The organism is Stenotrophomonas sp. NRRL B-14846 (assembly GCF_050473585.1).
In the GTDB taxonomy this organism is placed as follows: Bacteria; Pseudomonadota; Gammaproteobacteria; order Xanthomonadales; family Xanthomonadaceae; genus Stenotrophomonas.
Genome location: NZ_JBFLUN010000022.1, coordinates 1,075,867 through 1,133,537, shown reverse-complemented (window position 1 = coordinate 1,133,537; position 57,671 = coordinate 1,075,867). Strand labels below are relative to the sequence as shown.

Annotated in this window: 44 protein-coding genes (2 of these 44 only partly in view); 16 read left to right on the top strand and 28 right to left on the bottom strand. The window is 64.3% G+C overall.

What is annotated here, in order from left to right; translation table 11 throughout:
- Positions 1–1,614, top strand: the 3' portion of a protein-coding gene (locus AB1281_RS07515) for a DNA/RNA helicase domain-containing protein (protein ID WP_430345469.1). The gene continues 270 nt to the left of window position 1, outside the view; 1,614 of the gene's 1,884 nt are visible here — the last part of the coding sequence; its start codon lies beyond the left edge, outside the window; it ends in the stop codon at positions 1,612–1,614.
- Positions 1,615–1,683: 69 nt separating this feature from the next.
- On the opposite strand, the gene AB1281_RS07510 is transcribed toward AB1281_RS07515, so the two are convergent.
- Complete coding sequence (locus AB1281_RS07510) at positions 1,684–2,415, bottom strand: hypothetical protein (RefSeq protein ID WP_430345468.1); 732 nt, start codon at positions 2,413–2,415, stop codon at positions 1,684–1,686.
- Positions 2,416–2,513: 98 nt separating this feature from the next.
- Positions 2,514–3,353, bottom strand: coding sequence for a type 1 glutamine amidotransferase domain-containing protein (locus tag AB1281_RS07505; RefSeq protein WP_430345467.1), 840 nt, complete (start codon positions 3,351–3,353; stop codon positions 2,514–2,516).
- Between the two features lie 96 nt (positions 3,354–3,449).
- On the opposite strand from AB1281_RS07505, the gene AB1281_RS07500 reads away from it, so the two are divergent.
- The 3 genes from AB1281_RS07500 to AB1281_RS07490 all read left to right on the top strand — a co-directional run bounded on the left by AB1281_RS07500 (position 3,450) and on the right by AB1281_RS07490 (position 8,373).
- A complete protein-coding gene (locus tag AB1281_RS07500) occupies positions 3,450–4,367 on the top strand; it encodes a LysR family transcriptional regulator (protein WP_430345466.1) in 918 nt (305 codons plus the stop codon).
- 553 nt (positions 4,368–4,920) lie between these two features.
- The gene (locus tag AB1281_RS07495; RefSeq protein WP_430345465.1) at positions 4,921–5,277 is read left to right on the top strand and encodes a hypothetical protein; all 357 of its coding nucleotides are present in this window, start codon (positions 4,921–4,923) and stop codon (positions 5,275–5,277) included.
- A gap of 1,431 nt (positions 5,278–6,708) precedes the next feature.
- Positions 6,709–8,373: a DUF6119 family protein gene (locus AB1281_RS07490; protein ID WP_430345464.1), complete on the top strand. Its 1,665-nt coding sequence runs from the start codon at positions 6,709–6,711 to the stop codon at positions 8,371–8,373.
- 92 nt (positions 8,374–8,465) lie between these two features.
- Here the strand turns inward: AB1281_RS07490 and guaA are convergent, their stop codons facing one another.
- From guaA to moeB, 6 genes are all read right to left on the bottom strand, one after another.
- Complete coding sequence (gene guaA / locus AB1281_RS07485; protein WP_005413109.1) at positions 8,466–10,031, bottom strand: glutamine-hydrolyzing GMP synthase; 1,566 nt, start codon at positions 10,029–10,031, stop codon at positions 8,466–8,468.
- Entirely contained in the window at positions 10,028–10,504 is a 477-nt protein-coding gene (locus AB1281_RS07480) for a hypothetical protein (RefSeq protein WP_071228954.1), read from the bottom strand. Before AB1281_RS07480 ends, guaA begins: the two co-directional genes overlap by 4 nt.
- 107 nt (positions 10,505–10,611) lie before the next feature.
- Positions 10,612–12,069: an IMP dehydrogenase gene (guaB, locus tag AB1281_RS07475; RefSeq protein ID WP_005409308.1), complete on the bottom strand. Its 1,458-nt coding sequence runs from the start codon at positions 12,067–12,069 to the stop codon at positions 10,612–10,614.
- Between the two features lie 1,250 nt (positions 12,070–13,319).
- Positions 13,320–14,198, bottom strand: coding sequence for a bifunctional methylenetetrahydrofolate dehydrogenase/methenyltetrahydrofolate cyclohydrolase FolD (gene folD, locus AB1281_RS07470; protein WP_014036908.1), 879 nt, complete (start codon positions 14,196–14,198; stop codon positions 13,320–13,322).
- Between the two features lie 165 nt (positions 14,199–14,363).
- Positions 14,364–16,196, bottom strand: coding sequence for a monovalent cation:proton antiporter-2 (CPA2) family protein (locus tag AB1281_RS07465; RefSeq protein ID WP_087922316.1), 1,833 nt, complete (start codon positions 16,194–16,196; stop codon positions 14,364–14,366).
- A 217-nt stretch (positions 16,197–16,413) separates the two neighbouring features.
- On the bottom strand, positions 16,414–17,550 hold the full coding sequence (moeB, locus tag AB1281_RS07460; RefSeq protein ID WP_430345463.1) for a molybdopterin-synthase adenylyltransferase MoeB: 1,137 nt from the start codon (positions 17,548–17,550) through the stop codon (positions 16,414–16,416).
- Positions 17,551–17,639: 89 nt separating this feature from the next.
- Between moeB and AB1281_RS07455 the strand changes: the two genes are divergently transcribed.
- From AB1281_RS07455 to AB1281_RS07445, 3 genes are all read left to right on the top strand, one after another.
- Entirely contained in the window at positions 17,640–18,455 is an 816-nt protein-coding gene (locus tag AB1281_RS07455; RefSeq protein WP_430345462.1) for a helix-turn-helix domain-containing protein, read from the top strand.
- Positions 18,456–18,529: 74 nt separating this feature from the next.
- Entirely contained in the window at positions 18,530–19,165 is a 636-nt protein-coding gene (locus tag AB1281_RS07450) for a LysE family translocator (protein ID WP_430345461.1), read from the top strand.
- 94 nt (positions 19,166–19,259) lie between these two features.
- On the top strand, positions 19,260–20,006 hold the full coding sequence (locus tag AB1281_RS07445) for a lysine transporter LysE (RefSeq protein ID WP_430345460.1): 747 nt from the start codon (positions 19,260–19,262) through the stop codon (positions 20,004–20,006).
- A 394-nt stretch (positions 20,007–20,400) separates the two neighbouring features.
- On the opposite strand, the gene AB1281_RS07440 is transcribed toward AB1281_RS07445, so the two are convergent.
- From AB1281_RS07440 to ndk, 10 genes are all read right to left on the bottom strand, one after another.
- Positions 20,401–20,937, bottom strand: a complete 537-nt coding sequence (locus AB1281_RS07440; RefSeq protein WP_430345459.1) for a hypothetical protein — start codon at positions 20,935–20,937, stop codon at positions 20,401–20,403.
- The gene (locus AB1281_RS07435) at positions 20,934–21,881 is read right to left on the bottom strand and encodes an RHS repeat-associated core domain-containing protein (protein WP_430345458.1); all 948 of its coding nucleotides are present in this window, start codon (positions 21,879–21,881) and stop codon (positions 20,934–20,936) included. Before AB1281_RS07435 ends, AB1281_RS07440 begins: the two co-directional genes overlap by 4 nt.
- Positions 21,882–21,888: 7 nt before the next feature.
- A complete protein-coding gene (locus AB1281_RS07430; protein ID WP_430345457.1) occupies positions 21,889–27,276 on the bottom strand; it encodes a hypothetical protein in 5,388 nt (1,795 codons plus the stop codon).
- Between the two features lie 686 nt (positions 27,277–27,962).
- The gene (der, locus tag AB1281_RS07425; RefSeq protein ID WP_014036905.1) at positions 27,963–29,360 is read right to left on the bottom strand and encodes a ribosome biogenesis GTPase Der; all 1,398 of its coding nucleotides are present in this window, start codon (positions 29,358–29,360) and stop codon (positions 27,963–27,965) included.
- A gap of 17 nt (positions 29,361–29,377) precedes the next feature.
- Positions 29,378–30,586 (bottom strand): outer membrane protein assembly factor BamB, encoded by a 1,209-nt coding sequence (gene bamB, locus AB1281_RS07420; protein ID WP_014036904.1) that lies wholly within the window; start codon positions 30,584–30,586, stop codon positions 29,378–29,380.
- On the bottom strand, positions 30,586–31,224 hold the full coding sequence (locus AB1281_RS07415) for a YfgM family protein (protein WP_032960761.1): 639 nt from the start codon (positions 31,222–31,224) through the stop codon (positions 30,586–30,588). Before AB1281_RS07415 ends, bamB begins: the two co-directional genes overlap by 1 nt.
- A 65-nt stretch (positions 31,225–31,289) precedes the next feature.
- Entirely contained in the window at positions 31,290–32,162 is an 873-nt protein-coding gene (locus AB1281_RS07410) for a RodZ domain-containing protein (RefSeq protein ID WP_014036902.1), read from the bottom strand.
- Between the two features lie 18 nt (positions 32,163–32,180).
- Positions 32,181–32,966 (bottom strand): type IV pilus biogenesis/stability protein PilW, encoded by a 786-nt coding sequence (gene pilW, locus AB1281_RS07405; RefSeq protein WP_430345456.1) that lies wholly within the window; start codon positions 32,964–32,966, stop codon positions 32,181–32,183.
- On the bottom strand, positions 32,953–34,158 hold the full coding sequence (gene rlmN / locus AB1281_RS07400; protein WP_005409296.1) for a 23S rRNA (adenine(2503)-C(2))-methyltransferase RlmN: 1,206 nt from the start codon (positions 34,156–34,158) through the stop codon (positions 32,953–32,955). Before rlmN ends, pilW begins: the two co-directional genes overlap by 14 nt.
- 10 nt (positions 34,159–34,168) lie before the next feature.
- On the bottom strand, positions 34,169–34,594 hold the full coding sequence (gene ndk / locus AB1281_RS07395) for a nucleoside-diphosphate kinase (RefSeq protein WP_008265389.1): 426 nt from the start codon (positions 34,592–34,594) through the stop codon (positions 34,169–34,171).
- A 325-nt stretch (positions 34,595–34,919) separates the two neighbouring features.
- On the opposite strand from ndk, the gene AB1281_RS07390 reads away from it, so the two are divergent.
- The 3 genes from AB1281_RS07390 to AB1281_RS07380 all read left to right on the top strand — a co-directional run bounded on the left by AB1281_RS07390 (position 34,920) and on the right by AB1281_RS07380 (position 39,293).
- Positions 34,920–35,573, top strand: a complete 654-nt coding sequence (locus tag AB1281_RS07390) for a TetR/AcrR family transcriptional regulator (protein ID WP_430345455.1) — start codon at positions 34,920–34,922, stop codon at positions 35,571–35,573.
- Between the two features lie 39 nt (positions 35,574–35,612).
- On the top strand, positions 35,613–37,985 hold the full coding sequence (locus AB1281_RS07385; RefSeq protein ID WP_430345454.1) for a 3-hydroxyacyl-CoA dehydrogenase/enoyl-CoA hydratase family protein: 2,373 nt from the start codon (positions 35,613–35,615) through the stop codon (positions 37,983–37,985).
- A gap of 99 nt (positions 37,986–38,084) precedes the next feature.
- The gene (locus tag AB1281_RS07380) at positions 38,085–39,293 is read left to right on the top strand and encodes an acetyl-CoA C-acyltransferase (RefSeq protein WP_049436339.1); all 1,209 of its coding nucleotides are present in this window, start codon (positions 38,085–38,087) and stop codon (positions 39,291–39,293) included.
- A 564-nt stretch (positions 39,294–39,857) separates the two neighbouring features.
- Here AB1281_RS07380 and galU read toward each other — a convergent pair.
- From galU to cmk, 8 genes are all read right to left on the bottom strand, one after another.
- Positions 39,858–40,736 carry a UTP--glucose-1-phosphate uridylyltransferase GalU gene (gene galU, locus AB1281_RS07375; protein WP_049445751.1) on the bottom strand — a complete coding sequence of 293 codons (879 nt, stop codon included), beginning with the start codon at positions 40,734–40,736 and terminating at the stop codon, positions 39,858–39,860.
- Complete coding sequence (locus AB1281_RS07370) at positions 40,733–42,646, bottom strand: polysaccharide biosynthesis protein (protein ID WP_430345453.1); 1,914 nt, start codon at positions 42,644–42,646, stop codon at positions 40,733–40,735. The genes galU and AB1281_RS07370 overlap by 4 nt, the downstream gene beginning before the upstream one ends.
- A 3-nt stretch (positions 42,647–42,649) precedes the next feature.
- Complete coding sequence (locus AB1281_RS07365; protein WP_430345452.1) at positions 42,650–43,639, bottom strand: MraY family glycosyltransferase; 990 nt, start codon at positions 43,637–43,639, stop codon at positions 42,650–42,652.
- A 3-nt stretch (positions 43,640–43,642) separates the two neighbouring features.
- Complete coding sequence (gene lapB / locus AB1281_RS07360; protein ID WP_005416232.1) at positions 43,643–44,821, bottom strand: lipopolysaccharide assembly protein LapB; 1,179 nt, start codon at positions 44,819–44,821, stop codon at positions 43,643–43,645.
- Positions 44,822–44,827: 6 nt separating this feature from the next.
- A complete protein-coding gene (locus tag AB1281_RS07355; RefSeq protein ID WP_014036895.1) occupies positions 44,828–45,112 on the bottom strand; it encodes a lipopolysaccharide assembly protein LapA domain-containing protein in 285 nt (94 codons plus the stop codon).
- Between the two features lie 77 nt (positions 45,113–45,189).
- Positions 45,190–45,495: an integration host factor subunit beta gene (locus AB1281_RS07350; RefSeq protein ID WP_005409286.1), complete on the bottom strand. Its 306-nt coding sequence runs from the start codon at positions 45,493–45,495 to the stop codon at positions 45,190–45,192.
- Positions 45,496–45,582: 87 nt separating this feature from the next.
- A complete protein-coding gene (gene rpsA, locus AB1281_RS07345; RefSeq protein ID WP_005416230.1) occupies positions 45,583–47,268 on the bottom strand; it encodes a 30S ribosomal protein S1 in 1,686 nt (561 codons plus the stop codon).
- Positions 47,269–47,466: 198 nt separating this feature from the next.
- On the bottom strand, positions 47,467–48,144 hold the full coding sequence (cmk, locus tag AB1281_RS07340; RefSeq protein ID WP_014036894.1) for a (d)CMP kinase: 678 nt from the start codon (positions 48,142–48,144) through the stop codon (positions 47,467–47,469).
- A gap of 197 nt (positions 48,145–48,341) precedes the next feature.
- Between cmk and ykgO the strand changes: the two genes are divergently transcribed.
- The 6 genes from ykgO to AB1281_RS07310 all read left to right on the top strand — a co-directional run bounded on the left by ykgO (position 48,342) and on the right by AB1281_RS07310 (position 52,893).
- The gene (ykgO, locus tag AB1281_RS07335; RefSeq protein ID WP_005409283.1) at positions 48,342–48,467 is read left to right on the top strand and encodes a type B 50S ribosomal protein L36; all 126 of its coding nucleotides are present in this window, start codon (positions 48,342–48,344) and stop codon (positions 48,465–48,467) included.
- 172 nt (positions 48,468–48,639) lie between these two features.
- Positions 48,640–48,942 (top strand): hypothetical protein, encoded by a 303-nt coding sequence (locus AB1281_RS07330; RefSeq protein WP_430346980.1) that lies wholly within the window; start codon positions 48,640–48,642, stop codon positions 48,940–48,942.
- Between the two features lie 39 nt (positions 48,943–48,981).
- Entirely contained in the window at positions 48,982–50,019 is a 1,038-nt protein-coding gene (locus AB1281_RS07325) for an agmatine deiminase family protein (RefSeq protein ID WP_430345451.1), read from the top strand.
- Positions 50,020–50,235: 216 nt separating this feature from the next.
- Entirely contained in the window at positions 50,236–51,123 is an 888-nt protein-coding gene (locus AB1281_RS07320) for a carbon-nitrogen hydrolase (RefSeq protein ID WP_430345450.1), read from the top strand.
- Between the two features lie 14 nt (positions 51,124–51,137).
- A complete protein-coding gene (locus AB1281_RS07315) occupies positions 51,138–51,668 on the top strand; it encodes a GNAT family N-acetyltransferase (RefSeq protein ID WP_188489156.1) in 531 nt (176 codons plus the stop codon).
- A gap of 4 nt (positions 51,669–51,672) precedes the next feature.
- Positions 51,673–52,893 (top strand): TraB/GumN family protein, encoded by a 1,221-nt coding sequence (locus AB1281_RS07310; protein ID WP_430345449.1) that lies wholly within the window; start codon positions 51,673–51,675, stop codon positions 52,891–52,893.
- 115 nt (positions 52,894–53,008) lie between these two features.
- Here the strand turns inward: AB1281_RS07310 and AB1281_RS07305 are convergent, their stop codons facing one another.
- Positions 53,009–56,089 carry an efflux RND transporter permease subunit gene (locus tag AB1281_RS07305; RefSeq protein WP_430345448.1) on the bottom strand — a complete coding sequence of 1,027 codons (3,081 nt, stop codon included), beginning with the start codon at positions 56,087–56,089 and terminating at the stop codon, positions 53,009–53,011.
- A protein-coding gene (locus AB1281_RS07300; protein WP_430345447.1) for an efflux RND transporter permease subunit crosses the window boundary here: on the bottom strand, positions 56,086–57,671 show its final stretch. Its footprint extends 1,936 nt past the window's final position; the window shows 1,586 of its 3,522 coding nt (coding positions 1,937–3,522); its start codon lies beyond the right edge, outside the window; it ends in the stop codon at positions 56,086–56,088. The genes AB1281_RS07305 and AB1281_RS07300 overlap by 4 nt, the downstream gene beginning before the upstream one ends.

The window sequence follows — 57,671 nt, the reverse complement described above, 5'->3', positions numbered from 1 at the left end:
TCGCCGCACGTCATCATCGTCGAGCTCAAGCAGTGGTCCGCCATCAAGCCGACCAAGCGCGACGCCATCGTAGAACTTCGTGAAGGACAGCCACTCGTCCACCCCAGCTATCAGGCGTGGTCCTATGCTGCGTTCCTGGAAGGCTTCAACGAAGCGGTCCATGAAGGAAAGCTCCAGCTGCACCCCTGCGCCTACCTGCACAACTACGTGCCGGACGGTGTCATCAACTCGCCGCACTACCAGCCCTACATCGAGCGTGCCCCACTCTTCCTGAAGAGCACCGGGGATCTGGAAGGGCTGCGTAGCTTCATCAGCCAATACACCTGCAAGGGCGGTGGTGCGTCCGTGCTTGCCGAACTGGAGAATGGCCGAATCCGCCCCTCCAAGGCGCTCGCCGACGACGTGCATCGGCTGCTGAGGGGAAACAGCGCCTTTGCGCTGCTTGATGAACAGAAGCAGGTATTTGAAGCTGCGAAGGCCGCGTGTGCCCAAGCGCACGCCAGCGGAAATCCACGTGTCGTCATCGTTGAAGGTGGCCCGGGCACGGGCAAGTCGGTTGTCGCGGTGAACCTTCTCGCGGCGCTTCGCGATGGGTTGACCGTCAAGTACATCTCCAAGAATGCAGCGCCTCGTGCCGTGTACAGCAACACGCTCATCCAGAAGCCCGAGAACGCCCATCTGGTGCATCTTTTCGGTGGATCCGGCTCGTTCACCGAATCGGCGCAGAACGCGTACGACGTATTGGTCGTGGATGAGGCGCATCGCCTTACTGAGAAGAGCGGATTCTATGGCAACCTCGGTACGCACCAGATCCAGGAGTTGATCAACGCCGCACTGTGCAGCGTGTTCTTCATTGATGAAGACCAGCGTGTCACGCTCAAGGATATCGGCACCAAAGAGGCCATTCGTGACTTCGCACTCGCCCGTGGCGCGACGGTAGAGGAATACGTCCTGTCCTCGCAGTTCCGCTGCGCAGGCTCGGACGGCTATCTCGCATGGCTGGATGACGTGCTGCAGATCAGGCCCACCGCAAACACAACGCTGGACGAGAACAGCTACGACTTCCAGGTCTTCGATGATCCGTCCGCGCTGCATGCCGCCATCGAAGCCAGGAACACCGGCAACCGCGCCCGCGTGGTCGCTGGCTACTGCTGGCCGTGGAACAGCAAGAAGAACAGCAAGGAGATGGACATTGTCATCGGCAACTACCGGCGGCAATGGAACCTCAATGACGACGGAAGCCTTTGGATCATCTCGCCGGATTCGGTTGACCAGGTAGGCTGCATCCATACCTGCCAGGGGCTGGAAGTCGACTACATCGGGGTGATCATCGGACCGGACCTGGTCATGGAAGACGGCGCCCTCAAAACCGTGCCTCGCGCGCGTGATCGGCACGACAAGACCATGAAGGGTTTCGTGAAGCTCTCAAAGTCCCATCCCGCCCATGCCGCCGAGCTTGCGGACACCATCATCAAGAACACCTACCGCACCTTGATGACCCGAGGGATGAAGGGCTGCTACGTCTACGCGACCGATCCGCAAGTTGCCGCCTATTTCGCAGCTCGACTGCAGCGACAGGCAGCCGTCGAACAGGCGGTTGAGGTAGAGGCCTAAGCGCCTCCACCTGACAGCTGACCAGAGGTAGATCCACGCCACGCGTGGATGCTCTCTCTCAACGCCCCATCACTTCCAATGATCCGGCCCCAGGAACGGCAGGCTCAACACAAACACCGGAACCGCCACCGGCACCAGAGCCGCACCCAGCACCTTCCCAGCCGCCGTCCCAACACCCGGCTTGTCCTCCCTCTCCGGCAAGATCCGCTGCGCCCGCGCATTGATCGGCTGTGCCAGCTTCCCCTTCTCCGCCAACGCGGCAGCGTCCGGCAACTTCACCCGCTCGCCATCGCCCTCGAACAGCGCGCTGTAATAGCTGCCGCCTTTCTTTGAAAGATTGCAGACACGATCAAACGCCAGCGCATAGCGGGTCCGGTCCAGCGGCAGGTAGTAGCGTGCCCGCTCTTCCACGGCCTTGGCCTCGCGCGGGGTGACCTCGATCCGCTCCAGCTTGAACTGCGCGGCCTGTTCCGGCGTCACCTGTTCCGGCCGCAGCAGCAGCGCATAGCTGCCGTGCACCTTGGCCTTGTTGGCCGGGTCGCGCCAATCCTCATGGAAGTACATCTGCGCACAAGCCACCGCCTCGCGCAGCGGGCTGTCCATCAGCGCACGGTACTCGCGGAACGGCGCGGCATTGAAACGCATCGGCTCTTCAAAGCGCGGCAGCAGGTACAGCTGGCCGTCGTCGGCTACGAACGCACCGGTGATCTCGCGGCTTGAGGTGTGCTCCTCCGGGCCACTGGCACAGCCGGACAGCAGGCCAAGGCACAGGGCGGTGAGAATGAAAAAAGACGTTCGCATGTCGTGTTCGAGGGCTTCCCTGGGAAAACGGCCACGCCCGGGAGGACGAGGCCAGCCCGTCATGGTGCCACGGCACCACATGCGATGCAGAGCCCGCCTTACTTCAACCGCTCCACCAACCGCTGCCCCACCTCCAGCGCCGAAGCCGGGTTCTGCCCAGTAATCAGCTCACGGTCCACCACCACATGCCCGGTCCACGGCGTGGCATTGCTGCTGAACTTCGCACCCGCCCGCTGCAACGCCGTCTGCGGGTAGAACTTCATCTCACCGCCACCCAGCAGCGGCTTGGCCTGCTCTTCTTCCTCGTTGCTGATCACCGTCATCTGGTAGCCGCTGTAGATCCACTTCGGCGTAGCCGGCATCGCACCCGCATCCAGCTTCGCCACGAAACCACCGGCATCCGGCAGCGTGGACAGCAGCGCGATCGGCCCGTGGCACACCAGCGCGGTGGTCGTGTTGCGCTGGTGGAAGTCGGCCAGCAGCTGGCCCAGCGCTGGGCTCTTCAGCAGGTCCTGCATCGGTGCGTGGCCACCGGGAATGTAGACCGCATCGAAACGCGCGTAGCCCTGCTGCTCGACGCGCGCCAGGCTGACCACGGGCGAGGCCGTCGGCGAGGTCAGCGCCAGTTTCTCCAGCAGCTCCTTGTGCAGCTTCAACTGCGCCGCATCGTTGCCGAAGAACGCCGGTGTCACCGAGGACGCATCCACCGTCGGCGCTCGCCCCTGCGGCGTGGCGAAGGTCACCTCGTGGCCCGCGTCCAGCAGCAGCTTGACCGGCTGCATCAGCTCGTTGAGATAAAAGCCAGTGGACAGCGCCTTGCCGTCCTTCAGGTCCAGGTGGTTTTCGTCGGACAGCACCACCAGCACGTTGGCGGCATGCGCGCCGGTTGCGGCCAGGGTCAGGGCCAGCGCTGCGGCCAGCCGGGTCATCAGGTTCATGGGGAGCGCCTATCGGGGAATGGCGGCCACTTTATTCATCGCCCCAGCGGCGATAAATTGGCCCCATCGCAAAACATCTGTTCCCCGGAGAGCCAAATGAGCCGCAAGTTCGACTACCTGGGCGACGTGGAGGTGTTCCTGGCGGTGGTCGAGCACGGCTCGTTCACCGCCGGCGCGGTGGCACTGTCCACCACGCCCTCGGTGCTGAGCCGTGCGGTCACCCGCCTGGAAGCGCGGCTGGGTCGGCAGCTGCTGCAGCGGACCACCCGTCGCGTGGGCCTGACCGACGCCGGGCGGCTCTATCTGGAACAGGTGCGCACCGCCTTCGGCCTGCTGGACGACGCCGAGCGCGACGTACTGGCCCAGGACGGTGCGCTGGCCGGCCGCGTGCGCCTGAGCGTGCCCACCACCTATGGCCACTACCGGCTGCCGCCCGTGCTGGCGCGCTTTGCGCAGCAGTACCCACAGGTGCAGGTGGAACTGAACATCACCAACCGAAACGTGGACCTGGTGGCCGAAGGCTTCGACCTGGCCATCCGCCTGGGCCAGCTGCCGGACAGCGGGCTGGTGGCACGCAAGCTGGAAGACGCGCCGCTGCTGCTGGTGGCGGCGCCGGACTACCTGCAGCGCCGCGGCACGCCGCAGACGCTGAACGACCTGCAGCAGCACCTCTGCCTGCCCTTCGTGATGCCGCGCACCGGGCGGCTGGCGCCGTGGGTGTTCCGCGAAGGCGGGCGCGACGTGGACTGGCTGCCGCGTTCGTCCATCGAGACCTCCGACGATGTGCTGGGCGTGGTGTCGCTGGCCGAACAGGGCATCGGCATCTGCCAGAGCTATGCGTTCATCGTGCGGGAGCGATTGCAGCGTGGGGAGCTGGTGGAAGTGCTGCCGCAGTTACGGGGAAGGTCGCGGCCGTTCTCGGTGATCTATGCACCGCACCGAAGCCAGTCGGCGGCGGCGCGGGCGATGATTGAGTTGCTGGTGGGGAATGCGGTTGAGGCTGGCGTCGGTTGAAGCCCCAAGGCTCGCTGGCGGTGTCGGGTTTGAACCGATTTTCGGGGTGTGCGGTTGATCGGGCGCCGTTGCCATTCGGTGCGGATTAAGAACTGTTGCAAAGAAGGCTATCGCGCTATTTGCTTGTGGCATGGGCGATTGCGCCACTTTGATCCGGAATTGACAGGGCAGTTGCGCGAATGCGTCTACTGGCGTCGCGTGCTGCACGGATGGTGCGTGCAACAATAGTTCTTCGCTCTCGGATTCCGCGATTCCTTCGCGAATTTCTATTGGCATTCGAAGCGACTGCGTAACCAACATGACGTGCCACCGACAACGGGTGGCTCCGGGTCTGCAAACCCGCGACGATTGTTGTGCCTGTTGTTTACGCTTGCCCGTCGGCACCGTCCTTAACCGGTGCCGGCGGGCAATCCGTCGGCCTGTATGGCGGGCGGTGCGTGGGGGTCTTCAGACCCACCGGTCATGGCACTGCTTCGTCCCGGTTTGCAGCCACGCATCGTCCGCCACCCTCTTCTCGGTGGCGCTGTTAAGCACAGCCACGGAAGCCGACGCCATGAACGAATCCGACACCTTCTCCTCGTACACCGTTGTTGAACCCATCAACGACGACACTCCCCTGCCCGACCTGAACTCCCTGCTCGGCATCCTCAAGCGCATGCGCGGATGCGAGGGTGCCGATGGGCATCCTTGGCCAGAATCCGATGTATCGCCCGGCCGACGTGTGAGCCTGGCCAGAACCGAGCGCGCGTTGGTGGGGCTGCTGACAGTACTGGAGGTGCTGCACGCGGCAGACCGCTGCCGAGTGGCAGCGGAGCCGGAGCGGCACTTGGATGAGGGAACTGTCGATGGGTTGTTTCTGGCTTGCCGGGGGTTGGCTGAGTGGGCTTGTCGGGAGGTTAGGCCGGCGTGACTTGTCACTCGATTGCACTCCGCCAACAATCAACGGTTCCGCAGAAATCAACCCAGGGCATCCTGCCACAGCCGCAAAGTCAGACGCGCTGTCGGATCACGGCCGTTATATCGATGAATACAATACTTCTCCGAACAGAAATACAATAAACCATTCCGCACCTACCGCGATCGATATATTGTGCCATCGTACTCCTCCTCATCGATCAGAATTTTGATAGCACCCGATTGGACATGACGCAAAATAAGAACTTCCGGACTGTACGAGTACGAGTAGTTATATTCAGAGCATACGAATACAAGGCCATTGGCTAAAGGAATCCGCCTATCGTACTCGCAGCCTTCAAATTCACCATCAACCCTTGTCTCGTCAACTACGCCGTATCCTTCTCTTGCAAGATCCTCCAAATCACCTGCGAAAGCAATTGCGCTTACTGCGAGCAAGAAGATTGAGATAAGTGACCGCACAAATCCCCCTTTTGTGTTTCCATCTCTAGTTCAGAAAAGATCCGTATCTTCCGGCGCATCACAAAGTAGCTCCAGTTGATACGCACCAGCGCGGGTGAAAAACCCTCATACGCCACGAAGCATATGTCCCACCATATGTTCCCGATACAAGACGTCGCCGCCAATCGGCAGAACGCCGCCTCAGGGCCTGAGGATACAACTATACCCCGTAAACCGCATCGGCCGGAGCGAAGGCGGTGGCTGGATACGCCGAAGGCAGTTGCAACCACCTTCGGCCTGGCGCAAAGTTCAACTATCAGGGAGGGATGAGCAATGGGAAGCTCGCGCTTATCGGCAGAACAATGGCTTAACTCAGAGTACGCGGCAGCGAGGGCACTACATTGCGGGCTCTGCCATTCTAAGGTGCCACCAAGCCCGCACTTTGACCTTCTGCTTATAGTGGATAGCTACCTGGCAGCCAATCTGCCGCTAAGCGCTCTGCCAATGCACTTGTCGCGCAACCTCCATGCCAAGCGCGCTCGGACCCAGGAGGACGGAGAGCGCCGAGATTTCCTAAAATCCGACCAGCACTTGCCCCCTCCGATCCAGTTCATCTGCATGTGCGGACGTTTGGCTCCAAACGGCAGCGAGGGACTAGCTAAGTCTAGAGGCATACGTTCTTCCTCGGCACTGAATCCTGAGACCGCTCCGATGAATAATTCCAGCCTCCAGCCAATAATCTGCACGAGTCGACCCCAGAGCTCCGCACCTTCCACAACAGGAATTTCACTTTAAGTGAAAGGGGAGTGGCCATAAATGCCGAACACATTGATTGCTCGACGACCCGATCAATCCATTTCCCTCAATGCGTGGCCAGCCAATATACCGGCCCAGCAACGCCACCTTGAATCAAGCGATACGACATACAACCTAAGAATACAAGAAAACTTCCGAGCAAATAAGCATCTAACCAGGGGGAAGAGACGTGCCAAAGAAGAAGAAGAAGAACGAAACCTTCCATGGAACACTAACACTGTCGATACGACTACTCCGGAAAAAATGGAGCATCACCAACTCACTAAGAAAAGAAAGCCAACTGGAACGAGTGGAAGCCAATGAAGGCCAGATCTACATTGCGCAAACACCAGAATCAGCACCTAAATGGCTAAATATAATCAATGAATTCTCCGAGTCGGGAGATATTCAACTTGAGAACAAGAGCTGTTCGGCAATTATATTCATAGAAGTACAACCTGATGATCGGCGTCAGAGCTCTCGAACTTTTGCCCTAACTTTCGGAACAGGCCATCACGCCTTGGAGCATGATGCATTTGTGCGCGGCTTCGGTCTAAAGGTTGCGTTAAACTCAATTTCTCGAAGTGCACTAAAGAATATTGACACTGCCACACTAGACAGCACAACCATTCAAAGAAGAATTCAAGCAAGCCGAAAATCAGATCTAAGCGGATTCGGAATCGACTTCCAGAGCGACCTTCTCCGTCTTGCGGGAGGAGTACCTACGGATTCAAATTTCGCCAAAGCCATTACTGGTCGCGACGCCCTAACGTTAACCACGAAAATTTCATCAAGCGAAGTAAAAGGAAAATGCAAGGAAGCACTAAAACTATTTAACGCAAATGATTACAAAAAGGACTTCTCTTTTGTCGATCACATAATTCCAGCACATGACAAAGCAACAACCAATGCGCTAGACAGAAAACTATTCTCCGAAGTGAAGGCTTTACTGAACGGTACGCCATCAGATCTACACATCGCCACCCCCGAAGTAATAGATCCCGAAGAGACGAGGAGCTTTGCATATTTTGGCCTTGGATTTAATTCCGGCACAAAGAATACCTATGAAGAAATTGCAATTGAAGACTACATCCATGAGCTCTCTTCCGGACGACCTAATGATGTATCGGACATAGCAAGCCTAAAAGCCAGCCACGAAATAATGATCGTCACCAACGGACATGGGGACAAGACTAAACGCCAGAGGATATATGATTGCTTCGTTTTTGAAGCAACCTATAACTCGAAAAGTTATGTAATCTTCTCTGGCAGCTGGTACTGCATTGAGAAAAAATTCTTTGATCTTGTAAACAACGAGTTCAATTCACTCATCCACAAGCCATTCCGAAAATCAACAAGTGCAAAGAATGAGCAAGAATTCATAGAGGAACTCAATAGCGACCACAATCTGTTAAATCTTGACAAGGTCAAGGCATCCCCTTCGGGCGCCAAAGGATCAAACTTGGAACCATGCGACTTCCTCTCGCGAAAGAAGGAATTCATCCACCTAAAGGATGGACATAGCTCTGCTCCCATAAGTCACTTATGGAATCAGGGACTAGTCTCCGCCGAGAGCTTTCTTCGCGACGAAGTTTTCCGAAAGGCCTTTCGAGACTCAGCGATTGAACGACAGAAGAACTTTAAGAAAGCTGGCTTTGAAAAAATACTACCTGACGGGAGGTCAAAGCCCAACGCATCAGAGTATAAAGTTATATTTGGCGTCATGCGCCACCGCTACACAAAAAGCAATAAACTCGGGCTACCTTTCTTTAGCAAGGTCAGTCTCCGGGCAGTGGCCAGTCGCATCCAGCTAATGGGCTATACGGTGGAAGTTCATCTCATTGAAAAGAAATAGATGTGAAACATCGCTAAGAATTGTCGATGTAACAACGACTCCAATCAGACCAAATAAATAAGGGCGCCTCTCGGCGCCCTCGTTCTTTCAACTCATTCCCACTCAATAGTCGCCGGCGGCTTCCCCGAGATGTCATAGACCACCCGCGACACCCCCCGCAACTCATTGATGATCCTGTTGCTCACCGTACCCAGGAACTCATACGGCAGATGCGCCCAATGCGCCGTCATGAAGTCGATCGTCTCCACGGCCCGCAGCGCAATCACCCACTCATAAGCCCGCGCGTCGCCCACCACGCCCACCGACTTCACCGGCAGGAACACGGCAAACGCCTGGCTGGTCTTGTCGTACAGGTCCGCCTTGCGCAGCTCATCAATGAAGATGGCATCGGCCTTGGCCAGCAGCTCGGCGTACTCGCGCTTCACTTCGCCCAGAATGCGCACGCCCAGGCCCGGGCCCGGGAACGGATGGCGGTAGACCATGGTGCGCGGCAGGCCGAGTTCGACACCCAGGCGGCGCACTTCGTCCTTGAACAGCTCGCGCAGCGGCTCCACCAGGCCCAGCTTCATGTGCTCCGGCAGGCCGCCCACGTTGTGGTGGCTCTTGATCACGTGCGCCTTGCCGGTCTTGCTGCCGGCCGACTCAATCACGTCCGGGTAGATGGTGCCCTGCGCCAGCCACTTGGCGTTCTTCAGCTTGTTCGACTCTTCGTCGAAGATCTCAACGAACAGGTTGCCGATGATCTTGCGCTTGGCTTCCGGGTCGCTCACGCCTTCCAGCGCGGCGAAGTAACGGTCGGCGGCGTTCACGCGCACCACCTTCACGCCCATGTGCTCGGCAAACATCGCCATCACCTGGTCGCCTTCCTGCCAGCGCAGCAGGCCGGTATCCACGAACACGCAGGTCAGCTTCTCGCCGATGGCCTTGTGCAGCAGCGCAGCCACGACGGACGAATCGACGCCGCCGGACAGGCCCAGGATCACTTCGTCATCGCCCACCTGTTCGCGCACACGGGCGATCTGGTCGTCGATGATGTTGGCGGCGGTCCACAGGGTCTGGCAGCCGCACACGTCCACCACGAAGCGGCGCAGCAGCGCCTGGCCCTGCAGGGTGTGGGTCACCTCCGGGTGGAACTGCACGCCGTACCAGCGCTTTTCCTCATTGGCCATGGCGGCCACCGGAATGCGGTCGGTGGTGGCGGTGATGGTGAAGCCCGGCGGCGCGACGGAGACGTGGTCGCCGTGGCTCATCCAGACATTCAGCTTCGGCTCGCCGCCGTGGTCGCTCAGGCCCTTGAACAGTGCATCGGGGTTGATCACGTTCACTTCGGCGTGGCCGAACTCGCGCTGGTCAGCGGCTTCGGTGGCACCGCCCAGCTGCGCGGCCAGGGTCTGCATGCCGTAGCAGATGCCGAAGATCGGCAGGCCGCTGTCGAACACTTCCTGCGGTGCGGCCGGGGCACCCGGCAGCGTGGTCGATTCCGGGCCACCGGACAGGATGATGCCCTTGGCGCCGAACGCGGCGATCTCGGCCGGGTTGTGGTCCCACGCCCAGATTTCGCAGTAGACGCCCAGCTCGCGGATGCGGCGGGCGATCAGCTGCGTGTACTGCGCGCCGAAATCGAGGATGAGGATCTTGTCGTTATGGATGTTGGTCATGGTGCCGTTCCAGTGGTGTTTTTCGCAGCGCCCGGCGCTTCAAGGCTCTGCGTCAGCGTGGCGATGAACGCCTCGCGTTGTTGAATATGTGAGGGGTCTTCCTCGTCCCAGCGCAGCATCAGCAGGCCGTGCGGTGCGTTGGGGTTGGAGCGGTCGGCGCGCGGCAGCTCGGCGATTTCCTGCACTTCGGTGCCGGGCACGATGCGCCGTTGCAGCGCTGCCATCGAGACGCCCGAGTCCGCAGCGCCCCAGGACGCCCAGCGCACGCTCATCCGTGCGGGCTCCAGCGCGCCTAGTACCGGCGTCAGCACCGGATCATCCGGCCCGTGCAGCAGTTCGGTAATGCACTGCAGGGTGACCTGCAGCGGGCGCTCACCGGTGCCTTTCAGCAGCCAGCGCTGCTCGCCAGCGGCCTGCACCTGCCAGCCCTTCGGCAGCGAGAACGCGTTCTGGCACGCCTGCACGTCCTGCAATTGCGAAACCGCCGCGCCCGGAGACCCGGAGCGCGGCGGCGGTTCGGACAACGAACAGCCTGCCATCAGCAGGCTGCCCGTAATCGCAAGAGCAGTTCGCAAGCGCATCAGGCGCGGTAGTTCGGCGGCTCTTTGGTGATCGTCACGTCGTGGACGTGGCTCTCACGCTGGCCGGCGCCGCTGATCTTCACGAACTTGGGCTTGCTGCGCATGTCTTCGATGGTGGCGCAGCCCACGTAGCCCATGGTGGCGCGCAGGCCGCCCATCAGCTGGTGGATGATGCCACCCACCGGGCCGCGGTACGGCACGCGGCCTTCGATGCCTTCCGGCACCAGCTTGTCGGCGGTAGCGGCGTCCTGGAAGTAGCGGTCCTTCGACCCCTTCTCCATGGCAGCCAGCGAACCCATGCCGCGGTAGCTCTTGTACGAACGGCCCTGGTACAGCTCGGTCTCGCCCGGCGATTCCTCGGTACCGGCCAGCAGGCCACCGACCATGATGGTCGAGGCACCGGCGGCCAGCGCCTTGCCGATGTCGCCCGAGTAGCGGATGCCACCGTCGGCGATCAGCGGGATGCGGTCCTGCAGGGCCTCGGCCACCAGATCAATCGCGGTGACCTGCGGCACGCCAACGCCGGCGACGACGCGGGTGGTGCAGATCGAGCCCGGGCCGATGCCGACCTTCACTGCGTCCGCGCCGCTGTCCAGCAGCGCCAGTGCGGCTTCGCCGGTGCAGATGTTGCCACCGATGACCTGCACGTTCGGGAAGTTCTTCTTGACCCAGCTGACGCGGTCCAGCACGCCCTGCGAGTGGCCGTGCGCGGTATCAACCACGATCACGTCCACGCCGGCGGCGACCAGCGCTTCCACGCGGCGATCGGTATCGCCACCCACGCCGACGGCAGCCCCGACCAGCAGGCGGGTCGACAGATCCTTGGCGGCGTTCGGGAAGTCGGTGTTCTTCTGGATGTCCTTGACGGTGATCAGGCCACGCAGTTCGAACGAATCATTGACCACCAGCACCTTTTCGATGCGGTTGCGGTGCAGCAGCTGCAGCACTTCGTCAGACGCGGCGCCTTCCTTGACCGTGATCAGGCGATCCTTCTTGGTCATGATGTGGCGGACCGGATCGTCCAGCTCGGTCTCGAAGCGCATGTCGCGGTGGGTCACGATGCCGGCCAGCAGGCCGTCGCTGCCCACCACCGGCACGCCGGAGATGTTGTGCGCCTGGGTCAGGGCCAGCACGTCGCGGATGGTGGTTTCCGGGCCGACGGTGATCGGGTCGCGGATGACACCGGCCTCGAACTTCTTGACCTTGGCCACTTCCGCGGCCTGCTGTTCCAGGCTGAGATTCTTGTGGATGATGCCCATGCCGCCGAGCTGGGCCATGGCGATGGCCAGGCGGGCTTCGGTGACGGTATCCATGGCTGCGGACAGGATCGGAAGCTTCAGCTTCAGGTCGCGAGTCAACCGCGTTTCGAGGTTGACGTCCTTGGGCAGGATGGTCGAATGGGCGGGGACGAGCGAGACGTCGTCGTAAGTGAGTGCTTCAGCCTGGATGCGCAGCATCGGCATACCCGAGATGTGGGGAAGCGCGACATTTTACCCTGTTTTCGCGCCCTGTGGCAGGGGGTAGATGCGACGCAGTGTCGCGCGGGCGGTGGTTGGTTCAGGGGGGGGGGGGCTGCAACCTGCTCTCAGGGTCTGGAACCTGCCCTCGGTGGGTGCGGACCGTTGGTCCGCCCTGGAACTGCCTTTGGTAGGTGCCAACCTTGGTTGGCACGATCCGTCCGGCACCGGTGCCCCAGATGGGCCGATGGCCCCGATGGATGTGCGCCAACCAAGGTTGGCACCTACCAGGAGCGGGTCATGGGCCTGCCTTTGGTGGGTGCGGACCGTTGGTCCGCACTACCCTTCAGACACCTGTGCCCCAGCATTGTGCCGACCAACGGTCGGCCCCCACCAGCAGCACATCTCGTGAGCAGACCCAAGGGCCAGATCCAGCCGCTTTAGGTGGGTGCGGACCGTTGGTCCGCACTCTCTCTCAGACACCAGTGCCCCAGCAGGAGCCCCACCCCTCTGGCATTGTGCCGACCAACGGTCGGCCCCCACCAGCAGCACATCTCGTGAGCAGACCCAAGGGCCAGATCCAGCCGCTTTAGGTGGGTGCGGACCGTTGGTCCGCACTCTCTCTCAGACACCAGTGCCCCAGCAGGAGCCCCACCCCTCTGGCATTGTGCCGACCAACGGTCGGCACCCACCAGCAGCACATCTCGCGAGCAGACCCAAGGGCCAGATCCAGCCGCTTTAGGTGGGTGCGGACCGTTGGTCCGCACTCTCTCTCAGACACCAGTGCCCCAGCAGGAGCCCCGCCCCTCTGGCATTGTGCCGACCAACGGTCGGCCCCCACCAGCAGCACATCTCGCGAGCAGACCCAAGGGCCAGATCCAGCCGCTTTAGGTGGGTGCGGACCGTTGGTCCGCACACTCTCTCAGACACCAGTGCCCCAGCAGGAGCCCCGCCCCTCTGGCATTGTGCCGACCAACGGTCGGCACCCACCAGCAGCACATCTCGCGAGCAGACCCAAGGGCCAGATCCAGCCGCTTTAGGTGGGTGCGGACCGTTGGTCCGCACTCTCTCTCAGACACCAGTGCCCCAGCAGGAGCCCCACCCCTCTGGCATTGTGCCGACCAACGGTCGGCACTCACCAGCAGCACATCTCGCGAGCAGACCCAAGGGCCAAATCCAGCCGCTTTAGGTGGGTGCGGACCGTTGGTCCGCACTAACCCTCAGACACCTGAGACCAGCCCCAGGTGCGCTCAGCTCAGCGCTTCCGCCGCTTCCAAGGTGTTCTGCATCAACGTGGCCACGGTCATCGGGCCCACGCCACCCGGCACCGGGGTGATCCAGCTCGCCCGCTGGGCAGCCGCTTCAAACCCGACATCACCCACCAGCCGGCCGTCATCCAACCGGTTGATGCCCACATCGATCACCACCGCGCCCGGCTTCACCCACTCGCCCGGCACGATGCCCGGGCGGCCGACCGCCACCACCAGGATGTCGGCGTTGCGCACGGCCTGTTCCAGCACGTCCTTGGGGGTGAACTTATGGCAGCTGGTCACGGTGCAGCCGGCAATCAGCAGCTCCAGGCCCATCGGGCGACCGACGTGGTTGCTGACGCCCACGATGGTGGCGTTGCGGCCTCGCACCGGCTGATCGGTGTGGCCCAGCAGCGTGGTGATGCCGCGCGGGGTGCACGGGCGCAGGCCGAACTCGCGCAGGGCCAGGTGGCCGACGTTTTCCGGGTGGAAACCATCCACGTCCTTGCGCGGGTCGATGCGCTGGATCAGCCGGCGCGCGTCGGGGATGCCGGGCAGCGGCAGCTGGATCAGGATGCCGTTGATCTTCGGATCGGCGTTGAGCTGGTCGATCAGGTCGAGCAGCTCGGCTTCGGTGGTACCGGCCGGCAGGTCGTAGTCATGTGCCTCGATGCCGACCTTCTCGGCGGCACGGCGCTTGTTGCGCACGTACACGGTCGAGGCCGGGTCACCACCGACCAGCACCACGGCCAGGCCCGGGCGGCTGCCACCGGCGGCCACGCGCGCGTCGACGCGCACCTTCAGGCTGTCGAGCAGGTCCTCGGCGATACGGCGACCATCAAGGATGCGGGCAGGAAGCTGGGGGGCGGAATCGGTCATCGGGAGCGGGCGTGGGGCGGCGGGGACGCTATTGTCCCCGATTCAGGCCCCCTCGCCCACCGCTACGCGTCGACACCGCGCACCGGTAGTGCCGGCCGCTGGCCGGCAACCTCGTGACGTCGGAACGTTTCCGTATCTGCCGGCCAGCGGCCGGCACTACCGGGGCTACTCTTCCTCCTCCGGCACATCCTGCGGGTTCAGCGTCTTGCTCTCCCGCTTCGGCGCAGTAAACGGCGTCGGCGTCGGTACGCCCTGCGGGCTGTTGCCGTAGATCATCCGGGCGCCGGCATTCAAACCGCCACCTGCAATCTCCAGCTCGAAGCGTTCGGCATCGCGACGGCGGATCTGCTCGGCAATCTCGATCGCATCGTCCTCGTCCGCACCCAGCTCCACCAGCGCGGCCTGGCCGAACAGCACCGCCGATTCAAACGTTTCACGAATCTGGAAATCGACCCCGGCATGGATCAGCCGCAGCGAATGCTCGCGGTCGAACGAACGCACCATCAGCTTGGCCTGCGGGAATTCATGCGCCACCAGTTCCACGATGCGGTCAGCGGCCTCGGCCTTGTCCACGCACACCGCAATCGCACGCGCAGTCGCTGCACCGGAGGCATGCAATACATCCAGACGCGTGCCATCTCCGTAATAGATCTTGAAACCGAAGCGCGCCGCGCTCTGGATCATCTCCACGTCGTTGTCGATGATGGTCACGTCCACGTCGCGCGCCAGCAGCGACTGGCTGGCGACCTGGCCGAAGCGGCCGAAGCCGATCAGCAACACGCTGCCGGACAGGCCATCGGCCTCGTCCACGCCATCCATGTTCACCGTCGGCTTCGGCGCGATGCGCTTGTAGACCAGCACCACCAGCGGGGTCAGCGCCATCGACAGCACCACCACGGCGGTGAAGTTGGCATTGATCTCCAGGTCGATCACGCCGGCCGATGCGGCGGCGGAGAACAGCACGAAGGCGAACTCGCCGCCCTGCGCCATCAGCACGCCACGGTCCAGCGCCTGCGCGTGGTCGCTGCCCATCACGCGCGCCACCACGTAGATGCACAGCGCCTTGGCCGCCATCAACGCCAGCACCAGGCCGAGGATCAGCTGCCAGTGCGCGGCCACCACGCTCAGGTCCAGCGCCATGCCGACGCTGAGGAAGAACAGGCCGAGCAGGATGCCGCGGAACGGCTCGATGTCCGCTTCAATCTGGTGCCGGAAGGTCGACTCGCTCAGCAGCACACCGGCGAGGAACGCGCCCATCGCCATCGACAGACCGGACAACTGCATCAGCAGCGCCGCGCCCAGCACCACCAGCAGCGCGGCGGCGGTCATCACCTCGCGCGCCTTCGACTCGGCCAGCACGCGGAACAGCGGGTTGAGCAGGAAGCGGCCGACCAGCACCAGGCCGACGATGGCACCCACACCGATCGCCACCGAGAGCCAGCGCGAACCCTCGCCATCGGCGCTGCCCGCGCTCGGCCCCATCCACGCCACCAAGGCCAGCAACGGCACGATCAGCAGGTCTTCGAACAGCAGGATGGAGACGATCTTCTGCCCCGACGGCAGCGCGATGTCACCGCGCTCGGCCAGCAGCTGCATCACCACCGCGGTGGAGGTGAGCACGAAACCGGTAGCGCCGATGAAGGCCACCTGCCATGGCAGGCCGAACAGCTTGGCGATGCTGGTCAGCACCACCGCACAGGTGACGATCTGCAGCGTGCCCAGCCCGAAGATTTCCTTGCGCAGGCTCCACAGGTGCGAGGGCCGCATCTCCAGGCCGATCACGAACAGGAACATCACCACGCCGAGCTCGGCGGTATGCAGGATCGCCTGGGGGTCGGAGAACCAGCCCAGCCCGAACGGCCCGATCGCCAGGCCAGCAGCGAAGTAGCCCAGCACCGAGCCCAGGCCGGCCCGGCGGAACAGGGGCACCATCACCACCGCCGCGCCCAACAGGGCGACGACCTTGACCAGCTCGCTGGTCGCTGCTTCTACCGCCATGCGGTGTTTTCCCCAAGATCCAGAATCGGATTCAACAATAGAGCAATGCCGATGACGGCAATAGCACGCATGTTGCGTCGGATTGTCCTGGAGGTGGAACGATGCCAGGAGCGACCCCCAGCATCATCCCGAAACCCGATACATCCATCCACGCATGGCGTGGATCTACCGAAGCATTAGTAGATCCACGCCATGCGTGGATGACGCCTCGCCGGGTTCACCCACCCCGGCAAAACGCCGCGTAATCGATATACCCCGGGAACGGCACGCCGGGCGCACACACCGGGCAGTGCGGGTCCGGCCGGATGCCGGTCTCGCGGAAGCGCATGCCCAGCGCATCAAAGCGCAGCAGGCGCCCCACCAGCGGCTCGCCGATACCCAGCAGCAGCTTCAGCACCTCGGTGGCCTGCAGCACGCCGGCCAATCCCGGCAGCACACCCAGCACACCGGCCTCGGAGCAGTTCGGCGCGAACTCCGGCGGCGGCGGCTCCGGGAACAGGCAGCGGTAGCACGGCGCCACGCCACGCTGGCGGCCGGCGTCAAACACGCTTACCTGGCCGTCAAAGCGCTCGATGGCGGCATACACCAGTGGCTTGGCGTGCTTGATGCAGGCGTCATTGAGCAGGTAGCGCAGCGGAAAGTTGTCCGACCCATCCAGCACCACGTCCACGCCCTCCAGCAGCGCATCCACGTTCTCGGACGTGACCCGCTCCGGCACCGCCTCGACCTCGATCGACGGGTTCAGCGCCAGCAGCCGCTCGCGCGCGGAATCAACCTTGAGCTGGCCGACGCTGGCCTCGGTATGCACGATCTGCCGGTGCAGGTTGCTACGCTCCACGCGGTCATGGTCGGCGAAGCGCAGATGCCCTACCCCAGCGGCGGCCAGATAGAAGCCGGCCGGTGCGCCCAGGCCACCTGCACCCAGCACCAGCACGCGTGATTGCTGCAGACGCCGCTGGCCGGCCTCGCCCACCTGCGGCAGCAGCAGGTGCCGCGAATAGCGGTCGTAGAAGTCGCGGTCGGCAGCACTGGCCAGCGGCTGCACCAGCGGCAGCGACTGCTCGCGCCAGGCCACGGTACCGCCCGTCACGGAAGCGACGCGGGTGTACCCGGCCTCCAACAGGAACTGCGCGGCATCGGCCGAGCGCTTGCCGCTCTGGCAGATCAGCAGGACTTCCTGGTCGTGTCGCGGCAGATGCGCGGCCGGATCGGCCTGCAGCTCGCCCTTGGCCACGCCGCGCGCGCCCTCGGCCATTCCGCCGGCCCGTTCATGCGCCTCGCGCACATCGATCAGCACGGCGCCGTGGGCCAGGCGCTCGCGTGCCTGCGCGGGGGAAAGCTCTTGGATGCTCATGGCCGCATTATCGCGCAGACACCTGCGCCGCGCCTTGCCCCGAACATGGCACCATGCAGGCGTTGCCCCCTGCATCCCGGAACCGCTGCATGCGCTCTGCCACCGAATTCTGGCGTGACCCGCGCATGCCCTTCGTCGAAAGCCGACGGGCCTGCGACAGCCGCGCCTGCCATCGCCCGCACAGCCATGACACCTTCTCGATCGGCGCCGTGGACGCCGGCAGCAGCCTGTTCACCGGTGCTGTGGAAGGACCGCGCCTGCTGCAGCCCGGCAGCCTGGTCGGCGTACCTGCAGGCCGCGTGCACGCCTGCAACCCCCTGCCCGGCCAGGTCTGGAGCTACCAGATGCTGCATCTGGACGCGCGCTGGATGGCCGAGGTCCGCGCCGAGTATGACGACCTGCCCGAACCCGACTGGCAGCAGGAACCGATCCGGATTTCCAACCATCGCCCGCGCTACCAGCAGTACTGCCAGCTCAACCAGACGCTGTTCTCCGACGATCCGGTCAGCGTCAAGGAAGCTGTCCTGATCGCGTTCGTCGGTGATCTGGATGAACACGATGGTGTAGCCGTCACCGGCCCGCCCGAAGATGCCGCATTACAGCAGCGGCTGCAGCCGGTGATGGACATTCTGCGCCAGCGGCTCGAACACACCCCGGCCCTGCAGGAGCTGGCATCGCTGGCAGGCATGAGCCGCTACCAGCTGATCCGCGCCTTCCGGCGTGCCACGGGCCTGACCCCTCACGCCTGGCAGATCGACCAGCGCATCCAGGAGGCCCGGCGGCGGCTGTGCGAAGGGCAGGCCCTGGCCGTGGTCGCCCATGCATTGGGGTTCGCCGACCAGAGCCATTTCCAGCGGGTCTTCAAGGCCCACGCCGGTGCGACCCCGGGCCAGTACCGGCGCTGAGCCTGCAATAACGTTCAATACCATCGCGCGGCGCATCCCCACACTGGCGCCCCCGCCAGCCGCCGCCGGACCCGATGGAACAGTTCCTGGTCATCGCCACCGTACATTTTCTCGCCCTGCTCTCACCCGGCCCCGACTTCTTCCTTGTTGCGCGCACTGCGATCACCTCTGGCTGGCGCACCGCCAGTGGCGCCTGCGCAGGCATCGCCCTCGGAAATGGCGTCTTCATCGTGGCCGCTTTCACCGGAATGGCCATGCTGCGCGCAGGCAGCGCAGGGTTCATTGCGGTGCAGTTGGCGGGCTGCGGGTTCCTGCTGTACCTCGGCACGTTGTTCCTGCGCCATGCGGGTTCGACGACGCTGCAGGCATCTGCCGCTCCCCCCGGATCGCCAGCGGGTGGTGCCCATGGATGGTGGAAGGCGGCAGGGCTGGGTGCCCTGTCTGCGCTGCTGAATCCGAAGAATGCGCTGTTCTACGCAACGTTGGCGGCAATGCTCAACGGTCCGCAGGCCAGCACCGCAACGAAGTTCTTCTATGGCGCGTGGATGTTCGGCATCGTCCTGCTCTGGGATCTGCTGGTAGCCGCGCTGGTCGGCCACCCGTGGGTGCTGGGCCGATTCGCACGCGCCCTGCCCTGGCTGGAGCGCGCCGCAGGGCTCCTGATGATGGCGCTGGCGCTGTGGATCGTCGTGTCGCTGTGGGTGGGCTGATGCCGGCGATTCGCGCCTGTCGCAATAGCGTTCAATACGGCGCGTCCGCACCAGCCCACACTCGGCACTTTCTGTAGGTCGGTGGCAGGTTTACGTGCAGCAGTTCTTCATCGTCGCGATGCTGTACGGCTTCGCCATGCTCCTGCCTGCTTCCAATCACGCGAAGATACTGCGCACCGCGATGGGCGCAGGCGGGCACGCTGCCATGGCCGCGTCGTTCGGTATCGCCACCGGTACGGGCGTCATCTGCGCCACGGCTTTCGTTGCAGCGGCCATGCTGGGAAACCGCGGCCTGTGGACGCTGGCGATGCAGTGCGCGGGCTGCCTCCTGCTGCTGCGCCTGGCGGGCATGTGCCTGCGCGACGCCGGCCTGACCACGCTCTCCCCACTGTTCCCGCCATTGCGCCAGGGCCCGAGCGTACGCTCCCGCTGGTCGTACGCCCAGGCAGGATGCCTGCTGGCGCTCGCCAGCATCGACAACTGGATGCTGCAGTTCGCGATTGCAGCCCTGGTAGCCGGCCTCGCGGGCGACATTGGCACCACGGCCGCTTACGCGGCCTGCCTGAGCGGCGTCGCGCTGTCGCTCGGCCTGCTGATGGCCTGGCTCGGCAGCCACCCTAGCTGGGCACAGCGCTGTTGCCGATTACTGCCATGGCTGGAGCATGCTGCGGGCCTGGTCATCGGAGCAGTGTCGGTGGCGTACCTGGCAGGGGCACTGGGTACGACCCTGGTCTGGGCAAGCATTACCGGGCAGGCACGGCTGCCGGAATCGATGGCCGCACCCCACAGCATCCCATGCGCGTTGCCGCATTGCCGCGCACGTCGCGGCGGTCCGCCCTGATCGAGATCCGCAGACGCGGGGGTCGTGCCGACCGCTGGCCGGCAACCTCGTGAACACACCAGGCATCATCGGCTTGCCGGCCAGCGGCCGGCACTACCACAAACGAGAAAGGCGGCCCTCAGGCCGCCCTTTTCTGCATCACTTGCCATGAGGGTGCACCTGCCCAAGGGAATCATTACCTTGGAAAGGCTCGAACCTGGTCATCAGCGCATGACCTATCTGGACCGCTGCCCTCGGGTGACACGAAGGACCTTGAAGGACCGGGTCGAACTCCTGACTTGCACGATATCTGCTTGCCGGCCAGGGCTATCCGCCAGGTTCGCTTACTGAGCTGTGCCAAACCCACTAGCGGGTTGTCAATTTCGGCAGGGATAGGGGGCGCTGCTCCGACTCGCTATACGGCGCTCAATATTTTTGACAGGGCCAAGATCGTCTTCCTTCTCTTTTCTTCGATCGGAGATATCAACTTGGCATGCACATCATCTGTCTTTAGCATTTCAAGAATGGCCGCGATATTGGAGTGCCTTTCAATGAAGGGGATCAACCACTCGTCGCAAGCAGCCACTATTTCAGATGCGACTCGACCAACGTCGTCATGGGATGAAACGATCCATCGCCGTTGCCCTTCTTCAGTCAAATTGCCAAGCTCGCACCCGATGGTTGCAGAGTTCTTTCGATCTTTATCAGTTATCAATCTATCGTTCTTATCTTGGATCATGTCTTGCACAGCATCGATTCGGATTGCCGCGCTGACCACAACATCAAAGTCGACTTGCGCATGACGCACAAAAGCAAGATGAATAGATGCCCATCCGAAGGATCTAGCCAGCCGGAACGACTGGCCTACCGGCCTTGAGCCGAAACCACGTTTATTGAGCAAGGATCCGACTTCAGCAAGAAGTTCCTTCTCCAGAACAATGAGACTATTCATTTATTGGGATACCTTCGTTCAACGGTTTCAATGATCATTCGCTGACCCCGTAGTGCCTCTGGCGCATTCTTGCCGGTCAGTACTGCGCCTTCCGTAGCCATCTTTGCGTCCTTTGTTAGCTGAGCTGAATTGCGAACGCCATTCCCTGCCTTGACCTCGATGCCCATCACTTTCCCGGAAGGCGTTTCAACCAAATGATCGATAACTCGCAACCCTGAAGATGTCCTTGCTCCTACTTGGCTACCCAGAATTTTATTTCCTTCCGCAACAAGCTCTTTTGCGGCAAGTCTTTCTGCAGCTTTTCCCACTGCTTGATTGGCACCAACGCCAGTCACTCCTGCCGCCGCCCCCACCTCACCCACTATAGCGGTCGTGGTCGCAGGGTTGGCCATTGCGGCCATACCCACTTCCCATACCACTGGCGCCGCCATGGCCGCCGCCACAATTGCGGCTGGAACCGTAAAGCCCGGATGATCAAAGGCCTGCGGCTCCTTGGCAAATGCGTCACCAAATCGATCACAGGATGGGCATCTTCCATCAGGGTCATCGAAAGTGTAGGGGTTGTTGAATGCATACGCATAGCGATTGAACAGGCGCATATCGCCCTTGCCTTGGGCGGTCACGGGATCAACAGACAGGAACGCTCCTAACTGAGGGTCCATGTACCGCTGCTGCATGTAGCTCAAGCCCGTTGCAGCATCACTCACATGCCCGGTATAGCCCGGTCCATCAGTCACTTCCCCGCCAACGACGGCTCCATAGGGCTCATAGGCGTATCGCTTGATGACGTTGCCGGATGCATCGGTCTCGGCCACCGGCGAGCCCAAGGCATCGGTGTGGATATAGGTGACCGTTTGTGCTGTCGCGGTCCCTACAAACGTCACCACAGCCATGGCGATGGCAGCCAGCCACTTGGGTACCTGCTTTGTCTTCCGTGTGTTCATATCCACCTCAGTTCGACCAGGCCGAGCACGCCTGCGCATTGCAGGCACGCACCTTGTAGCCTCCCTGGCAGCGTGTATCGAGGTCGTACCCGATGCCATCCGCCCTATAGGTCGCGCCGCCGCTGCTTGAACGCATGTTGTAGTAGGTGGCACCCGGCGACGCATTCCAGATGACCGAGCAGATGTTTGGACCGCTCTTTACGATCCTCACGCCCGTGGGTACGGCCGGCGCACTGGAAATCGAAACCAGGCCAGCAGCGGAACTTGGGCTGCAGCCCGCAGGATTGCAGGCACGGCCACGGTAGTAGAAGTTGCCTCCACCGCCCTTGCTGAGGGAAACGGCTCGATCCCCCGCAATCAGCGTCCAGTTGGCGCCGTCAGTACTTTCGTCGATTTCATAGCGCGTCGCGTCCGCCACTTCCAGCAGGGAGATCGAGTAAGCCGCGCCGATTCCCACCCCGTCCGGCACGCGCAGAACCGGGGTGGCCGGAGGGCCAATCACGCGCACGCCCGCTACCGCTGACCACGGTCCGCAACCGGCGACATTGCAGCCACGCACCTGGTAGTCCCACTGCCCCGGCCAGCGGCCGCCTCGGGCCACGGCGGTCGCACCGTCTTCCTGGGCGAGTCCGAAGCCACCGCCGTTAAGCTGTTCCATCAACTGGTAACTCGTCGCGGTGGGGATTGCGCCCCACCACATGCTCACGGTTGAACTGTAGCTCACACCGCCGAGATTGATTCCCGTGGCTTGGACCGGTGGCAATGTCACGACGATACCGCCTACGGCGCTTGCCGCGCTGCACCCGGCGTCATTGCATGCAAAGGCACGATAGGCATAACTGCCGGCGATTCGTCCGCTGATGGCCAGTTGATTCCCACTGATCCGGTTGATCTCAGTCCATGCTGCTCCGTTGAATTGTTCTTCAATGCGATAGCTGCTGGCCTGTGCCACGCTCGAAACAGAGACGGCGTAGCTGCCGTTGTAGCTCGCAGCAGGTACCGACAGTGCGGGTACGGATGGGGCATACAGCGCGGTAATCGCCGCTTCGGCCGAATAGACGCCGCAGCCCTGTGGATTGCATGCTTTGACCCGATAGCGATAGGTGCCTGCCGGCTTGCTGGTCACTTGATAGGTGCGGCCAGCACCATCAAAGACCACGCTCCATCCACCACCCAAGGCCTCTTCAAGCACAAAGCGGGCGGCACCCTGCACCGCAGACCAGCTCAGGGAATAGGCTCCGTTGATACCTTGTGCCGGTGCGGTGATCACCGGCGCAGCGGTGGGAGCAAGCTCCACCTGGATGGAGGCTTCCACACCCAAAGCGCCGCAGACAGTGCCATTGCAGGCACGGCCACGATAGCGATAGACGCCGGAGCTTCGCCCGGCCAGCGAAACGTTCAGCGCAGGCCCTTGATAGACAGCCTGCCAGTCACCGCCACTCGACTCCTGCACCTCGTAACGCTGCGCACCGGCAACGGCTGTCCACTGCACCGCAAACGCACCGTCCGCGCTGTAACCCGGAACCGTTACGACCAATGCTGCAGGCGCGATATCCACGGCACGCTTGGCAACGAGGCTGCCGTTGAGCTGGATGTAGTCAAAGCCCTTGGCCTGGCGCTGGTCGTGCTGATAGCGCAGCACGCCATCCTGCCCATAGAGGGAACGAATGTTGCCATTGGTTGCGCTGGCCAAGGTACGACGGCCATGTGCATCGTACTGATAAGCCTCCTTGCCATCGACCTCGCGCAGGCGATTGCCGTAGTCGAACCGGAACGCGACGCCATTGCGGATCTTCAGGTTACCCTGGCTGTCATAGCCAAGCCCGGTCACGGTCGCACCACTGCCGACATCCCGCACGTTCGTCAACCGATTGTTGAAGTCGTACTCAAAGGACTGCCGCCGTGCGCCGACGGTGGCGGTGACGATATTGTCCAGAACGTTGTACGCATAGCTTGCGTTTCCGAAGCTGGCCGCCGTCACCGTGGTCAGACGATCCAGGCCGTCGTAACGCATGTCGCGGTTTCCAGGGGCTGCCGGCAGGCCGTCACTGATGGCCGCCACATTGCCATTGGCATCGTAGTCGTAGCCGTCATCGATGACCTTGCCACCTGCACCACTGTCGGTGCTGCGATCGGGCAGGCCGCGCGCGTTCTGCGTCATCTGATGCACGACGCCGTTGCCATAGGTGAAGCCGCTCATGCCGCCGTTCGCGTAATAGCGCACGTTGGTGGCGAAGGCTCCGGCTCGCGTCGGCTGCCCCAGCGCATTCGGGCCGTAGTCGATCGTCAGGCCGGACGGCTGCACATGGGTTGCCAAAGCGCCATTCGCATCGTAGCCATAGCCCAGCGCCCAGGCCTCGCCACCGTCGTAGGCCACGCTCTCGGACGTGGGCAGTCCACGCAGGTTGTAGGTGTAGTCGTTGGTGGTGATGGCGCCGTTGTTGCGGGTCTGCACACGCTTCACTTTCCCGCCAGGCCAATAGTTCCAGTCCTGATCACCCTGGCCATCCGAGAAGCGCAGCGTCAGCAAGCGATTCATGCTGTCGTAGGTCCGGTCAGCCCGCGAAGGCGACGCATAGGCAGCCTCGCTCTCGCATTGAGGGCCCAGCAACGTCAGGCCCGAGGCAGACCAGAGCAGATTGCCTGCGGCGTCGTAGCCCATGCCGGTTGCACCCGTCTCAGGCTCCATGCTCTTGCACAGGCGCTGGGCGCCGTCATAGACATACTGCCGCCGCACACTGACGCTGCCATCGTAGTTGCGCCGCAGGATCGACAGCGGCTTGCCCAGCGTGTCGCGCTGAATTTCCGTCACCACCCCCTCCGCATGGAGAATCCGGATGGGCGTGTCCTGGCTGGGCTTGCCGTACATCAGGTAGTCGGTGGTGGTGGCAATGCCGCGCGGATTGGTCACCCTTACGCTGCCACCACCGAGCTGCTCGGTCGTAGTGACCAGGCGCCCCAGTTCACTGTCCTGCTCGCTGCGGGTGGGTCGCCCCAGCGCGTCATAACCTGTGTAGGTGCCGGGCAGCGCCGAACGGAAGTCCGATGCGACACGCGTCGGATAAGAGGTAAAAACCGGGCGCCCATTGCTGTCATAGCGGGTCACTGTCTGGCGCAGGGTGCCGCTACGGTCCGCAGCGTCGAACGACTCTTCCAGTACTGGGCGCCACAACCCGTCGTAGTACGTCACCGCGCGTGCATTGCCGGTACTGGACTCGCGCTTCCAGTGGCCTGCTTCCAGCCCGATCTCCGCGCCCGCTACCTGGAAGAACCGCGTCGTTGCAGAATTCCAGGCCACGCTGTCATTGGCAGCCTGGGTCGCGAGCACGATCCGGCCCATTCCGTCGTAATCGAAGTTCCGGCTGGCACCATTGGGCTCCACTGCCGCGCGCACCCAGCCATTGTCGTCGACCTGCAGCGAGGCACTGCTGCCGTCCGGGTATGCAACACTCTGCGGCAGGCCACGCTTCCAGCTGCCCAGCGCAATGGCATTACCCTTGCCATCCGCCACTGAGGCGAGCGTGCCATCCGCGTGATAGCCCAGCGTCTGCTGCAGCACGCCGAAGGCGTAGGTACGCTGCGGGCGCGCCAACGCGTCGAAGTCAGTGCGCTCGGTCTCGATTTCAACGCCGCCAACGCTCTGTGTGCTGCGCGCGACCTGGCCGAGGATCCAACGTCCGGTATCGTCGAAGTACGTGGTCCTCAGCGTCCGCGCGCGGCCCAGCGAATTGCTTTCGGTCTGCACCACCGGCCGCACGTGCGCGTCGAACTGATCGGTCGTATTGATGAAGTTGACGCCATCCTGGCTGAGAACGGACTGCTTCAGAGGGCGGATCTTGACGGCGAAGGGATCATCGGCCGCGGTCATCGAACCGTAGCTGTCCGGGAACGGTCCGGCCTGGACCTCGTCCGAACTCATATAGGTATGGGTGGTGACCTGGACGATCTGTCCGTCCGGAGCGCGCACCGCCTCCTGCAGCAACTGCCCCTCGTTCTCGTCGAATTTTCGTCCGAACACGCTGTGACGACGCGTGCCATCCGGCTCCACGATCGTCGACACTGCGGAATTCGCCAGGCCCGAGTCATATCCGCCCGATTCGTATGTCCAGGTCAGATTGCCCAACCCGGGCCCCGTCAGCGTCTTGCTGGTGATCGCGAAGAGGTCGAACGCATTGGAGGCGCGTTGCGCGTAGCGCCCACCGCCCATGTCTGCGCAAGCGGTACTTTTTACACCCAGCCGGGTGCGGCGCAGGTACTTGAACTCAAACTGTCCACGCGTTCCCGATGGGTGGGTCGCGATCAGGGTGAATCCAGACTGCTCGAACGTGGGCTTGATGCAGAGCTTCGGTTCACCATCCCAGCTCTGATACTCCGGGTTCAGGCCCCCGAATCCGCCGTCCTGCCAGCTGTACTCATAGCCGAAGCGAGCACCATCCGGCTGCTGCACGGCACGCAGCGCGGGCCAGCGTGCGAATCCCATTGCACCGGAGCCCTCGTTGTACTCATAGCTCCAGGTACGGCCATTGGCTGTTGCACTTGCAATACGGTCCCCGGCATAGGCAATGGAGATGGCGCGACCATCACTGCCGCGAATCCCAACCAGCTTGTCGCCCGAATAGTCATAGGCTACCCAGTTGCCGTGGCGATCTTCGACCCGGCTGGCCATCAGCAGAACACGCACCAGCTTGGACCCCATGCCTTGGCCCAGCTCCATGAAACCCGCTGTTCGTTCAATGCCCACATTGAAGAAGTAGCGATTCCCCGAAGCATCCACGCCCAGGAATCCCTCACCGGGATAGCCATTGGCCGTGGATCCCAGGCAACTGAGACGCATATTGCCTCGAGTGCCCCAACGATAGGTTTCACCATTGGTGGGTTTCGGGTTGGAAGCGTTGGCGATCAGCAGCATCTCCTGCTCGCCCTTGTCGGGGACACGCACCTGCACGCCGGTCCATATCTCGAAGCTGCCCACGCCGGTACGTGTCTTGGGGTAGAAGGTCTGCGAGCAACGCTGGGTAGCGCCGTTACCCGACTCGTTCCACTTCCAGATGGAGTCGAAGGTGGCGTGCATGAAAGGGACTTCGATGTCCCAACTGCCGAATCCCCCCAATGGCTGCCGGTCCTTGAAGGACTGCACTGCGAGACGACGCTGCAATCGCACCGGCAGCGCGTTGTTGCCTGGCAGGTCAATGTCGGTAACGACAAATTCTGTCGATCCGGAGCTCGGGCTGATGCTATCCCCGAACAGGCTCGAGGTCAGCGGCGCCAGCCCCTCACCCGTCTTGATCCTCTTGTAGTACTCGGTATGCGGCGTGACCGGACTGCTCGCCCAGGCCCACCCGGATGACATGACCAATGCCGCGCCCAACAACGCCTGCCACTGCCAGATACGCATGGAACATCCCTTTGTCCAAATGCGTCGGCAATCACCAGACGTTCGGCAATCCACCGACGTGTGCTGGCGTCATGTTCCGGCCGAAAAGCAGCTGCGCCGTCCCCTTGCGCCCCCATATACCGGAAGAAGCTGTCAACCAGTGCGATCAGACAGCGGCCCCTATAGCTGGATATTCACATCATCATGACGAGTTGTCTTATAAGAGCATTACGGAAGATGATGTAAGAATTTTCCTACACGCCACCGAAGCCGTCCCCCACTTGCACCAAACGAATGCTTCAACTTCGCTACGGAAAAGCGTCATGAGGCGGAAAGCTGCGGGTCTCACCCGTGCCCTAACGCGGCCTGTTGGGATGGGCCATAGTGCAGACGCTCGATGTGGATTAGGGAAAATCGAAAAGCGCCCTGCAGCGCCAGATTCCCATACCGATCTTGGCTACAGACCTATTGAGCCCAAGCGCTAGGCGGAGACCGGCCGCGAGGGTGTTGCGTCACCGCATCCTTGGAGTCGCTCACTCCTAGCTCGAGTCACCCAGCGCAGAAGACCCTGCCCTGTACAGAAGAACTTGGCCCGAGCCTTTGCTGATTCGCAATGATGGCCCCCGTTTGGATGCCACCTTGGGGCAAGTGCGTCCCCATGGCGACCACAAACGAAAAAGGCGACCCTCAGGCCGCCTTCTCGTGAATCACTTGCCCTTGACGTGCTTCATCAAGCGCCGCTTGGCCTTGACCTGCCGCTCGGTGAGGACGTTCTTCTTGCCCTCGTACGGGTTGGTACCCTCGCGGAAGATGAAGCTCACCGGGGTGCCGATCAGCTTGAAGCGCTTGCGGAAGAAGTTCTCCAGGTAGCGCTTGTACGATTCCTGCAGCTCCTTCAGGCGCGTGCCGTGCACGATGAAGGTCGGCGGGTTGGCCCCGGCCGGATGCACATAACGCAGCTTGGAGACGTGGCCGCGGATGGTCGGCGGCGGGTTGGTCTCGTACGCCACTTCCAGCGCCTTGTTCACTTCGCTGGTGGTGAAGGTCTTGTTCGCCGATTCGTGGGCGCGGTGCACCGCACGGAACAGCTCACGCAGGCCCGAGCCGTGCTTGGCCGAGATGCGCACCGATTCGGCCCACGGCACGAAGCCCAGCTTCAGCGACAGCATGGTTTCCGCCTGCTCGCGCTGGTACTCGGTCAGGCCATCCCACTTGTTGATGGCGATCACCAGCGCGCGGCCGGCGTCGAGCACGGCACCGAGCACGGTGGCGTCCTGGTCGGTCACGCCTTCGGTGGCGTCGAGCATCAGCACGGCCACCTGGCACTGCTCGATCGACTGCATGGTCTTGACCACCGAGAACTTCTCGACGACCTCGTCCACGCGCGAACGACGGCGCAGGCCGGCGGTGTCGATCAGGCGGTACTCACGGCCGTCGCGCTCCAGGTCCACCGCGATCGAGTCGCGGGTGGTACCCGGCACGTCCGAGGCGATCATGCGCTCCTCGCCGAGGATGCGATTGACCAGGGTCGATTTGCCCACGTTCGGGCGGCCGACGAAGGCGATGCGGATGCGGTTCGGGTCGTTGTCCAGCTCTTCGCCGCTGCCTTCTTCCGGCAGGCGCTGGATCACTTCGTCCAGCAGGTCGTCCAGGCCCTGGCGATGCGCGGCCGACACGGTCAGCATCTCGCCGAAGCCGTAACGGGCGAACTCCGAACGCACGGTGTCCTCGTCGGTGCCGTCGATCTTGTTGATCAGCAGCAGCGTCGGGCGCGACAGCTTGCGCAGCCAGGCCAGGATCTCGTCGTCCATCGCCGAGGTACCCTCACGGGCATCGACCACGAACAGGATCAGGTCGGCTTCCGCCGCAGCGGCGCGGGCCTGGCGGGTGGTAGCCCCTGCCAGTCCCTCTTCCTCTTCCGCGATACCGCCGGTGTCGACGACGAGGAAATGATTGTCCTCGTCCAGACGGCAGACACCGTAGTTGCGGTCGCGGGTGACGCCGGGCTGGTCATGGACCAGCGCGTCACGGGTGCGCGTCAGCGCATTGAAAATAGTCGACTTGCCGACATTCGGCCGTCCAACCAGGGCGACCAAAGGCAGCATCGCGATTACTCCAATTTTTAATTTGCCAACCGGAAGGCGGTCAGCTTGCCATCAACGTTCTGCACCAGCAGCACCCCGTCTGCGACGACCGGCTGGGCCAGCAGGGCGTCGCCGCCACTTTTTGCCCGTGCCGCCATTGCACCATCGGACGCCTGCAACCAGTGCACGTATCCCTTGTAGTCGCCGACCACCACGTAGTCGCCGTGCAGCGCCGGGCCGGTCAGCGAACGACGGGCCAGCGCGGTCTGCGACCACATGGCAGCGCCGCTGGCCTTGTCCAGGCCGAACACGCCGCCCTTGTTGTCGGTGACGAACACATTGCCCGACGACACCGCCACGCCACCGGCACCGCCATGGTCGCGCGCCCACAGCGGGCGACCGGTCGGGCCTTCGATGGCCATGGTCTGGTTCTTGAAGCTGCTCACGTAGAGGGTGTTGCCCTCCAGCACCGGAGCACCGTCAACGTCCGCCATGCGCTCCAGCTCGGTGCGGCCTTCGCCGTTGCCGAGGTTCTGTTCCCACAGGGTGCGGCCATCCTGCTGGGCCAGGGCCGCAACCGCGCCCTCGTCCTTGCCGATGAACAGCACGCCCGGGCCGGTCACCACCGGCGCGTTGCCGCGCACGGTCAGCGCCGGCAGTTCGCTCGGGTTGAACCACTTCTGGGTGCCGTTGCCGGCATCGAAGCCGGTGACGCGGCCGTCGTTGCTGCGCACGTAGACCATGCCCTGGGCAACGGCCGGCGCGGCGATGACTTCACCCGGAACACGGGCCCGCCACTTTTCGCTGCCATCGTTGATGTCCAGCGCGATGACCTGGCCATCCAGCGTGCCGATCACGACCAGGTTCTCACCGACACCCGGGCCGCCGGACAGGCGCAGCTTGGCCTTCTTCTTTTCCTTCTTCGGCTCCCAGGTCCAGACCTTCTTGCCGGTCTGCAGGTCGATGGCGTGCACGCCACCGGTGATCGCCGCAGCGAACACGTGGCCGTTGGCCACCGCCGGGCCCTGGCGCACGCCGATGCGGCGCTCGCCCTTGCCGAGGTTGACCGACCAGGCCTTGCTGACCTTCAGGGTCGGCTCGAACTTGACCAGCTCAGCCGGTTCCTGTGCCTTCTTCGCGGCCGCGTCCTTGCCAGCGAACCAGCCCTTCATGGTGCTGCAGCCGGTCAGGGCCATGCCCATCAGGAGCACGGTGGCGACGCGGGTGATCATGACCTTCTGACTCATCAAACCGACTCCGCAGGGGCGGCGACGGTGCCGCCGGCGTCCATAACCTTGGTTTCCAGCAGGCGCCGCTGCGGCGCTGCCACGTCCAGCGTCTTCAGCGCCTTCTCGTACTGTGCACGGGCGTCATCGCGCTTGCCCTGCGCCATCAGCGCATCGCCATGGATTTCCAGGCTGCTGCTGTCGGTGGCGCTGCCCAGCAGCTTGATCGCCTCGTCGCTCTTGCCGGTAGCCACCAGCAGGCGGGCCACACGCTGGTCGACCACGCGCTGCAGGTCACCCTCGACCTTCACATTGCGCAGGGTGGCCAGTGCCTCTTCATTCTTGCCGGCGTCGACCTGGGCCTTGGCCAGCTGCAGCGCCGCGAGGTCGCCGTAGATGCTGGACGGGCCGGCTTCGAGCGCCTTGACCGCCTTGGCGGCGTCGTCAAGCTTGTTCTGCTGCAGGCCCTGCAGGGCCTTCTGGTACTCGACATTGGCCGAGGCCAGCTTGCCGCCCTGATCCTTCTGGTACCACTGCCAGCCGGCAATGGCACCGATGGCGATGACTACGCCACCGAGGATGCTGGCGCCATTCTTCCGCAGCCAGCTGCGGACGCGTTCACTTTGTTCGTGCTCGTCGAGCAGATCGTCGATCGCCATGCGTACTCTCGCCCCGCCCGTTGGGAGGGACCATTGGGATTAATCGAAGGTGGTGAAACCGCGCCTCAGTGCGAAACCGGGACTACGGAGCCTTCAGAGGATACCTGAAAGCGTGCCACGTTGGCTCGCTGGTAGGGGGTCAGATCGACGATAGCGCCGTTCTGCTGAACCTGGACCGCCGAGGCGTTGCCCAGGGTCACCCGGGTCACCTGGCCCGGCGTGAAGCTGCGGGTCTCGCCGGACTTGATCAGCGCCTTCTCGACGGTGCTGCCGTCCGGGCCGCCGATGTCGACCCAGCTGTCGCCGCTGAACTGCATTTCCAGCGCGTTGCCGGCAGCCGCCGGGGCCGGCGCCGGGCGCGGCACCGGGGCCAGCGAGGCCACGTACGGGGTCGCCGCCGGCTTGCTGGCCGGGGCAGTGGTCGCTTCGGCCGGCGCGGCAGCCTCGGCCCCGGCCGCGGACGGTGTGACCGGCACGGCGGCCGGGATCACGTCCAGCGAGGCGGTGCTCGGCGACGGGGTCGCGCTGCCGTCGAAGTGGCCACGGGTGGCGAACCACACCGGCACCGCCAGCACGGCGGTGATGCCGACATACAGCACGCGCCGGCCGAGGTTCTCGGCGATGCGGCGCGCACGCGGGGTATGGGTATGGCTGACCAGGGTGGGCGGAACCACCGGGCCGACCTGGGCCTGTTCCAGCAGCTGGCCCACGTCCACGTCCAGCAGGCGCGCGTAGCTGCGCAGCTGGCCGCGCACGAACACCGGCGCCCCCAGCTTCTGCCATTGTTCCTCTTCCAGCGACTTGACCACCTGGACCGGCATGCGCAGGCGCGAGCCGACATCTTCGAGGGTCAGTCCGGCCGCTTCGCGGGCCTGGCGCAGGCGGGTGCCGCAGCCGGCCGCAGTCTCGAGAGCGCTCACAGTCTGGTCATCAATCACAATGCATCAACCCTGGAGTTAGGAGCCCGCTTCCTGCGGAAATTCCTGTCGAATCCGCTGCAGATAACGATCAGATGCCGCCCGATCGCCCAGCCTCGCTTCGATTTGAGACGCAAGTTGTAACACGGAACGCGTTGCGGGTGCAGCCGCAATCCTACGTTCGGCGAAGGCCCGGGCCTCCATGTAGCGGCCCTGGCGGAAGCTCAGCTGGGCCATCGACTCCAGCGCGACCGGGTCGGCCGGCGCCGCGACGAGGGCCGCACGCAGGTCGCGTTCGGCACGTTCGAGCTGGCCCGCGTCCAGCGCGCAGCTGCCGGCATTGGCCTGCGCCTCGCCCGGAGTGGCATAGCCCGGCGCCTGCAGCGCCCGGTCGAACCAGACCAGCGATTCGGCCGGCTGGCCCTGCTGGCACAGCCAGGCGCCATAGTTGTTGAGCACGTCTCCGCGCTGCGGCGCCAGTTCGGCAGCCTTGCGGAAATTCTCGCCCGCCTGGCGGGTGCGGCCACGACGGTCATCGATGCCGGCCTGCAGCACCAGCGCATCGGGAGCCTCGGGCGCCAGCTTCAGTGCTTCGCGCACCTTGCGCTCGGCGGCGTCGAGATTGCCGACCTGCATGTCGCGGGTCGCCAGGGTCAACAGGTCGCGCCAGCGCACTTCGCGCCGCACGCTTTCCGGGTCACCCACCGAATAGACCGGCGCCTGGCTCGGCCCGAGCTTGGCCTTGGGATGGGATTTGCAGCCGCCGACCGCAACGGCCAGCACGCCTGCGAGAAGCACCAGCCAGAGGCGGTCAGGCCGCGGCATCGCTCCCCTTCCCCGCCTGCAGCGTCTTGTTGAACTCCGCCTGGCGGCGGGTGCGGTCCATCACCTGGCCCTTGAGCTGGCCACAGGCTGCGTCGATGTCGTCGCCACGGGTGCGGCGGACCATGGTCAGCACGTTGCTGTCGAGCAGGATCTTCTGGAAGGCACGGATGTGCGCTTCTTCCGAACGCTCGTAGCGGGTGCCCGGGAACGGGTTGAACGGGATCAGGTTGACCTTGCCCGAATCCTTGGCCTGCACCGCGTTGTCGAACTGGCGCATCAGGCGGGCCAATTCGCGGGCATGCTCGGGCTTGTCGTTGATGCCCTTCATCAGGGTGTATTCGAAGGTGACCGATTCGCGGCGCTTGTTGGCGCGCAGGTAGCGTGCGCACGAGGCCATCAGCTCGGCGATCGGGTACTTCTTGTTGAGCGGCACCAGGGTCTCGCGCAGCGCATCGTTGGGCGCGTGCAGCGACACCGCCAGCGACACGTCGCTTTCGGCGGACAGGCGGTCGATCTGCGGCACCAGGCCGGAGGTCGACAGGGTCACGCGCTTGTTGGCCAGGCCGTAGCCCAGGTCGTCGCGCATCACGCTCATGGCGCGCACGACGTTGTCGAAATTCATCAGCGGCTCGCCCATGCCCATCATCACCACGTTGGTGAGGCGGCGCATCTGGTGCGGCACGTTGCCCAGGTGGCGTGCGGCAACCCACACCTGGCCGATGATCTCGGCAGTGGTCAGGTTGCGGTTGAAGCCCTGGGTGGCGGTGGAGCAGAACGTGCAGTTCAAGCCGCAACCGACCTGCGAGGACACGCACAGCGTGCCGCGGGTCTTGTCGGGGATGTACACGGTCTCGATGGCGTTCTTGCCATCCACGCCCATCGCCAGCAGCCACTTGTGGGTGCCGTCGGCGGAGGGCTTGTCGAACACGATGTTGGGAACCAGCACCTCGGCATGGGCCTGCAGCTTGGCGCGCAGGACCTTGCCGAGGTCGGTCATTTCATCGAAGTCGGTGACGTAGCGATGGTGGATCCACTTCATCACCTGATGGGCACGGAACTTCTTTTCGCCAAGAACCTCGACGAAGAACTTCTCCAGGCCCGCGCGATCGAGGTCGAGCAGGTTCTGCTTGCCAGCCGTGGGTGCCGACTTCGGCAGCGGCTGGATGGCGGGGGACTGTACGACCTCGTTCACGGCATTACTCTCAGCGCGAAACGACTTCGGTGGCGGCGAAGAAGTAGGCGATTTCAATCGCGGCATTCTCGACCGAGTCCGAGCCGTGGGCGGCGTTGGCATCGATGGATTCGGCGAAGTCGGCGCGGATGGTTCCCGCAGCGGCTTCCTTCGGGTTGGTGGCGCCCAGCAGGTCGCGGTGGGCCAGGACGGCGTTCTCGCCTTCCAGGGCCTGGATCATCACCGGGCCGGAGATCATGAACTCGACCAGCGCGTTGAAGAACGGACGCTCGCGGTGCACGGCGTAGAAGCCTTCGGCTTCACGGCGCGACAGCTGCTTGTACTTGGCGGCCACGACCTTCAGGCCGGCCTTCTCGAAGCGGGCGTAGATTTCGCCGATGACGTTCTTGGCAACGGCGTCCGGCTTGATGATCGAAAGGGTGCGCTCCAGCGCCATGGGATGTCTCCAATGGAATCGGGCCGCTGATGGCCCGAAGGGTAACATGAAAAAAACCCGCGTCGGGACGCGGGCTTAGCCTGATAAACGTAGGCGAATTGTAAAAGATAAAGCGCTGGCGTGGTAGTGCCGGCCGCTGGCCGGCAGGCTGGCGCCCCATGGGCTGCCCGCGGTTGCCGGCCAGCGGCCGGCACTACCCTCCGCGCCCATTCACCCACCTGAGCAGATTCTGACCGCCCGAGGCATTTTTGCTGCACTGCAAAATGCCATACGCTACCGTCTGGTCCTAGTATCAAACAATCGTTTGATTAAGGTCCGCCCGCCGATGGCCAAACCCGCCCACTTCTCGACCAAGGACCGCATTCTCGGCGCGGCCGAGGAGCTGTTCGCACAGCACGGCTTCGCCGGCACGTCGCTGCGCCAGGTGACCAGCCAGGCCGACGTCAACATCGCTGCGGTCAACTACCACTTCGGCTCCAAGGAAAACCTGGTCAACGAGGTGTTCCGCCGCCGCATGGACGAGATGACCGGCGCCCGCCTGTCGCAGCTCGAGCGCGCCCGCAGCGAACACCCCGGGCAGCTGCGCCCGGTGCTGGCCGCTTTCGTCGAGCCGGCCCTGGCGCTGGCCCAGGACCGCCAGAACGGCGGCGCCTTCGTGCGCGTGATCGCCCGCGCCTACGCCGAGAAGAACGACAACCTGCGCAAGTTCCTGTCCGACCACTACGGCCACGTGCTGCGCGCGTTCGGCAGGGCCATCGGCGAGTGCGTGCCCGACCTGAGCAAGGAAGAGCTGTACTGGCGCCTGGACTTCCTGGCCGGCTCGCTCACCTATGCCATGGCCGACTTCGGGCTGATCAAGCGTCCCGCCGGTGTCACCGAAGCGGCGCATCGTGCCCATGCCGCCCACGAACTGATCCATTTCGCCGAAGCCGGGTTCCGCGCCGCCGCACGCGCCAGCGCCCTGCCCGCTTCCCTTTGATTCCACCCAGTAACTGCTGACCAACAAAGGCCCTACACCATGTCCAATTCCCTGCTAGTCCGCCGCGCCGCCGTGCTGGGTGCCGGCGTCATGGGTGCCCAGATCGCCGCCCACCTCACCAACGCTGGCGTCGACACCGTGCTGTTCGACCTGCCTGCCAAGGAAGGTCCGGCCGACGGCATCGTGCTGAAGGCGATCGCCAACCTGGGCAAGCTGAGCCCGGCGCCGCTGGCCAGCAAGTCGCTGGCTGAAGCCATCACCCCGGCCAACTACGAGTCCGGCCTGGAGCAGCTGAAGGACTGCGACCTGATCATCGAGGCCATCGCCGAGCGCATGGACTGGAAGCAGGACCTGTACAAGAAGATCGCGCCGTTCGTGGCCGACCACGCGGTGCTGGCCTCCAACACCTCGGGCCTGGGCATCAACAAGCTGGCCGACGTGCTGCCCGAGCAGCTGCGCCACCGCTTCTGCGGCGTGCACTTCTTCAACCCGCCGCGCTACATGCACCTGGCCGAGCTGATCCCGGCCACCACCACCGATGCCGCCGTGCTGGCAGGCCTGGAAGAATTCCTGGTCACCACCCTGGGCAAGGGCGTGGTGTACGCCAAGGACACCCCGAACTTCATCGGCAACCGCATCGGCGTGTTCTCGATCCTGTCCACCATCCACCACACCCAGCAGTTCGGCCTGGGCTTCGATGAAGTGGACGGCCTGACCGGCCCGCTGGTCGGCCGCCCGAAGTCGGCCACCTACCGCACCTCCGACGTGGTCGGCCTGGACACCATGGCCCACGTCATCAAGACCATGGGCGACACCCTGCCGAATGACCCGTGGCATGAATTCTTCAAGTCGCCGAAGTGGCTGGACGCGCTGATTTCCAAGGGCGCGCTGGGCCAGAAGACCGGCGCCGGCATCTTCCGCAAGGTCGGCAAGGACATCGTGGTGCTGGACCTGGAGAAGCAGGACTACCGTCCGGCCGACCGCGCTGCCGCGCCGGAAGTGGTCGAGATCCTGAAGATCAAGAACCCGGCCGAGAAGTTCGCCAAGCTGCGCGAGAGCCAGCACCCGCAGGCGCAGTTCCTGTGGGCAACCTTCCGCGACCTGTTCCACTACAGCGCCTACCACCTGGCCGACATCGCCGAGACCGCGCGCGACGTCGACCTGGCCATCCGCTGGGGCTACGGCTGGTCGCTGGGCCCGTTCGAAACCTGGCAGGCCGCGGGCTGGAAGCAGGTCGCGCAGTGGATCGCCGATGACATCGTCGCCGGCAAGAGCATGAGCAACGCTCCGCTGCCGGACTGGGTGTTCGATGGCCGCGACGGCGTGCATGCCGCCGAAGGCAGCTACAGCCCGTCGCGCAACGCCAAGCTGCCGCGCTCGTCGCTGCCGGTGTACCAGCGCCAGCGTTTCCCGGATCCGCTGCTGGGCGAGAAGTTCGCGCCGGGCGAGACCGTGTTCGAGAACGACGGCCTGCGCATGTGGCACGACGGTGATGGCATCGCCGTGGTCAGCTTCAAGACCAAGATGAACACCGTGTCCGACCAGGTGCTGGACGGCCTGCAGGAATGCGTCAGCCGCGCCGAGAAGGACTTCCAGGGCCTGGTGATCTGGCAGCAGAAGGAACCCTTCTCCGCCGGCGCCGACCTGGCCGGCGCGCTGGGCCTGCTGCAGGCCGGCAAGGTCGACCAGTTCGAAGAAATGGTCGCCAACTTCCAGCGCACCAGCCAGCGCATCAAGTACTCGCTGGTGCCGGTGGTGGCCGCCGTGCGCGGCCTGGCCCTGGGTGGCGGCTGTGAGTTCCAGATGCACAGCGCCAAGACCGTGGCCTTCCTGGAAAGCTACATCGGCCTGGTCGAGGCCGGCGTCGGCCTGCTGCCGGCAGGCGGCGGCCTGAAGGAACTGGCCGTGCGCGCCTCGCAGGCCGCAGGCCCGGGCGGCGACGTGTTCGCTGAACTGAAGAAGACCTTCGAGACCGTGGCGATGGCCAAGGTGTCCAACTCGGCGGTCAACGCCAAGGAACTGGGCCTGCTGCGCAGCACCGACAAGGTGGTGTTCAACAGCTACGAGGCGCTGCACATCGCCAAGGCCGAAGCGCGCGCCCTGGCCGAAGCGGGCTACCGTCCGCCGCTGCCGGCACGCCGCATCCAGGTCGCCGGTGACGTCGGTATCGCCACCTTCAAGATGATGCTGGTCAACATGCTGGAAGGCCGTTTCATCAGCCCGTACGACTACGAGATCGCCGAGCGCATCGCCACCGTGCTGTGCGGCGGCAAGGTCGACCGCGGCACCCTGGTCGACGAAGAGTGGCTGCTGACCCTGGAGCGCAAGCACTTCGTCGAACTGGCCCAGCAGGAAAAGACCCAGGCCCGCATCGCGCACATGCTGAAGACCGGCAAGCCGCTGCGTAACTGATTGATGGCGGGTGCCGACCCCAGGTCGGCATCCCTCTGCCTCTGGTGGGTGCCGACCGTTGGTCGGCACTCCGGCTAAAAAATTCGAGAGATCACTGCAATGACCAAGCAAATCCAGGACGCCTACATCGTCGCCGCCACCCGTACCCCGGTCGGCAAGGCGCCCAAGGGCATGTTCCGCAACACCCGCCCCGACGACATGCTTGCGCACGTGCTGCGCAGCGTCGTCGCCCAGGCCCCGGGCGTGGACGTCAACCGCATCGATGACGCGATCATCGGCTGCGCCATGCCGGAAGCCGAGCAGGGCATGAACGTGGCACGCATCGGCGTGCTGTTGGCTGGCCTGCCGAACACCATCGCGGCGCAGACCGTGAACCGCTTCTGCTCTTCCGGCCTGCAGGCCGTGGCGCAGGCCGCCGACGCGATCCGCCTGGGCAACGCCGACCTGATGCTGGCCGGTGGCACCGAGTCGATGTCGATGGTGCCGATGATGGGCAACAAGATCGCCATGGCGCCGAGCGTGTTCGACAACGACCACGTCGCCATCGCCTACGGCATGGGCATCACCGCCGAGAAGGTGGCTGAAGAGTGGAAGGTCTCGCGCGAAGACCAGGACGCCTTCGCCCTGGCCTCGCACCAGAAGGCCATGGCCGCGATCCAGAACGGCGAGTTCAAGGACGAGATCAGCCCGTACGAAATCGTCTCGCACCTGCCGGACCTGGCCGACGGCCAGCGCATCATCACCCGCAACAAGATCGCCGACACCGACGAAGGCCCGCGCCCGGATTCCTCGGCCGAAGGCCTGGCCAAGCTGCGCCCGGTGTTCCGCAACGGCCAGTTCGGCGGCACCGTCACCGCCGGTAACTCCTCGCAGATGAGCGATGGCGCTGGTGCGGTGCTGCTGGCCTCGGAGCAGGCGATCAAGGACTACGGCCTGACCCCGCTGGCCCGTTTCGTCAGCTTCTCGGTGGCCGGCGTGCGCCCGGAAGTGATGGGCATCGGCCCGATCGCCGCAATCCCGAAGGCACTGAAGCAGGCCGGCCTGACCCAGGACCAGCTGGACTGGATCGAACTGAACGAAGCGTTCGCCGCGCAGTCGCTGGCAGTGATCCGCGATTGCGGCCTGGACCCGGGCAAGGTCAACCCGCTGGGTGGCGCGATCGCCCTGGGCCACCCGCTGGGTGCGACCGGCGCGATCCGTACCGCGACCCTGCTGCACGGCCTGCGTCGTCGCCAGCAGAAGTACGGCATGGTGACGATGTGCATCGGCACCGGCATGGGCGCGGCGGGTATTTTCGAAGCGCTGTAAGGTTCAAGCGCTGCCGGTCGGGATGTCGGCGTACTGCAGGGCCCGGGTGGGTGAGGCTGCCCGGGACACGCCGTAAACCCGTCCCTGGGGGCTTGGCAGCGGCATCCATGCCGCTGACAGTCCCGGTCAGCCTCACCCACCCGCGCCATCCATCATTCCGCGCGGCGGAAGGGTGAGCAAAGGCAGGATCAAGAGCTGGGTCAGAGCCCTTTGCTGCGCGAAGGGATCTGACCCCAACAAGCAAAAAAGGCAGCCAGTGGCTGCCTTTTTTGCTTTTGCCTTTGCCTTTGCCTTTGATTCCGCCCTTCCCGTCCGCGCCGCACGGAAACTGTCGAGAGGGGGCGGATGGCCCTCTCCAAAACCGTTGGCGCCATGGGCCCAAGGCATGCCTTGGGCGGGTTGGGCAGGACGCCCAACCCCGGTCTTGCCGTGTGCGCAGGACAGTGCACACGAGCAAGGCGCCATCGAGCACCATGGAAGGGCTTTGGCGTGTTTTGGAGAGGGCCATCCGCCCCCTCCCCCACGTATCAATCAAGGCGCCGCACGGAGCGCTTGATAAAACCCTTATTCCGCCAGCATCGCCGCCAGCTTCTCCCGCGCCGGGCCAGCCAGCTTCGGGTTGTCCAGCGCGAAGCGGATCGTCGCCTCCACCAGACCCAGGTGCGTGCCGCAGTCGAAGCGGGTGCCCTCGAAGCGGTAGGCATCGACCTCTTCGGTCTTCAGCAGCTGCGCGATCGCATCGGTCAGCTGGATCTCACCACCGGCACCGCTGCCGGTCTGTTCCAGCAGCTCGAAGATCTTCGGGCTGAGCACGTAACGCCCGACCACGGCCAGGTCGCTCGGCGCGTCCTCCGGCTTCGGCTTCTCGACGATCTGCGAAATACGGCCCTTGCGGCCATCGAACGCCTCGGTGGCGACGATGCCGTAGCTGGCAGTCTTCTCGTGCGGCACGTCTTCAACCGCGATCACGCTGGCGCCACTGGCTTCGTTGAGGTCGGCCATCTGCTTCAGCGCGCCGGCACCGCGGTTCCAGATCAGGTCGTCGGGCAGCAGCACGGCGAAGGGCTCGTCGCCGATCACAGCCTTGGCACACAGCACCGCGTGCCCAAGGCCCAGGGCCTCGGCCTGCGTGACAAAGATCGCGCGGACGCCGTTGGGCAGCACGTGCCGGATCAACTCCAGCTGTTCCTGCTTGCCAGCGCGCTCGAGCTTCTGCTCCAGCTCGTAGGCCTTGTCGAAATAGTCGGCGACCGCGTGCTTGTAGCGATTGGTGATGAACACCAGCGTGTCGCAGCCGGCTTCGATCGCCTCATCCACGGCGTACTGGATCAGCGGCCGATCAATGATCGGCAGCATCTCCTTCGGCACAGTCTTGGTTGCTGGCAAAAAACGCGTTCCCAGTCCTGCCACCGGGAAAACTGCTTTGCGAATTCGCTTGCTCATTGGTGCCTGTTGGCCTCACGTGCCGGGAAAGGCACGACTTTAGCGGATGAAATGTAAGCATCCTGTTCGATTGGCGAGAATTCCGGCATCGTCGCAAACAGGATTTCCTGGATGCTGGCGGTGTCGTAGCTGGCAATCGCCTCACGCAGGCGTGGGACGTTGCCCAGCACCAGATCCCGCGAGAACGTGCGCACGCCGGCCTCGAGAATCTTCGGGTGCGCGGTCGAGCGGTAGTCTTCGTCCGAATAGAACAGCGTCTCGTGCAGCTTCTCGCCCGGACGCAGGCCGGTATAGATGATCTGGATGTCCTTGTACGGCTGCTTGCCGGTCAGGCGGATCATCTGTTCGGCCAGCACGCGGATCGGCACCGGCTCGCCCATGTCGAGGGTGTAGATCGCGCCATGCGACGCCGAGGCGGCCGCCTGCAGGATCAGCTGGCAGGCCTCGGGGATGGTCATGAAGTAACGGCTGACTTCCGGGTCGGTGACAGTGACCGGCCCGCCACGCAGGATCTGTTCGCGGAACAGCGGCACCACGCTGCCGGCCGACGCCAGCACGTTGCCGAAGCGCACCGTGACGAAACGGGTATGCGTGGACTTCTGGTCCAGGCTCTGGCAGATCATCTCGGCGTAGCGCTTGCTGGCACCCAGTGCATTGACCGGGTCGACCGCCTTGTCGGTGGAGATGAACACGAAATGCTCCACGCGCGCTTCCAGGCAGGCCCGGGCCACGTTCTCGGTCGCCAGGATGTTGTTGCGCACCGCTTCGCGCAGCTGGCGTTCCAGCACCGGCACATGCTTGTAGGCGGCCGCATGGAAAGCGGTATCGACCGGGTGCAGCGACAGCGCGTAGCGGATCACCGCGGGGTCACCACAATCGCCCAGCACCGCCTCGATCTCGACATCGGGGAAGCTGCGACGCAGCTCGCCTTCGATGGTCAGCAACAGCAGTTCACTGATCTCCAGCAGGATGATGCGACCGGCGCCATGCCGCGCGCACTGGCGACACAGCTCCGAGCCGATCGAACCACCGGCACCGGTGACCATCACGGTGCGCCCGCCCAGCCAGCCGCGGATCAGGTTCCAGTCCGGCATGATCGGCTTGCGGCCCAGCAGGTCCTCGATCGCCACTTCCTTCAACTGGCCCGGCAGCGACTGGCCCTGCAGGATGTCACTGAGCTTGGGCACGGTACGGAACGGCACGCCGGTGCTTTCGCAGATCGCGACGACGCGCTGCATGCCCGCGGCATCCAGCGACGGCATGGCAATGACCAGCAACTTGGCAGCGGTCTCGCGGACCACCGTCGGCGCGTCATCCAGGGTGCCGAGGATCGGCAGGCCCTGCAGCTTGGCACCACGCAGGTGCGGTGCATCGTCGAGCAGGCCGACCGGCTCGAAGTTGCCGGAACGGCGCAGGTCGCGCACCAGGGTTTCGGCAGCCTGGCCGGCGCCGAGGATCAGCACGCGGCGGGCGCTGGAATCGGACTGCAGTGCCTGGTAGTCCTTCCAGGCGCGGTACAGCAGTCGCGGCGCGCCCAGCAATGCCGACAGCGCGAATGGATAGATCACCAACACCGACATCGGTACGCCGTCGAAGCGCTTCCACATCAGCACCAGGACGATCGCCAACATGCCGATGAAGCTGGCCTTGAAGATGTTCAGCAGGTCGCTGACGCTGGCGAACCGCCACAGGCCGCGGTACAGGCCCACGCGCCAGAACACCAGGCCCTGCAGCAGTAGGACCAGGGTGGTATCGACGTTCCACAGGGGCAGTGCCGGGGCGTTGGGCAGGATCGAGTAACGCCCTGCATGGAGCAACTGCCAGCATGCCCAGACCATGAAGAGGTCGTGGCAGACGATGGCCGAACGCGGCATCAGGCCGAGGATTCTGTCCCGCCAGGGTGAAGCCATAAGTCAGGTATTTCCTTGTCGGTGGCGCATTCCATTGCGCAGGAGGAGCCAGAGGACGCTCAACGCGATGAACCACGTGATCGCCACGACAGCCTCCCACCTCGGCTGCAAATTGGAGCAGACATTGAACACTGTAATACTGAACAGGCCCAAAGCAAAGTACATCCCTGTCACCTGGGGGTGACTGGCTCCTGCCTGCACCGCGCGCTGGTAGACGTGCTGGGTATGGGGTTCCATCCAGCGTTGTCCGGAAATGATGCGCGCCAGCAGTGTGAAGCCGGCGTCCACGAGGAACGGCGAAACCGGCACCAGCAGCAGGATCCAGTTGATATCGGTGCGCACGCTGGCGAGCGCCAGCACGGCGGCGACCGCATACCCCAGCGCGCCGCTTCCGACATCGCCCATGAAGATCCGGGCCCGAGGGAAGTTGAACGGCAGGAATCCAAGGCAGGCCAGGCCCAGGGCCACGGCAGCCAGCGAGTACGGCCACGGCAGCACCGGCGCCAGCCCCAGCATCGCCACGACGGCCTGGCTGGCAGCAATGCCATTGATGCCGTCCATGAAATTCCAGATGTTGATCAGCGAGGCGGTGAACAGCAGCACCAGCGCCGCCAGCAGCCAGCTGCCACCATTCACCTTGACCAGGCCAGCCAGCAGCGCTGCGGCGATGAAATGCACCAGCAGGCGACGCATCGCCGGCAGGGGCTTGTGGTCGTCCCACCAGCCGATGCCGGCCACCAGCACCAGCCCAAGGCTGGCCACCAGCACCGTCGGCGTGCTTTCAGGCCAGGCCCAGATTGCCACGCCGGCCGTCACCAGCAGGCTGATGACGATGGCGATGCCGCCACCGCGCGGGGTGGCGACGCTATGGCTGCGGCGTTCGCCGGGCTGGTCCATCAACTGCTGGCGCAACGCATAGCCGCGTGCAGCCCAGGTCAGCAGCGCGCTCAGCAGGGCGAGCCCCAGCAGCGCGCCCATCACAAGCCAGGGCATGGATCAGAGCACCGCGTAGTTCAGCAGCGGCTTGACCGTCCCCCACTCCTTGCAGCTCGGGCACTGCCAGTGGTGGGTACGCGCACCGAAACCGCAGCGGGTGCAGCGATAGGCCGGGTTGCGCACCAGCAGCTGGTCGGTGATGTGCTTGAGGTCATGCAGGGTGGCGGTGGAATCGGCCCCCTCGGCGAGGGTCAGGTCGATCAGCGCGGACTCGCCACGGACCGACGGGCGATCCTTGAGCTGGCGACCGAGGTAGGCACGGGCCGGCGCCACGCCTTCCTGCTCTTCCATCAGCCGGGTCAGCGCCAGTACCGGGGCGATGCCGCGGTAGTGCTCGGTCATCTCCGACAGGAACGCGCGTGCGCCCGCCAGATCGCCGACCTTGCGATAGTTCTGCATCAGTGCCGGCAGCAGTTCCGGCAGGTATTCGGGGTCGTTGCGCGCGGCGCGCTCGAAGGCGCGCACGGCGGCCTCTGGATTGCCCGCGTCGGTTTCCAGCCGGCCCTCGATGATGCCGGCGCGCACCGACATCGCGTCGGCCTGGTAGGCGCGGGCGATCGCCGCCCTCGCCTCTTCCAGCTTGCCGGCGCCACGGAAACGTTCGGCCAGTTCGCATTCGAACTGCCCGATCAGCTTGCCCATCGGCTCGCCGGTGACGTCCTCGAAACGGGTCGCGTTGTCGATCGCCTTTTCCCAGTCGCGCTCGGCCTGGTAGATGCCGATCAGGTGCTTGAGCGCCTGCGGTGCACGCTGATCCAGCTGCGCCAGCTCGGTGAACACGGTCTCGGCGCGATCCAGCAGGCCGGACTTCATGTAGTCCTCGCCCAGCGCCAGCAGGGCCTGCACGCGTTGCGCGTCACTCAGGTCGTGGCGGTTGACCAGCCCCTGGTGCAGGCGGATGGCGCGGTCGACTTCACCACGACGGCGGAACAGGTGGCCCAGCGCGACCTGGGTCTCGAAGGTTTCCTTGTCCAACTCGGCGATGTGCAGGAACAGCTCGATGGCCTTGTCCGGCTGCTCGTTGAGCAGGTAGTTCAGGCCACGGAAATAGGTGCTCGACAGGCGGCTGACCTGGCTGTCACCGTGGCGTTGACCACCACGCCGCCCGATCACCCACCCGGCCAGTGCGGCCAGCGGAACGAACAGGAAGAACCAGAACCACTCGGTGACGAAATCCATCTTCGATCAACGTCCATCAAAAGATTGGGGGGAAGCGACCGGTGCCGGCGAGGCGACAGCGGACTTGTTGGCCCGGCGCAGCTGGCCATAGAGCGGAATGACCACGCTCACCAGCACCAGCCCGGCACCGACCACGACACCGACCAGCAGCGCGGCGATCAGGGCCACGCCCACCGAGGTGTGCAGTTGGGTAAACAGCAGGTTGATCGACATCGCGGTCATGTTGACCGCACCGATGATCAATCCAAGGATCAGCACCGCCAGCAGGACCAGCAGACGAAAAACCTTCATGCGACAGCTCCAGTGGCAGGAGTCCGTAGCTTATCCGACTCGCGGCTGGATTCGCACGCGGTGGCGCGACGGAAGGCTCAGGCCGGATCGGCGTCCAGCGGCAGCACACTGCTGACCCGCTCGCGCAGTTCCTTGCCCGGCTTGAAATGGGGGACATGCTTGCCCGGCAGGGCAACCGATTCGCCGGTCTTCGGGTTGCGACCCAGGCGCGGCGGACGATAGTGCAGCGAGAAGCTGCCAAAACCACGGATTTCGATGCGATCCCCGGCGGACAGCGATCCGCCCATCATTTCCAGCAACGACTTCACCGCCAGATCGACATCATCGGCCTTCAGGTGCGCCTGGCGGCGCGCAAGGATTTCGATCAGTTCGGATTTGGTCATTACCGGCTCACATCAGGGGCATCTCAGCCTGAAACGGCCCGGGCAATGCCCGGGCCGTCCAGGAAACAACGAACAGCGTAAGGCCGATTACTCGGACTTGTTGCCGTTCAGCTGTGCACGCAGCAGCGCGCCCAGCTGGGTGGTGCCGCTGGAAGCCGAAGAGGACTGGTATTCCTCCAGCACTTCGCGCATTTCCGCGTCGTCCTTGGCCTTGATCGACAGCTGCAGGGTACGGCCCTTGCGGTCCATGCCCACGAACTTGGCTTCGACCTTGTCGCCGACCTTCAGGTGCTGGGTGGCGTCGTCAACGCGCTCGTTGGCGATGTCGCGGGCCGAGACGTAACCTTCGATGCCGTCAGCCAGCTCGATGATCGCGCCCTTGGCGTCGACTTCCTTCACCACGCCTTCGACCTTGGAGCCCTTCGGATTGGCAGCCATGTACTGGCCGAACGGATCCTGCTCCAGCTGCTTCACGCCCAGGGAGATGCGCTCGCGCTCCGGATCGACAGCCAGGACGACGGCGTCCAGGGTATCGCCCTTCTTGAAGTTGCGAACGACGTCTTCGCCGGTGGTGTTCCAGCTGATGTCGGACAGGTGGACCAGGCCGTCGATGCCGCCGTCCAGGCCGATGAAGATGCCGAAGTCGGTGATCGACTTGATCTGGCCCGACACCTTGTCACCCTTCTTGTGGGTGGCAGCGAAGGTTTCCCACGGATTGGCGGCAACCTGCTTCATGCCCAGCGAGATACGGCGACGCTCTTCATCGACGTCCAGCACCATCACTTCGACTTCATCACCAACCTGGACAACCTTGGACGGGTTGACGTTCTTGTTGGTCCAATCCATCTCGGAGACGTGCACCAGGCCTTCGACGCCCGGCTCGATCTCAACGAACGCACCGTAATCGGTGACGTTGGAGACCTTGCCGAAGACGCGGCTGTTGGCCGGGTAACGACGGCCGATGTTGTCCCACGGATCCTCGCCCAGCTGCTTCAGGCCCAGCGAAACGCGATTGCGCTCGCGGTCGAACTTCAGCACGCGGACGTCCAGTTCGTCGCCGACGTTCACGACTTCCGACGGGTGACGCACGCGCTTCCACGCCATGTCGGTGATGTGCAGCAGGCCGTCGATACCGCCCAGGTCCACGAATGCGCCGTAGTCGGTCAGGTTCTTGACGACACCCTTCAGGATCGCGCCTTCCTGCAGCTTGTCCATCAGCTGCTCGCGCTCTTCCGAGTGCTCGCTTTCGACGACAGCGCGGCGCGAGACCACGACGTTGTTACGCTTGCGGTCCAGCTTGATGAGCTTGAACTCGAGTTCCTTGCCTTCCAGGTAGGCCGGATCGCGCACCGGGCGCACATCGACCAGGGAACCCGGCAGGAAGGCGCGGACATCCTTGATGTCCACGGTGAAACCACCCTTGACCTTGCCGCTGATGCGGCCGGTGATGGTTTCGTTCTTTTCCAACGCTTCTTCCAGCTCGTCCCACACCATCGCGCGCTTGGCCTTCTCGCGCGACAGGACGGTTTCGCCGAAGCCGTTCTCGATCGAGTCGAGGGCGACCTTGACGATGTCGCCTTCGGCGACGTCGATTTCGCCAGCGTCGTTACGGAACTGTTCGATCGGCACGATGCCTTCGGACTTCAGGCCAGCGTTGATCACCACGACGTCGCCGCGGACTTCAACAACGGTACCGCTGACGATGGCGCCCGGCTTCAGCTTGGCCAGGTTGGCCTGGCTGGCTTCAAACAGTTCGGCAAATGATTCGGTCATTAGATTTACTCTGTTGGACACATGGGTCGGTGGCGTCCCCTTCAGGGGAATGGCGACCGCCCGCCTGTTGGTCGACCCCGGAAACGCAGGTCGTGTGTAGTAGGAAAACCGCCACGCATCATTGCGCGACGGAGCTGGTACAGCACTGCTATGCGCGACCACCGCCGATGCTGCTGGCAGTGCTCCCGCGCGAACGGATCAGGCAGCCGGAACCGGAAGCAGATCCATCACTCTGGCAACGACATCATCGATGCCGATGCCTGTGGTGTCGATGAGGACAGCATCGTCTGCCGGCTTCAGGGGCGCCACGGTACGCTGAGCATCACGGGCGTCGCGGGCCATGATCTCGCGCAGGAGGTCATCAAAGTTAACAGAAACCCCCTTGTCTTTCAACTGCTTATGCCGGCGCTCAGCGCGCTCCTCGGCACTGGCGGTCAGGAAGACCTTGTAGGAGGCGTCCGGGAAGATCACCGTACCCATGTCGCGGCCATCGGCAACCAGCCCCGGCAGCTCCCTGAATGCGCGCTGGCGCTCCTTCAGGGCAGCCCGGACCTCCGGAATGGCGGCAATGGCCGAGGCCAGCGCACCGGTGGTCTCCAGTCGCAGCTCGTCGGTGGCATCGGTGCCGTTGACCATGACCCGCATGGCATCGCCCTGCTCGACAAACTGAACGTGGGTGTCGAAGGTGCAGCGGACCAGCGCCGAGGCGTCGGAGGTATCGATGTCGGCCCAGCTTGCGGCCACGCCCACCGCCCGGTACAGCGCGCCCGAATCCAGGTAATGCCAGCCCATCCTGCGCGCGATGATGCGGCTGATGGTACCCTTGCCGGCCCCGGATGGGCCGTCGATGGTCAGGACGGGAGCGAGTGGATTCATGGGGGTCCCAGAGCGTGTGAAGAGGCCATTCTAGCCCCTGCCAGACGCCCCCAGCGGGATCTTTTGTGCAACCACTTGAAACCATGAGGAAAAGCCCGGTAGAATGGCGGGCTTGAACGAGCGTCAACTGCCGATTGTCTTTCGCATATCGCGGCCACGCTCCACCCGAACAACTACTGTTTACGCCGAGGTATGCCATGAAAGTCCTGTCCTCCCTGAAGTCGGCGAAGGCCCGTCACCGTGACTGCAAGGTCGTGCGTCGTCGTGGCAAGATCTTCGTCATCTGCAAGTCGAACCCGCGTTTCAAGGCGCGTCAGCGCTAAGCCTCACAGCCTTCCGGCTGCGGCTGGCCCTACGCGGGGCCGACCCGATGCAAGAAACCGCCTTCGGGCGGTTTTTTGTTTATGCGGCTTTTTCCTGCCGTTTTTGCTGTAATCGCCGTTCTTGACCACTGGGGAGTAGTTCGAGATGAAGCGTTACCTGTCCGCCCTGGCCATGCTGGCCACCCTGGCCGCCGCCACACCGGCGCTGGCCGATACCCTGCTTGTCGACCGCGCCCGTGAAAAACCGGCCGGTGCCCTGCCCGTGCGCGGTCAGAGCATGCAGCAGGTGCAGGCGCAGTTCGGCGCGCCCAACGAGCAGCTGCAGCCGCGTGGCGGGCAGAAGCGGCAGTGGCCGACCATCAACCGCTGGGTGTACCCGCAGTTCACCGTCTACTTCGAGAAGCAGAAGGTGATCAACGTGGTGGCCAACCAGGCGGACCCGAACGAAATCGGCCCGAAACCGCCGATCCGTTGATCCCATTACCCGCCGTGGGCGGGCCTGTGTAGCGAGACCATGAACCAGACCCTTCGTTTTCCTGCCGAGTGGGAAGCCCAGAGCGGCGTCCTGATTGCCTGGCCCACCGCCGACACCGACTGGGCCGACCGCCTGGGCCAGGTGGAAGAGACCTACATCGCCCTGGTCGCGGCCATCACCCGCTTCCAACCGGTGCTGATCTGCGTGGCCGACGATGATGTGGAGACCTATGCCGAGATGCGGCTGCGCTCCAACCGCATCGACATGGACAAGGTCCACTTCACCACGGCGGCCTACGACGATACCTGGCTGCGCGACTCCGGCCCGATCACCCTGCGCCGTGCCGACGGCAGCTTCCAGCTGCTGGATTTCCGCTTCACCGGCTGGGGCGGCAAGTTCGACGCCACCCTGGATGACCAGCTGGTGGGCGTGCTCGACCAGGCCGGCGTGTTCAACGACGCACCGGTGCGCAGCATTCCGTTCGCGCTGGAAGGCGGCGGCATCGAGACCGACGGCGAAGGCACCCTGCTGACCACCTGGAAGTGCCTGCACGAGCGCCACCCGGACCGCGACCGCGCCAGCCTGAGCGCCGACCTGGCCGACTGGCTGCAGCAGGACCGCGTGCTGTGGCTGGACCACGGCTACCTGGAAGGCGACGACACCGACGCGCACATCGATACCCTCGCCCGCTTCGCCTCGGCTGACAGCATCGTCTACCAGGCCTGCGACGACGAGAGCGACTCGCACTACGCCGAACTGCAGGCGATGGGCAAAGAGCTGGCCGCGCTGCGCACCAAGGACGGCCAGCCGTATCGCCTGTTCCCGCTGCCGTGGGCACAGCCGGTGATCGACGAAGGCCGTCGCCTGGCTGCCTCGTACGCCAACTACCTGATCGTCAACGGCGCGGTGCTGATGCCGGCCTATGGCGATCCGGCCGATGACCTGGCCCGCGACGTGCTGGCCCAGGCGCACCCAGGTCGCGAGATCGTGCAGGTGCCCTGCCGCTCGCTGATCTGGCAGAACGGCAGCCTGCACTGCATCACCATGCAGCTGCCGGCAGGGTTGTTGAAGGCCTGATGGATGCCGCCGGGCCCCGCCCGGCGCTCCCCCTGTAGAGTCGAGCCATGCTCGACTGGCTTTATGAGCCATGCTCGACTGGCTTTCCACGCGGCCTGACCGGAGAGCAGTCGAGCATGGCTCGACTCTACAAGGAGCGGGCCCATTCAGCGGCTGACACGCCGCAGCATCCCATCCGCGCTAACATGCAGGTTTTCCCCCGCAGGAACGCCCCGCATGAACTCGCGCAGCCCCCTTACCGTCGCCCTGATCCAGGAGCGCAACCACGGTGATGCCGCCGCCAACCTGGCGGTGATCGAAGCACGCGTGGCCGAGGCGGCTGCCCAGGGTGCCAAGCTGGTGCTGCTGCAGGAACTGCACAACGGCCCGTATTTCTGCCAGCACGAGTCGGTCGATGAGTTCGACCTGGCCGAGCCGATTCCGGGCCCGAGCACCGAGCGCCTGGGCGCGCTGGCGAAGAAGCATGGCGTGGTGCTGGTCGGCTCGCTGTTCGAGCGCCGCGCTGCCGGCCTGTACCACAACACCGCAGTGGTGTTCGAGAAGGACGGTACCCTGCTCGGCAAGTACCGCAAGATGCACATCCCGGATGATCCGGGCTTCTACGAGAAGTTCTACTTCACCCCGGGCGACATCGGCTTCAAGCCGATCGATACCTCGGTGGGCCGCCTTGGCGTGCTGGTGTGCTGGGACCAGTGGTACCCGGAAGCGGCACGCCTGATGGCGCTGGCCGGCGCCGAACTGCTGCTGTACCCGACCGCGATCGGCTGGGACCCGGACGATGTGCAGGACGAGAAGACCCGCCAGTGCGACGCCTGGGTGCTGAGCCACCGTGGCCACGCCGTGGCCAACGGCCTGCCGGTGCTGAGCTGCAACCGCGTCGGCCACGAGGCCTCGCCGCTGGGCGCGTCGGGCATCCAGTTCTGGGGCAACAGCCATGTGCTGGGCCCACAGGGCGAATTCCTGGCCGAGGCCGGCACTGACGCCACCGTGCTGCTGTGCGACGTCGACCTGCAGCGCAGCGAGCATGTGCGCCGCATCTGGCCGTTCCTGCGTGATCGCCGCATCGATGCATACGGCGACCTGCTCAAGCGCTACATCGACTGAGCCGGAGCCCGCGCATGGCCGTCCTCATCCGTGATGCCGGCCCTGCCGACATCAATGCGATCACCGCGATCTACGCGGTGGAAGTGACCGACTTCGTCAACACCTACGAGTACGACATCCCGGACGCGACCGAGATGCTGCGCCGCATGCGCGACATCATCGATCGCGGCTTCCCCTACCTGGTCGCCGAGATCGACGGCCAGGTCGCCGGCTATGCCTACGCCAATACCTACCGCACCCGCGTCGCCTACCAGTGGACCGTGGAGAACTCGGTCTACGTCGATGCCGCATTCCAGGGCAAAGGCGTCGGCACTGGCCTGCTGCAGGCCTTGATCGATGCCTGCGTGGCGCGTGGCTACCGGCAGATGGTGGCGGTGATCGGCGAACCGACCAACACCGCGTCGATCAAGCTGCACGAACGCTTCGGCTTCGAGCTGGTGGGCGTGTTCCGTGGCCTTGGCCGCAAGCACGGCCGCTGGCTGGATACCGTGCAGATGCAGCGCGCGCTCGGCGATGGCGCCGACACCGCACCTTCCAATGAATGAACCCATGACTGAAACCCTTCCCGAAACCGGCGACGACCTGTTCGCCGGCCAGCCGGTGCGCGTCGTCGAACGCGACGGCGTGCGTTACACCTTGCTGGGCACCGCCCACGTCTCACGCGCCAGCGTCGAGGCCGTTGAAAAGGCCATCGACAGCGGCCGCTTCGATGCCGTTGCCGTTGAACTGGACCCGCAGCGCCTGCAGGCGCTGAGCGACCCGGACACGCTGGCCAAGCTCGACCTGGTCGAGGTGATCCGCAAGGGCCGCGTCGCCCTGTTCGCCGCCAACCTGGCCCTGTCCGCCTACCAGCGCCGCCTGGCCGAGCAGCTCGACATCGAGCCCGGTGCCGAACTGAAGCGCGCGGTGGAACTGGCACGCGAGCGCAACCTGCCCGTGCACCTGATCGACCGCGAGGTCGGCCTGACCTTTCGCCGTGCGTCGCAGCGGCTGGGCTTCTTCGGCAAGCTGAAGCTGGTCGCCGGGCTTGGCGCCGGCCTGTTCTCGTCCGAGGAAGTGGGCGAGAACGAGATCGAGAAGCTCAAGCAGGGCGACATGCTGGAATCAAGCTTCGGCGAGTTCGCCAGCGAGAGCCCGGCGCTGTACGAGACCATCATCGGCGAGCGTGACCGCTACATGGCCACGCGCCTGCGCGAAGAACACGATCCGCAGCAGCGTGAGGTGCTGGCAGTGGTCGGTGCCGGTCACCTTGCCGGGCTGGCCCGCTACCTGGAAACCGACACCGAGGTACCGGCGCCGCTGCGTGCCGAGCTGGAGGCGGTGCCGAAGAAGCGCAACATTCCGTGGTTCACGCTCGGCATCCTGGCGATCGTGGCGACCGGCATCGGCGTGGGCTTCTACCGCGGCGGTCTGGGCGTGGGCACCGAGCTGCTGGCGACCTGGGCGATGTACACCGGCGGCCTGGCGGGCCTGGGCTGCCTGCTGGCCGGCGGCCACCCGCTGAGCATCCTCACCGCGATCGCGGTGGCCCCGTTCAAGCCGTTCCGCCTGAGCATCCCGACCGGTGCATTCTCGGCGCTGGTGGAAGCGCGGCTGCGCAAACCAGCGTACGAGGACTTCCTGAAGCTGCGCGATGATGCGCAGAGCCTGAAAGGCTGGTATCGCAACCGTGTCACCCGCGTGGTGCTGACCTTCATGCTGACCAACCTGGGCAGCATGCTGGGCCTGTGGCTGACCACGTTCAAGGTCTGGGGCAAGGTGGCGGGCTGATGGTCCCGCCGGGCATGGCCCGGCGGAAAAAAAAAGGGGGAGGCCGCCCCACTACGACCGGCCTCCCCCACACCACAACACGTTGTCGCTCCCTACGGTCGAGCAAGCTCGACCGCTACACCGGGGTACCCGCCACCATTTCCAGGCCGCGCGCACGGCGGATCAGCCGCGTCACGGCAGTGCGCAGGTCGTCAAGCACCGCGTAGATCGTCGGCAGGAACAGCAGGCTGACCACCGTCGAGAACGCCAGGCCGCCGGCGATCGCACGCGCCATCGGCGAATACTCCGGGCCATTGCCGAACATCTGCGTATCGGTCAGCGAGATCGGGATCATTGCCAGGATCGCTGTGCCCATGGTCATCATGATCGGCCGCAGGCGTTCGCGTGAGCCTTCCACCAGTGCCTGGGTGCGGCCCATGCCGCTGCGCCGCAGGTTGTTGATGTGCTCGATCATCACGATGCCGTTGTTCACCACCACGCCCATCAACACGAGGATGCCGATGAAGGACATGATCCCGAACGACGTGCCGGTGATCCAGAACAGCCAGAACACGCCGAAGATCGAGAACAGCACGCCGCTCATGATCGCCGCCGGGAACAGCAGCGACTCGAACACCGCCGCCATCACCACGTAGATCATCACCAGCGCGATCAGCAGGTTGAACACCATCTGCTGCATGGCTTCGTCATCGTTGCCGTAGTCACCGCCGTCGAAGGTGAAACCATAGCCGGCCGGGAAATTCATCGGCTTGAGCACGGCTTCAATCGCCTTGCGCCCGTCCGGTGCGGTGATCTTCTCGGCCAGGTTGGCCTTGATGGTCAAGGTGGTCTGGCGGTTGGTGCGTCCGATCTGGGTGGCCGACGAACCGACGTCCACGGTGACCAGGCTCAGCAGCGGCACGCTGCGGCCATCGCCGGTGCGCACGCTGAAACCGGCCAAGTCTTCCGGGCTGCTCTGCTCGGCGCCAGCGAAGCGCACCCACACCGGCACTTCATTGTCACCGCGGCGGAACTCACGCATCGGTGCGCCGCGCAGCGCCAACCCGACGAAGCTGGCCACCTGCTCGGCGTTGAAGCCGAACGCTGCGGCACGCTCACGGTCTACGCGCACCTTCAGCTCGCCGCCCTTCTCGCCGTTGTCGATGCGCACATCGCGCAGTTCGGCACGCTGCGCCAGCAACGGCACCACTTCCTGGCCGATCTCCTGCAGCATCGAGCTGGAATCGCCCACCAGCTGCACCTGCACGCCCTGGTTGCTGCCGCCACCGCCATCGCCGCCCTGGTTGCCGACGAAGTAATCGGTGCGGGCCGACTTCGGCAGGCCCTTGCGCAGTTCCTCCTGCAGCGACTTGATGTCCTTGGCGTACTTTTCGTCCAGGGTGACGACCGTGGAGCTGCCTTCCTGCTCGCTGTACCAGGAGTACACCTGCTTCACGTGCAGGCGTTCGCGGTTCTGGTCGATCCAGTTCTCCACCCGCGCTACTTCCTCGGACATCTGGCGGTAGGTGTAGGCACCCTTCCACATGTAGCCGATGAAGATGTCCTTGCCACCCTCGCCACCGAACATGTCGACCTTGGTCAGCTTCATCGGCACCAGGCTGACCAGCACCACCAGCAGGATGCCGAGCAGGCTCCAACCGCGGTGATGCAGCGACCAGTCCAGCAGCTGTGCGTAGCGCCGCTGCAGGCGCGCGATCAGGCCAGTCTGCGAGTGCACCAGCTTGGGCGTGGCCATGCGTGCGGACAGCATCGGGATCAGGCTGACCGCCACCAGCCACGAGGCCAGCAGCGAGACCGAGATGGTGATCGCGATCTGCGCCATGAAGATGCTGATGTTGTTGGTCTCGCCGAACAGGTTCGGCACGAACACGATGCAGTGGCACAGCGTACCGGCGCTGAGCGCGATGGCCACGTTGCGGGTGCCGATGATCGAGGCCAGCCGTGGCTGCCCCGGCATGCGCTCGCGCTCCTGGTAGATGCTTTCCACCACCACCACGGCATTGTCGACCAGCATGCCCACGGCGAGCAGCAGGCCCATCATGGTCAGGATGTTCAGTGTCACCCCGACGAAGTACATGAAGCCCAGGGTGATGGTGAAGCAGATCGGAATGGCCAGGGTCACCATCAGCGTCGACGGCCAATGGCGCAGGAAGAAGAACAGCACCGTGATCGACAGGATCAGGCCAACCGCACCGGCCTCGGCCAGCTCCAGCAGCGAGGACGTCACCGCCTTGCCCTGGTTGTCGATCACCTTGATCTGCACGTCGCGCATCGACGGCTGCGCGCGGATCGCCTCGACTTCGGCCAGCGCCGCACGCGAGACGTCCACCAGGTTGGCACTGCGCTCCTTGAAGATATCCAGGCCCACCGCCGGGTTGCCGTCCAGGCGGCGCCCGTAGTTCATCCGCGCCGGCTTCAGGCGGACATCGGCGATATCGCCCAGGCGCAGGCCCTTGGCGTTGATCACCAGATCGCGCATCTCCTGCAGGTCGGTGATCTCGCCCACTGGCTGCACGCGCACGCGCTGGCCGTTGTCGTCGATCTGCCCGGCCGAGATCGAGAAGTTCAGCGTGCGCAGGCGCTCGCTCAGCTCGTTGATGCTCAACCCATGCGCGTTGAGCCGGTTCGGATCGATCGCGATCTCCACCTCGTTCGGCGGCGCGCCGGTGATATCGACACGGGCCACGCCGGGAATACGCTCGATGCGCCGCTTGAACTCACGGTCGAGCATGTCATAGGCGGTGGTCAGATCGGTGGTGCTGGCCAGGCGCACCTTCAGCACGGGCTGGTCACTGCTGGACCACTTGAACACGTTGTAGCGCTGCAGGTCGTCGGGCAGGTCGCTGCGGATCGCATCGATACGCTCGCGCGCGTCGGACGCCGCAATCGCAATGTCGCGATCCCAATCGCTGAACTCGATGTAGATCAGCGCCGCCTCGGAGGTGGCCGACGAGCGCATGCGCTTGATGCCGGTCATCGTCGCCAGCGATTCCTCGACCGGGCGGATGATGGTCCGTTCCACTTCTTCCGGGGTCGAGCCGGTGTACGGAATCTGCACGAACAGGAACGGCGCGGAGATGTCCGGCAGCGCCTCCAGCGGCAGCCGGAACGAAGCGATCAGGCCGATCACCACCAGCGACACGAAGCACATGATGGTGGTGACCGGGCGGCGGATGGAGAACTCGGCAACACTCATGCCGGTTCCTCCACACCTGCCGTGCCGCCCTCGTCGCCATGCAGGCCGTCACTGGCGTGCTTGCGGCCGCGCTCACGGTAGTAGGCGTCGCCACGACGATCCATCAGGTCGTACACCACCGGGATCACCAGCAGGGTCAGCAGCGTCGACACCAGCAGGCCACCGATCACGGTGATCGCCATCGGTGCACGCACTTCGGCGCCCTCGCCCATCGCCACCGCCAGCGGCAGGAAGCCGAACAGCGTGCACAGGGTGGTCATGATGATCGGGCGCAGGCGCGAGCGCGCACCTTCCACCAGTGCCTCGTGCTTGGCCACGCCGGCTTCGCGCAGCTGGTTGACCTTGTCGATCAGGATGATCGCGTTCTTGGTCACCAGGCCGACCAGCAGGATCAGGCCGATGAACACCACCACCGAGATGGGCTTGCCGGTCAGCATCAGCGCCAGGATCGCGCCGACCAGCGCCAGCGGGATGGTGAACAGGATCACGAACGGGTGCAGCAGCGATTCGAACTGCGAGGCCATCACCAGGTAGACCAGGAAGATCGCCAGGCCGAAGGCGAAGATCAGCGACTTCGCCGCCTGCGCCAGCTCCTCGCCCTGGCCGCCGATGTGCAGGCCGACGCCCGCGCCCAGCGGCTGCTCGGCCACCATCTGCTGCACTTCGCGCATGGCCGCGCCCAGGTCGATGTCGCGCAGGTTGGCCGACACCACCGCCACCCGGGTCTGGTCGGCGCGGTGGATCTCGCTGGGGCCAGTGGTGGCGACCACGTCGGCTACCGCGTCCAACGTGACCGGGCGGGTGCTGCCCGGGTTGACGATCAGCCGGCGGATGCTCTCCACGCTGGCGCGGTCGCCTTCCTGCGCACGCACCAGCACGTCGATCTTGCGGTCGCGGAAGCTGTAGCGGGTGGCGACGTCGCCGCGCACCTTCTTCACCACCACGTCGGCGATCTGGCGGGTGGTCAGGCCCAGCGCACCGGCACGCTCCTGGTCGAAGCGGATCTGGATTTCCGGGAAGCCCTCTTCCACCGTCGACTTCACGTCGGCGTAGTGGGCATTGCCGCGCAGCATCGCTGCCAGGCGCTGGCCGGCCACTTCCAGGGTGGCCATGTCCTGCCCGCGCAGCTCGATTTCCAGCGGCGTGGAGAAACTGAACAATGCCGGCCGCGCGAAGTCGACCTGGGCACCCGGGTGCTGGCTCATGGTACCGCGCAGGCGCTCGGTGATCGCCGCTTCCGTGTGCGCATTGCCGCCGCCTTCCATCACCACGGTCAGCTTGCCGATGTTCTCACCGCTTTCGGTCGGGCTGGCATCCAGCCGGGTGCCGCTGCCGCTTACGCCATACAGCGAGGCCACGCCTTCGCCCTTGCCGTGTGCCAGCTGCAGCTCGCGCACCAGCGCATCGGTCTGCTTGAGCGGCGTGCCGGCCGGCAGCTTCACCGTCATTTCGAAACGGTCCTGCGCCAGCTGCGGGATCAGGTCCGCACCAAGCATCGGCACCAGCGCCATGGTCGCCACGAAAATGATGGCGGCCACGCCCAGCACCTTGCCCGGATGCGCGAGCGCACTCGGCAGCAGGC

Coding starts and splice junctions, on each gene's coding strand:
- AB1281_RS07510 (WP_430345468.1), bottom strand. CDS start 2,415: ATGCGAACGTCTTTTTTCATTCTCACCGCCCTGTGCCTTGGCCTGCTG.
- AB1281_RS07505 (WP_430345467.1), bottom strand. CDS start 3,353: ATGAACCTGATGACCCGGCTGGCCGCAGCGCTGGCCCTGACCCTGGCC.
- AB1281_RS07500 (WP_430345466.1), top strand. CDS start 3,450: ATGAGCCGCAAGTTCGACTACCTGGGCGACGTGGAGGTGTTCCTGGCG.
- AB1281_RS07495 (WP_430345465.1), top strand. CDS start 4,921: ATGAACGAATCCGACACCTTCTCCTCGTACACCGTTGTTGAACCCATC.
- guaA (WP_005413109.1), bottom strand. CDS start 10,031: ATGACCAACATCCATAACGACAAGATCCTCATCCTCGATTTCGGCGCG.
- guaB (WP_005409308.1), bottom strand. CDS start 12,069: ATGCTGCGCATCCAGGCTGAAGCACTCACTTACGACGACGTCTCGCTC.
- folD (WP_014036908.1), bottom strand. CDS start 14,198: ATGACCGATTCCGCCCCCCAGCTTCCTGCCCGCATCCTTGATGGTCGC.
- AB1281_RS07465 (WP_087922316.1), bottom strand. CDS start 16,196: ATGGCGGTAGAAGCAGCGACCAGCGAGCTGGTCAAGGTCGTCGCCCTG.
- moeB (WP_430345463.1), bottom strand. CDS start 17,550: ATGAGCATCCAAGAGCTTTCCCCCGCGCAGGCACGCGAGCGCCTGGCC.
- AB1281_RS07455 (WP_430345462.1), top strand. CDS start 17,640: ATGCGCTCTGCCACCGAATTCTGGCGTGACCCGCGCATGCCCTTCGTC.
- AB1281_RS07450 (WP_430345461.1), top strand. CDS start 18,530: ATGGAACAGTTCCTGGTCATCGCCACCGTACATTTTCTCGCCCTGCTC.
- AB1281_RS07440 (WP_430345459.1), bottom strand. CDS start 20,937: ATGAATAGTCTCATTGTTCTGGAGAAGGAACTTCTTGCTGAAGTCGGA.
- AB1281_RS07435 (WP_430345458.1), bottom strand. CDS start 21,881: ATGAACACACGGAAGACAAAGCAGGTACCCAAGTGGCTGGCTGCCATC.
- AB1281_RS07430 (WP_430345457.1), bottom strand. CDS start 27,276: ATGCGTATCTGGCAGTGGCAGGCGTTGTTGGGCGCGGCATTGGTCATG.
- der (WP_014036905.1), bottom strand. CDS start 29,360: ATGCTGCCTTTGGTCGCCCTGGTTGGACGGCCGAATGTCGGCAAGTCG.
- bamB (WP_014036904.1), bottom strand. CDS start 30,586: ATGAGTCAGAAGGTCATGATCACCCGCGTCGCCACCGTGCTCCTGATG.
- AB1281_RS07415 (WP_032960761.1), bottom strand. CDS start 31,224: ATGGCGATCGACGATCTGCTCGACGAGCACGAACAAAGTGAACGCGTC.
- pilW (WP_430345456.1), bottom strand. CDS start 32,966: ATGCCGCGGCCTGACCGCCTCTGGCTGGTGCTTCTCGCAGGCGTGCTG.
- ndk (WP_008265389.1), bottom strand. CDS start 34,594: ATGGCGCTGGAGCGCACCCTTTCGATCATCAAGCCGGACGCCGTTGCC.
- AB1281_RS07390 (WP_430345455.1), top strand. CDS start 34,920: ATGGCCAAACCCGCCCACTTCTCGACCAAGGACCGCATTCTCGGCGCG.
- AB1281_RS07385 (WP_430345454.1), top strand. CDS start 35,613: ATGTCCAATTCCCTGCTAGTCCGCCGCGCCGCCGTGCTGGGTGCCGGC.
- AB1281_RS07380 (WP_049436339.1), top strand. CDS start 38,085: ATGACCAAGCAAATCCAGGACGCCTACATCGTCGCCGCCACCCGTACC.
- galU (WP_049445751.1), bottom strand. CDS start 40,736: ATGAGCAAGCGAATTCGCAAAGCAGTTTTCCCGGTGGCAGGACTGGGA.
- AB1281_RS07370 (WP_430345453.1), bottom strand. CDS start 42,646: ATGGCTTCACCCTGGCGGGACAGAATCCTCGGCCTGATGCCGCGTTCG.
- AB1281_RS07365 (WP_430345452.1), bottom strand. CDS start 43,639: ATGCCCTGGCTTGTGATGGGCGCGCTGCTGGGGCTCGCCCTGCTGAGC.
- lapB (WP_005416232.1), bottom strand. CDS start 44,821: ATGGATTTCGTCACCGAGTGGTTCTGGTTCTTCCTGTTCGTTCCGCTG.
- AB1281_RS07355 (WP_014036895.1), bottom strand. CDS start 45,112: ATGAAGGTTTTTCGTCTGCTGGTCCTGCTGGCGGTGCTGATCCTTGGA.
- AB1281_RS07350 (WP_005409286.1), bottom strand. CDS start 45,495: ATGACCAAATCCGAACTGATCGAAATCCTTGCGCGCCGCCAGGCGCAC.
- rpsA (WP_005416230.1), bottom strand. CDS start 47,268: ATGACCGAATCATTTGCCGAACTGTTTGAAGCCAGCCAGGCCAACCTG.
- cmk (WP_014036894.1), bottom strand. CDS start 48,144: ATGAATCCACTCGCTCCCGTCCTGACCATCGACGGCCCATCCGGGGCC.
- ykgO (WP_005409283.1), top strand. CDS start 48,342: ATGAAAGTCCTGTCCTCCCTGAAGTCGGCGAAGGCCCGTCACCGTGAC.
- AB1281_RS07330 (WP_430346980.1), top strand. CDS start 48,640: ATGCTGGCCACCCTGGCCGCCGCCACACCGGCGCTGGCCGATACCCTG.
- AB1281_RS07325 (WP_430345451.1), top strand. CDS start 48,982: ATGAACCAGACCCTTCGTTTTCCTGCCGAGTGGGAAGCCCAGAGCGGC.
- AB1281_RS07320 (WP_430345450.1), top strand. CDS start 50,236: ATGAACTCGCGCAGCCCCCTTACCGTCGCCCTGATCCAGGAGCGCAAC.
- AB1281_RS07315 (WP_188489156.1), top strand. CDS start 51,138: ATGGCCGTCCTCATCCGTGATGCCGGCCCTGCCGACATCAATGCGATC.
- AB1281_RS07310 (WP_430345449.1), top strand. CDS start 51,673: ATGACTGAAACCCTTCCCGAAACCGGCGACGACCTGTTCGCCGGCCAG.
- AB1281_RS07305 (WP_430345448.1), bottom strand. CDS start 56,089: ATGAGTGTTGCCGAGTTCTCCATCCGCCGCCCGGTCACCACCATCATG.